Origin of the sequence: Saccharothrix sp. ST-888 (assembly GCF_000955975.1) — a bacterium.
Taxonomy (GTDB): domain Bacteria; phylum Actinomycetota; class Actinomycetes; order Streptomycetales; family Streptomycetaceae; genus Kitasatospora.
Window position 1 is genome coordinate 1 of sequence record NZ_JYJF01000018.1, and the last position, 57,671, is coordinate 57,671.

At 73.3% G+C, this 57,671-nt stretch carries 48 protein-coding genes; 28 read left to right on the top strand and 20 right to left on the bottom strand.

Annotated features, from left to right (window positions below; genetic code table 11):
• Together UK12_RS36435 and UK12_RS09325 are read right to left on the bottom strand one after the other, a co-directional pair.
• On the bottom strand, positions 1-1,234 hold a 1,234-nt coding region (locus tag UK12_RS36435; protein WP_197084700.1), incomplete at its 3' end, for a hypothetical protein.
• 249 nt (positions 1,235-1,483) lie between these two features.
• The gene (locus UK12_RS09325) at positions 1,484-2,197 is read right to left on the bottom strand and encodes an AAA family ATPase (RefSeq protein ID WP_156178621.1); all 714 of its coding nucleotides are present in this window, start codon (positions 2,195-2,197) and stop codon (positions 1,484-1,486) included.
• 202 nt (positions 2,198-2,399) lie between these two features.
• Between UK12_RS09325 and UK12_RS09330 the strand changes: the two genes are divergently transcribed.
• From UK12_RS09330 to UK12_RS09340, 3 genes are all read left to right on the top strand, one after another.
• Positions 2,400-3,341: a hypothetical protein gene (locus tag UK12_RS09330; protein ID WP_045301686.1), complete on the top strand. Its 942-nt coding sequence runs from the start codon at positions 2,400-2,402 to the stop codon at positions 3,339-3,341.
• A 186-nt stretch (positions 3,342-3,527) separates the two neighbouring features.
• The gene (locus UK12_RS09335) at positions 3,528-4,412 is read left to right on the top strand and encodes an ATP-grasp domain-containing protein (protein WP_045301688.1); all 885 of its coding nucleotides are present in this window, start codon (positions 3,528-3,530) and stop codon (positions 4,410-4,412) included.
• Complete coding sequence (locus tag UK12_RS09340) at positions 4,409-5,242, top strand: ATP-grasp domain-containing protein (protein WP_045301690.1); 834 nt, start codon at positions 4,409-4,411, stop codon at positions 5,240-5,242. Before UK12_RS09335 ends, UK12_RS09340 begins: the two co-directional genes overlap by 4 nt.
• A 57-nt stretch (positions 5,243-5,299) precedes the next feature.
• On the opposite strand, the gene UK12_RS09345 is transcribed toward UK12_RS09340, so the two are convergent.
• From UK12_RS09345 to UK12_RS09355, 3 genes are all read right to left on the bottom strand, one after another.
• Positions 5,300-5,536 carry a ferredoxin gene (locus UK12_RS09345; RefSeq protein WP_231591112.1) on the bottom strand — a complete coding sequence of 79 codons (237 nt, stop codon included), beginning with the start codon at positions 5,534-5,536 and terminating at the stop codon, positions 5,300-5,302.
• The gene (locus UK12_RS09350) at positions 5,533-6,741 is read right to left on the bottom strand and encodes a cytochrome P450 (protein ID WP_045301692.1); all 1,209 of its coding nucleotides are present in this window, start codon (positions 6,739-6,741) and stop codon (positions 5,533-5,535) included. The genes UK12_RS09345 and UK12_RS09350 overlap by 4 nt, the downstream gene beginning before the upstream one ends.
• A gap of 280 nt (positions 6,742-7,021) precedes the next feature.
• The gene (locus UK12_RS09355) at positions 7,022-8,416 is read right to left on the bottom strand and encodes a DUF2252 domain-containing protein (protein WP_045301694.1); all 1,395 of its coding nucleotides are present in this window, start codon (positions 8,414-8,416) and stop codon (positions 7,022-7,024) included.
• Positions 8,417-8,646: 230 nt separating this feature from the next.
• Between UK12_RS09355 and UK12_RS09360 the strand changes: the two genes are divergently transcribed.
• The 5 genes from UK12_RS09360 to UK12_RS09375 all read left to right on the top strand — a co-directional run bounded on the left by UK12_RS09360 (position 8,647) and on the right by UK12_RS09375 (position 12,696).
• Positions 8,647-9,048: a pyridoxamine 5'-phosphate oxidase family protein gene (locus UK12_RS09360; RefSeq protein ID WP_045301696.1), complete on the top strand. Its 402-nt coding sequence runs from the start codon at positions 8,647-8,649 to the stop codon at positions 9,046-9,048.
• Between the two features lie 104 nt (positions 9,049-9,152).
• Positions 9,153-9,320, top strand: coding sequence for a hypothetical protein (locus UK12_RS39535; RefSeq protein WP_156178622.1), 168 nt, complete (start codon positions 9,153-9,155; stop codon positions 9,318-9,320).
• 513 nt (positions 9,321-9,833) lie between these two features.
• Positions 9,834-10,679, top strand: a complete 846-nt coding sequence (locus UK12_RS09365) for an SDR family NAD(P)-dependent oxidoreductase (RefSeq protein ID WP_045301698.1) — start codon at positions 9,834-9,836, stop codon at positions 10,677-10,679.
• On the top strand, positions 10,679-11,929 hold the full coding sequence (locus UK12_RS09370; RefSeq protein WP_045301701.1) for an aminotransferase class I/II-fold pyridoxal phosphate-dependent enzyme: 1,251 nt from the start codon (positions 10,679-10,681) through the stop codon (positions 11,927-11,929). The genes UK12_RS09365 and UK12_RS09370 overlap by 1 nt, the downstream gene beginning before the upstream one ends.
• Positions 11,930-11,964: 35 nt before the next feature.
• Positions 11,965-12,696, top strand: a complete 732-nt coding sequence (locus UK12_RS09375) for a tyrosine-protein phosphatase (RefSeq protein WP_045301703.1) — start codon at positions 11,965-11,967, stop codon at positions 12,694-12,696.
• Positions 12,697-12,729: 33 nt separating this feature from the next.
• Here UK12_RS09375 and UK12_RS09380 read toward each other — a convergent pair whose 3' ends face one another.
• Positions 12,730-13,545, bottom strand: coding sequence for a helical backbone metal receptor (locus UK12_RS09380; RefSeq protein WP_045301705.1), 816 nt, complete (start codon positions 13,543-13,545; stop codon positions 12,730-12,732).
• 253 nt (positions 13,546-13,798) lie between these two features.
• Between UK12_RS09380 and UK12_RS09385 the strand changes: the two genes are divergently transcribed.
• Complete coding sequence (locus UK12_RS09385; RefSeq protein WP_045301707.1) at positions 13,799-14,755, top strand: AEC family transporter; 957 nt, start codon at positions 13,799-13,801, stop codon at positions 14,753-14,755.
• Between the two features lie 128 nt (positions 14,756-14,883).
• Positions 14,884-16,362 carry an MFS transporter gene (locus UK12_RS09390; protein WP_197084701.1) on the top strand — a complete coding sequence of 493 codons (1,479 nt, stop codon included), beginning with the start codon at positions 14,884-14,886 and terminating at the stop codon, positions 16,360-16,362.
• A 68-nt stretch (positions 16,363-16,430) separates the two neighbouring features.
• On the opposite strand, the gene UK12_RS09395 is transcribed toward UK12_RS09390, so the two are convergent.
• Together UK12_RS09395 and UK12_RS09400 are read right to left on the bottom strand one after the other, a co-directional pair.
• Positions 16,431-16,697, bottom strand: coding sequence for a hypothetical protein (locus UK12_RS09395; protein ID WP_045301709.1), 267 nt, complete (start codon positions 16,695-16,697; stop codon positions 16,431-16,433).
• Between the two features lie 418 nt (positions 16,698-17,115).
• Positions 17,116-18,222, bottom strand: coding sequence for an NAD-dependent epimerase/dehydratase family protein (locus tag UK12_RS09400; protein WP_045301711.1), 1,107 nt, complete (start codon positions 18,220-18,222; stop codon positions 17,116-17,118).
• Positions 18,223-18,413: 191 nt separating this feature from the next.
• On the opposite strand from UK12_RS09400, the gene UK12_RS09405 reads away from it, so the two are divergent.
• Complete coding sequence (locus tag UK12_RS09405; RefSeq protein ID WP_045301713.1) at positions 18,414-19,223, top strand: DNA-formamidopyrimidine glycosylase family protein; 810 nt, start codon at positions 18,414-18,416, stop codon at positions 19,221-19,223.
• 72 nt (positions 19,224-19,295) lie between these two features.
• Here UK12_RS09405 and UK12_RS09410 read toward each other — a convergent pair whose 3' ends face one another.
• Positions 19,296-19,931 (bottom strand): uridine kinase, encoded by a 636-nt coding sequence (locus UK12_RS09410; protein WP_045301715.1) that lies wholly within the window; start codon positions 19,929-19,931, stop codon positions 19,296-19,298.
• A 97-nt stretch (positions 19,932-20,028) separates the two neighbouring features.
• Between UK12_RS09410 and UK12_RS09415 the strand changes: the two genes are divergently transcribed.
• The 3 genes from UK12_RS09415 to UK12_RS09420 all read left to right on the top strand — a co-directional run bounded on the left by UK12_RS09415 (position 20,029) and on the right by UK12_RS09420 (position 21,164).
• On the top strand, positions 20,029-20,589 hold the full coding sequence (locus tag UK12_RS09415; protein ID WP_045301717.1) for an HD domain-containing protein: 561 nt from the start codon (positions 20,029-20,031) through the stop codon (positions 20,587-20,589).
• A gap of 117 nt (positions 20,590-20,706) precedes the next feature.
• Positions 20,707-20,877, top strand: coding sequence for a hypothetical protein (locus UK12_RS39540; RefSeq protein ID WP_156178623.1), 171 nt, complete (start codon positions 20,707-20,709; stop codon positions 20,875-20,877).
• Positions 20,874-21,164, top strand: coding sequence for a dsRBD fold-containing protein (locus tag UK12_RS09420; RefSeq protein ID WP_045301719.1), 291 nt, complete (start codon positions 20,874-20,876; stop codon positions 21,162-21,164). Before UK12_RS39540 ends, UK12_RS09420 begins: the two co-directional genes overlap by 4 nt.
• A 323-nt stretch (positions 21,165-21,487) precedes the next feature.
• Here the strand turns inward: UK12_RS09420 and UK12_RS09425 are convergent, their stop codons facing one another.
• The 3 genes from UK12_RS09425 to UK12_RS09435 form a co-directional block, all read right to left on the bottom strand.
• Complete coding sequence (locus UK12_RS09425; RefSeq protein ID WP_052681740.1) at positions 21,488-24,316, bottom strand: ATP-binding protein; 2,829 nt, start codon at positions 24,314-24,316, stop codon at positions 21,488-21,490.
• Positions 24,317-24,770: 454 nt separating this feature from the next.
• Entirely contained in the window at positions 24,771-26,372 is a 1,602-nt protein-coding gene (gene dacB, locus UK12_RS09430) for a D-alanyl-D-alanine carboxypeptidase/D-alanyl-D-alanine endopeptidase (RefSeq protein ID WP_052681741.1), read from the bottom strand.
• A gap of 353 nt (positions 26,373-26,725) precedes the next feature.
• Positions 26,726-27,337 carry a TetR/AcrR family transcriptional regulator C-terminal domain-containing protein gene (locus UK12_RS09435; RefSeq protein ID WP_045301721.1) on the bottom strand — a complete coding sequence of 204 codons (612 nt, stop codon included), beginning with the start codon at positions 27,335-27,337 and terminating at the stop codon, positions 26,726-26,728.
• Positions 27,338-27,442: 105 nt separating this feature from the next.
• Between UK12_RS09435 and UK12_RS09440 the strand changes: the two genes are divergently transcribed.
• A complete protein-coding gene (locus tag UK12_RS09440; RefSeq protein ID WP_045301723.1) occupies positions 27,443-28,915 on the top strand; it encodes an FAD-dependent monooxygenase in 1,473 nt (490 codons plus the stop codon).
• Positions 28,916-29,102: 187 nt separating this feature from the next.
• Here the strand turns inward: UK12_RS09440 and UK12_RS09445 are convergent, their stop codons facing one another.
• The gene (locus UK12_RS09445) at positions 29,103-29,429 is read right to left on the bottom strand and encodes a hypothetical protein (protein WP_045301725.1); all 327 of its coding nucleotides are present in this window, start codon (positions 29,427-29,429) and stop codon (positions 29,103-29,105) included.
• 154 nt (positions 29,430-29,583) lie between these two features.
• Between UK12_RS09445 and UK12_RS09450 the strand changes: the two genes are divergently transcribed.
• From UK12_RS09450 to UK12_RS09460, 3 genes are read left to right on the top strand one after another with little or no spacing between them, the layout of a single operon-like run.
• Entirely contained in the window at positions 29,584-31,920 is a 2,337-nt protein-coding gene (locus UK12_RS09450; protein WP_045301727.1) for an FHA domain-containing protein, read from the top strand.
• 25 nt (positions 31,921-31,945) lie between these two features.
• Positions 31,946-32,473, top strand: a complete 528-nt coding sequence (locus UK12_RS09455) for a hypothetical protein (protein ID WP_045301729.1) — start codon at positions 31,946-31,948, stop codon at positions 32,471-32,473.
• A gap of 9 nt (positions 32,474-32,482) precedes the next feature.
• Positions 32,483-33,505 carry a serine/threonine-protein kinase gene (locus UK12_RS09460; protein WP_045301731.1) on the top strand — a complete coding sequence of 341 codons (1,023 nt, stop codon included), beginning with the start codon at positions 32,483-32,485 and terminating at the stop codon, positions 33,503-33,505.
• Positions 33,506-33,562: 57 nt separating this feature from the next.
• Here UK12_RS09460 and lysA read toward each other — a convergent pair whose 3' ends face one another.
• Positions 33,563-34,927, bottom strand: coding sequence for a diaminopimelate decarboxylase (gene lysA / locus UK12_RS09465; RefSeq protein ID WP_082119458.1), 1,365 nt, complete (start codon positions 34,925-34,927; stop codon positions 33,563-33,565).
• A gap of 189 nt (positions 34,928-35,116) precedes the next feature.
• Positions 35,117-36,388 (bottom strand): streptophobe family protein, encoded by a 1,272-nt coding sequence (locus tag UK12_RS09470; RefSeq protein WP_045301733.1) that lies wholly within the window; start codon positions 36,386-36,388, stop codon positions 35,117-35,119.
• 813 nt (positions 36,389-37,201) lie between these two features.
• On the opposite strand from UK12_RS09470, the gene UK12_RS43120 reads away from it, so the two are divergent.
• Positions 37,202-38,434 carry a DUF6777 domain-containing protein gene (locus tag UK12_RS43120; protein ID WP_052681742.1) on the top strand — a complete coding sequence of 411 codons (1,233 nt, stop codon included), beginning with the start codon at positions 37,202-37,204 and terminating at the stop codon, positions 38,432-38,434.
• A 35-nt stretch (positions 38,435-38,469) separates the two neighbouring features.
• Positions 38,470-38,688, top strand: a complete 219-nt coding sequence (locus UK12_RS09480; RefSeq protein ID WP_045301735.1) for a DUF2277 domain-containing protein — start codon at positions 38,470-38,472, stop codon at positions 38,686-38,688.
• Positions 38,689-38,817: 129 nt separating this feature from the next.
• Here the strand turns inward: UK12_RS09480 and UK12_RS09485 are convergent, their stop codons facing one another.
• On the bottom strand, positions 38,818-39,564 hold the full coding sequence (locus tag UK12_RS09485) for a FadR/GntR family transcriptional regulator (protein WP_231591113.1): 747 nt from the start codon (positions 39,562-39,564) through the stop codon (positions 38,818-38,820).
• A gap of 232 nt (positions 39,565-39,796) precedes the next feature.
• Here UK12_RS09485 and UK12_RS09490 point away from each other — a divergent pair, with 232 nt between their 5' ends.
• From UK12_RS09490 to UK12_RS09510, 5 genes are read left to right on the top strand one after another with little or no spacing between them, the layout of a single operon-like run.
• Positions 39,797-41,350 carry an amino acid permease gene (locus UK12_RS09490; RefSeq protein ID WP_082119461.1) on the top strand — a complete coding sequence of 518 codons (1,554 nt, stop codon included), beginning with the start codon at positions 39,797-39,799 and terminating at the stop codon, positions 41,348-41,350.
• On the top strand, positions 41,347-42,705 hold the full coding sequence (locus UK12_RS09495) for a glutamine synthetase family protein (protein ID WP_045301737.1): 1,359 nt from the start codon (positions 41,347-41,349) through the stop codon (positions 42,703-42,705). Before UK12_RS09490 ends, UK12_RS09495 begins: the two co-directional genes overlap by 4 nt.
• Entirely contained in the window at positions 42,702-43,418 is a 717-nt protein-coding gene (locus UK12_RS09500; RefSeq protein WP_231591114.1) for a gamma-glutamyl-gamma-aminobutyrate hydrolase family protein, read from the top strand. The genes UK12_RS09495 and UK12_RS09500 overlap by 4 nt, the downstream gene beginning before the upstream one ends.
• The gene (locus UK12_RS09505; protein ID WP_045301739.1) at positions 43,415-44,788 is read left to right on the top strand and encodes an aldehyde dehydrogenase family protein; all 1,374 of its coding nucleotides are present in this window, start codon (positions 43,415-43,417) and stop codon (positions 44,786-44,788) included. Before UK12_RS09500 ends, UK12_RS09505 begins: the two co-directional genes overlap by 4 nt.
• A 55-nt stretch (positions 44,789-44,843) precedes the next feature.
• Positions 44,844-45,611, top strand: a complete 768-nt coding sequence (locus UK12_RS09510; RefSeq protein ID WP_045301740.1) for a 3-oxoacyl-ACP reductase — start codon at positions 44,844-44,846, stop codon at positions 45,609-45,611.
• Positions 45,612-45,672: 61 nt separating this feature from the next.
• Here UK12_RS09510 and UK12_RS09515 read toward each other — a convergent pair whose 3' ends face one another.
• Positions 45,673-47,979 (bottom strand): MMPL family transporter, encoded by a 2,307-nt coding sequence (locus UK12_RS09515; RefSeq protein ID WP_063838227.1) that lies wholly within the window; start codon positions 47,977-47,979, stop codon positions 45,673-45,675.
• A 176-nt stretch (positions 47,980-48,155) separates the two neighbouring features.
• On the opposite strand from UK12_RS09515, the gene UK12_RS09520 reads away from it, so the two are divergent.
• On the top strand, positions 48,156-48,797 hold the full coding sequence (locus UK12_RS09520; RefSeq protein WP_197084703.1) for a TetR/AcrR family transcriptional regulator: 642 nt from the start codon (positions 48,156-48,158) through the stop codon (positions 48,795-48,797).
• A gap of 156 nt (positions 48,798-48,953) precedes the next feature.
• On the opposite strand, the gene speB is transcribed toward UK12_RS09520, so the two are convergent.
• The 3 genes from speB to UK12_RS09540 all read right to left on the bottom strand — a co-directional run bounded on the left by speB (position 48,954) and on the right by UK12_RS09540 (position 55,621).
• Positions 48,954-49,901 (bottom strand): agmatinase, encoded by a 948-nt coding sequence (gene speB / locus UK12_RS09525; RefSeq protein WP_045301741.1) that lies wholly within the window; start codon positions 49,899-49,901, stop codon positions 48,954-48,956.
• A gap of 435 nt (positions 49,902-50,336) precedes the next feature.
• A complete protein-coding gene (locus UK12_RS41090) occupies positions 50,337-54,209 on the bottom strand; it encodes a SpoIIE family protein phosphatase (protein ID WP_231591117.1) in 3,873 nt (1,290 codons plus the stop codon).
• A gap of 476 nt (positions 54,210-54,685) precedes the next feature.
• Positions 54,686-55,621, bottom strand: coding sequence for an ROK family protein (locus UK12_RS09540; protein WP_045301742.1), 936 nt, complete (start codon positions 55,619-55,621; stop codon positions 54,686-54,688).
• Positions 55,622-55,940: 319 nt separating this feature from the next.
• Between UK12_RS09540 and UK12_RS09545 the strand changes: the two genes are divergently transcribed.
• Positions 55,941-56,342, top strand: coding sequence for a hypothetical protein (locus UK12_RS09545; RefSeq protein WP_045301743.1), 402 nt, complete (start codon positions 55,941-55,943; stop codon positions 56,340-56,342).
• A gap of 146 nt (positions 56,343-56,488) precedes the next feature.
• A complete protein-coding gene (locus UK12_RS09550; protein ID WP_156178624.1) occupies positions 56,489-57,592 on the top strand; it encodes a hypothetical protein in 1,104 nt (367 codons plus the stop codon).
• The last annotated feature ends 79 nt before the right edge of the window (positions 57,593-57,671 follow it).

A 57,671-nucleotide genomic window follows, 5' to 3' on the forward strand; every position in this document is an offset into this window, starting at 1 on the left:
CGTCGGAGCTGCGGGTGCGGTCCCAGACGGTGCCGTTGGTGAGGGTGAGGGCGTGGAGGGTGCCGTCGGGGAGTGCGGTGGTGGTGATGGCTGTGATGGCGCCGTTGTTGTCGATGTTGCGTGCGTGGGCCTGCCAGGTGCCGTCGGAGCTGCGGGTGCGGTCCCAGACGGTGCCGTTGGTGAGGGTGAGGATGTGGAGGGTGCCGTCGGGGAGTGCGGTGGTGGTGATGGCTGTGATGGCGCCGTTGTTGTCGATGTTGCGTGCGTGGGCCTGCCAGCTGCCGTCCGAGCTGCGGATCCGGTCCCAGACGGTGCCGCCGGTCAGCGTGACGGCATGGAGGCTGTCGTCGGGGAGCGTGGCGGCCGCGGCGGCGGTGAGGCCGCGGTTGCTGTCGATGATTCTCGCGTGCGGCTGCCAGACGCCGCTCGCCGAGCGCACCCGCTCCCACAGCGAGCCGTGCGGCGCGGCGGGCGGCGGGGCCGGCGGCGTGGGCGCGTCGAGGATCCGGTCGTACCGGAAGGGCAGGAAGTCGTTCGCGTTCAGGTAGGCGCGGGTGTAGGTCGACTGCCGGGCCTTCGTCCCCGGGCGGGCCAACTCCAGCACCACGGCGGCCGAGTGCGCCGCGTCCGCCCACTGCTTGAACAGTACGACGTGCTGGTCCGTCTTGTCGATCATGTCGCCGGCCTGGAGCTCGTCCAGGCTGCCGAGCCGGGTGGCGAAGTCGGGCAGCGTCCAGGTCGTCGCGCCCCAGTTGTCGGCGCCGCTCGACGGCAGGTTCCAGGCCATGGAGATGAAGCCGGAGCAGTCGGTCCGGTAGGTGCCGTTGCCGTCCGTGTAGTACACGCTCTGGCTGTACGGGACGTTCTCCGCCACCCAGCTCTGCGCCCTGGCGATCACGTCGGCGCGGGAGATCGGCTGACCGGCCTGCCCCAGCGGGTCGGTGACCGGACCGGCGGGGAAGCCTGCGGCGGCGGCGCCCGCGGCGAGTTCCTCGGCCGTCGCGGTGTCGGGGTTGGGGACCGTCGGCGTGAACGGGGTGAGCCTGCCCGAAGGCGTCCGGATGCCGGGCCCGGCGGGCCGGGGGGAGGAGGCGGACCTGGAGGCCGACGGTAAGTCGGCGGCGGCCCGCCCGGTGGCGGCGTACGAGACGCTGGACGCGCCTACATCGAGGCAGAGGGCGATGGCGACGGCGACCGACAGGGCAGAGGGTTTGCGGGTCATCGGCTTGCGCATGGGAGGGGTCTCCAGTGGCGGTGGCGACGGAGGCCCGTGCGAGGTCGTGCACGCCAACGCCGGGCCGACTGCCTGACCTCCACCGGACGGGGCTCGAACCACCGGCCGCTGACCCCCGATCGGACTCCCGATGATCGGAGGGCCCGGCCGAGTCCCCCGTCCGGCGCGCCGTCCGACGGTGGATTCGCTCCCGGCAGTAACCCGAACGAACGAACCCGAAGCGGCCTCGGCCCGGCGCGCCGGGCCGGGTCAGCCGCCGGGGCGCCCGGGAGTGCCCGCCGCGAACTCGATCTTGCGCAGATCGCGTGCCGCCGCACGGTCGAGCAGCACCGTGGAGGCGCAGCCCGCGGCGGCGCCCGAGCCGTCGGCCAACTCGGCGCGCAGCCGGGCGGTGCTGCCGCGGTGCCGGGCGAAGGCGTACGCGGAGACCTGGCGGCCCCGGGCCTGCTGGCCCTGCCTGGCCTCGGCCGGGGTGCTGTCGAGCAGGACGAGATGCAGCCGGCGGCCCTGGCTCAGTGCCGTCCGGGCCAGCCAGTTGCGCACCCAGGGGAGGGTGCCGCAGTCGTGCACGACCAGCGGGCCGCCGGCCAGCAGCGCCCGGTACAGCCGCCGGTAGTGGCGCAGCCGGACCAGCGGGCGGTACACGGCGTAGGGCAGGCCGGGCGGGAGCAGCCGGGCGTAGTGCTCGCGGCTCAGTTGGGAGTCGACGATCGGTGCTCGGGCGCACCGCCGCATCAGGGTGCTCTTCCCGCTGCCGGGAAGGCCGGTGACCACCACCAGATCGCCGGACGGGTAGCTCAGCACGGCCGGGCCGGTGGCGGCCGAGCCGCGCCGGAGGTCGTGCAGGCCGTGCGGGTGCAGGACGAACGGCCGGTCGGCGACGCGGGACTGCCTCGGTATGGGCCAGGCGCCGGTGCTCGCGGCGACGGGCCGGGTGGGGCTGGATCCGACGGTTTTTCGCACTGCCCCTCCTCAATCTCCCGGATTTCTCCTCAATCCTCGGCTGCCCAAGGATTCACCAAGGAATGGTAATCCCGGGGTCCGACAGTGCCGCGGTGCGGAAGACGGCTGGGACCGGGTCAGGGAGGATTCGGGACGGTCCTGTGACGTTTTGACTCCCCGTCGCGTTGATGCCTGCGGGAATCCGGGTGTGCGGAGGTCTTGGATGGTCGCGAGCGAGTGTGGCTGCGCCGGCGGTGAGGGCGTCGGCGGCGGTGGCTTCGGCAGCGGAAGGCGAGCCGTGCTGGGCCGGGCCGAGGATGTCCGCTGGGCGGCCGGAGCGCTGGTCGCGGGGCTGGCGGTGGCGCACGGCTTCGGGAACTTCTATGCGCTGACCGCCCGTCCGGAGGCGGCCGTGGTCCGGCGGGTCAACCTGATGAAGGGCCGGCCGCCGGGCCGGACCGGCAGCGTGACCACCGCCCCGGCCCGGATCCCGCTGCTCTTCGACTGGGCGCGGCTGCCCGCCGGAATCGGCCACCGGGAGGTGACCGCGCTGATCGACGCACTGTTCACACTGGGCCCGTTCGGCTTCCAGGGGCCCGCGCCCGACGATCTGCCGAGCCATCTGACGGCGGACTCGGAGGACGGGCGCACCGTCCAGGTGATCGCCCCCGGCTACTCCTGCCCGTCGAACGACTTCCTCTCCCAGGCCGTCTCCGGCAGCCGGGGTGACCTGCTGTTCATCACCTCGGCCAACCGCTCCCGGTTCGCCACCGGCGCGGCCGAGGAGCCCGCGCACTGGCGGGCGTCGGCCCTGCGGGCCGAGTTCGGCCGGGAGGCCGGCGTGCGGGTGCTGGAGCACGCCGACGAGGAGGCCGCACGGCGCAACCATCCGCTGCACGAGCCGATGTCCACCTCGGTCCTGGCCTTCCACCGGACCGACGGTGTCGACGAGCACGGGCGGCCGCGCCTGGTGCTCCAGCGGCACGGCTCACTCCCGCTGGATCAGATCCGGCAGACTGTCGAGCGCTTCGGCTTCGGTCTCGCGCTCGGACCCGGCGCGCAGCGGCGGCTGGCGAAACGTCAGTACGACGACCACTCCGGCAGTTCCGGCGACGGCGTCAGTCGACCGTCACAGCGAGCCGACCCGGCCTCCTCGCCCGGCTAGCGTCGCCCGGCCCGCCCCCCGACACGTCCCCCATTGGTCGGTCGGTCTAAATCCATCTGTGGCGCGCTTGTTGCCGTTTCATTACCACCTGAGTGATCTTGCCCGGGCAATTCATGGCATCCTGGGGCGCTATGGCCGGTCGAGCCTGGCCGACCGGTGAAATGTGGGGGGACAGGGGTAGTACGGATGAGATTCTGCTTCCTGGTGGAGGAGCAGTACCGCAACGACGGTATGCCGCTCGACGTCGTGCGCCAACTGAGGGCGTGGGGCCACCGGGTGGACGTCCTGCGGCCCGGCAGTTCGCTGCTCGACCTCGGCGAGCTGATCCGGGGCGGCGACCACGACGCCTGGGTGCTCAAGACCGTCTCCGGAGGCCCCGGCCTCGGGCTGCTGGAAGCCGCCGCCACCGTCGGACTGACCACCATCAACGACGCCCGTGCGATCCGGGGGGTCCGCGACAAGGCACAGGCGGCCGTTCTCGCGGAGGTCGCCGGCCTGCCCGTCCCGGCGACCTGGGCGGCGGCCAGGCCCGAGGACCTGGCCCGAATACCGGCGGACCGCTACCCGTTGGTGGTCAAGCCCGCCGACGGCAGCTCCGGCCGGGCCGTCCACCGGGTCGACCGCCCCGAGGAGCTGGCGGCACTGGCGGCGCTGGGGGAGCGCCCCGAGGGCGAGGGCCTGCTGCTCGCGCAGCCGTACGTGCCGAACGCGGGCGTGGACCTCAAGGTGTACTGCGCCGCCGGTGAACTCTTCGGCACCGAGCGCACCTCGCCGCTGGCCGGGGACGGCGGGCCGGTGCGGGAGCGGCCGGTGGCGCTCGCCGCCGAGGTCGCCGCCATCGCCACGGCCGTCGGCGAGGTCTACGGCCTGGACCTGTACGGCGTCGACATCCTGCTCGGTCCCGACGGGCCCGTGGTGGTGGACGTCAACGACTTCCCGAGCTTCCGCCAGGTGCCGGACGCCGTGGCCAGGGTCTCGCGGGCGATCCTGCGGCTGGCGCGGAACGGCTCCTCCTGGCCGTCGCCGCGAGCGGCCGGTGTCCGGATCCCCGAACAGGTGGCCGCCGTATGAGGATCGGTCTGCTGACCGCGGCCCCCGGCCACCCGCTGCTGGCGGACACCACGGCCCTGCTCACCGCGGCCGGACATCGCGTCGAGCACCTCGCCCCCGGCGGTCCGCCGCCCGGACCGGCGTCGCTCGCCGACGTGTACCTGCTCAAGGCCCGCACTCCGGCGGCACTCGCGCTCGCCGAGCAGCTGGAGGGCAACGGCGCACCGGTCGTCAACTCGGCCGCCTCAACCGGGTTCTGCCAGGACCGGGTGCGGATGGCCGACCTCGCCGAGCAGGCCGGACTGCCGTTCGCCGCCACCACCGGGCTGCCCGACCTCGACACCCTGGCCGCCCGCGGCCCGGTGCGGCACCCGCTCGTGGTGAAGAGCCGGCTGAGCCGCCGGGGCGACCTGGTCGCCCGGGTCGCGGACGACCGGCGGCTGCGTGAACTCGCCGACCGGTGGCCGGGCGAGCCGGTGGTGGTCCAGGACCTGGCGCCGGGCTCGGGCTGGGACCACAAACTCTGGGTGGTCGCGGGCGAGGTCTTCGCCGAGCTGCGCCACTCCGAACTCGCCGACGGCGAGCGGCAGCCTTCCCGTGCCGTCGGCGAACTCCCGCAGGGGTGGGCGGAGTTGGCGATCAAGGTCGGCGCGGTGTTCGGGCTGGACGTGTACGGGGTGGACATCCTGGACGTCGGGGGTGCGCCGCTGATCGTGGACGTGAACGCCTTCCCGGGGATCCGGGGGCAGCGCGGTGCGCCAACGGCCCTGGCGGCGCTGGCCGTTGCGGTGGGATCCGGGCGCCGCCGGCCGAGCCGGATCGACCGGGCGGCAGCCTGCGGGGCCGTGTGACGGCGCCGCTGCGAGCCGGTGCCCGGCAGCGGCACCGAAGGGCGCTGCGCACACCTGCTACAGCGGGGCCACCACTTCGCCGCTGGCGGCGGAGAGCACCGTGATGGCCTCCACCGGGCACATCTCCGCGGCCTCGGTCAGCCCCGGGCGGTCGTCCGACACCGGCCGCAGCGGCCTGGCCCGGCCGTCCGGTCCCAGTTCGAGGTCCTCGGGAGCGGTCCAGGTGCAGGCGCCGGTCCCCACGCAGCGGGTGCGGTCCACCCGGACGACCAGTTCCTGCCCTGCGGCGCTCACCAGGCCACCAGCAGCGACGCCGGGCTGCGGGTCAGCAGGCCCTCCCGCCAGGAGATCTCCTCAAGGGGGCCGGCCAGGCGCAGGCCGGGCAGCCGGTTGGCCAGGCGGTGCAGGCCCAACTCCAGTTCCATCCGGGCCAGCCAGGCACCGAGGCAGTGGTGCGGCCCGGCGCCGAAGGTGAGGCTGGGGGTGCCGAGCGGCGCGAAGTGGTCGAGCGGGCCGATGGCCGGATAGACCTCGGGGTCGTGGTTGGCCGTCCTGATGTCCGCGGCCACCACGCTCCCGGCCGCGATGGCCACCCCGCCGATCTCCAGGTCGGCCACCGCCCGGCGCAGCAGTCCGGGCAGAGCGGTGGCGTCGCTGAGCGGTATGGCGCGCAGGATCTGCTCTGAGGCTGCGGTCGCGTCGGCCAGGTCCACCGCGATCCGGGCCCACGCCTCCGGGGCCTCGGAGAGCAGCTGGACCAGGGCGTTGCCGAACGAGGTCATCGTGGTCTCGTGCCCCGCCACCACCAGTCCGCAGACCATGGCGGTGAGTTGACCCTCGGTGACCCCCTCGGTCTCGGCCGCCGCCAGGAGCAGGCTGCTGACCAGGTCGTCGCCGGGATTCTTCCGGCGGTCGGCGATGAGCTGCTCCGAGAAGGCGTAGAACTCCCGCATCGCCTGCCGGACCTGCTCAGCCGGGTAGGCGGAGGTGGACAGTGCGTGGTCGCTCCAGTGGCCGAGGCGCTGGAGGTCGACGCCGTCCAGGTCCATCAGCCGGCTGATCACCGCGATCGGCAGCGAGCGGGTGAGTCCGGCGACCACGTCGACCGGTGAGCCGGCAGCCTCCAGGTCGTCGATCAGCTCCTCGATCACCGTTTCCACCCATGGCCGCCAGCGGGCGATCGCCCTTGGGGTGAAGGCGCGTTGGACGGTGCGGCGCAGCCGCTGGTGCTCGGGGCCGTCGATGTTCAGCAGGCCCTCCGGGTCGTCCAGGAGGTTCGGGCCGGTCGAGGTCGGCGGCGCGTCCGGTGCGAACAGCGTGGCGCGGTCCAGGCGCGGATCGGTGAGCACCTGCCGGACATCCGCATGCCGGGTCGCCAGCCAGACCGGTGTGCCGTTGGGCAGTGCGGTGAGCCTGGGCGGGCCGGGCTCCGCGTGGCGCAGGCAGTGCAGCGGGATCAGCGGTTGAGCGGATGACGTCTCACCGTGCTCGACAGTCATTCCGGCCTCCTCGCGGTCGGGGGAGGGCACGCCGCGTCGGCGCGCCGTTACCGACGGTAACTCGCCAAGTCCCCGGCAGGAAGAGTGTGAACCGGCCAATGGATCACCGAATGTCAGCCATCCGGGATCGATCGGGCGACCCGGGGGACCAACTGTTCGATGCTGTCGGCGCATTGTTCGGCAGCGGGTCTCCCGGATCGGTGACGACCGGTCCTGTGGATCGGTGATGGCCGGTCCCACGGATCGGTGACGTTCGGCCCCACGGATCGGTGACGTCCGGTCAGACGCCGGTCTCGGCCGGGAGGCGGCCGGAGCGTACGGCGGCGAGCAGTGCGGCGTGGTCGGCCTCGCTCTGGTCCGCGTACGCCACCGCGAACGCGGCCATGGCCTCGTCCAGGGCCTCGCCCTTGCCGCAGTACCCGGCGATCACGGCCGCGGCGGCGGTGTGCGCGTGGGCCCGCGCGAGCAGCGCGCCGGTCAGCCGGCCGTAGTCGTCCAGCTGCTCCGGCAGCAGGGCCGCCGGGTCGACGCTGCCCTTGCGGTTGCGGAACTGCCGTACCTGGTAAGGGAGTCCGTCGACCGTGGTCCAGCCCATCAGGACGTCGCTGACCACCTGCATCCGCTTCTGGCCGAGCACCACCCGGCGCCCCTCGTGCGTCGCCGCAGGTGCCGGGTACCCCGCCCGGGCCAGGTGCGGCAGCAGGGCGGACGGCCGGGCCTCCTTGACCTGGAGCACCAGCGGCTCCGAGCGCCGGTCCAGCAGCAGCACGACGTACGAACGGGTGCCGACGCTGCCGGTGCCGACCACGCGGAACGCCACGTCGTGCACGCTGTAGCGGGCCAGCAGTGGGTGCAGCTCGACCGGGACCGTCTCCAGGTATCCCGCGAGCGAGTCGGCCACCGCACCGGCCTGACGATCCGTCATTTCGCTGAGGACGGGCGGCGCGGCGATGAACCTCCACTGGCCGTCCCGGCCCCGGACGGTGGACTTGGCGGCGAACTTGGCGCTGGTGTTGCGCAGCGCCTTCGCGCTCACCCCGCCCAGCACGTCGGCCAGTTCGTGGGCGTCGGCGAAGGACACCAGGTGATCGTCGGCGACGGCGTTCCAGGCGTCCTGCGCGGGGAGCCCTGCCAGCAGGCGCATCGTCCGCCGGTACGAGCGGACCGCGTCGAAGGCGGCCTTGCGGCAGACGTCCTCGCCGGCACCGGCCTGGCGGCCCGCCAGGACCAGACTTGCCGCCAGCCGCTTGACGTCCCACTCCCAGGGGCCCGGCACGGTCTCGTCGAAGTCGTTGATGTCCGTCACCAGCCGGCCCCTGGCGTCGCCGTACAGGCCGAAGTTGGCCGCGTGCGCGTCGCCGCACAGCTGCGCCGTGATCCCGCTCGTCGGTCCGGCGGCCAGGTCGCAGGCCATCAGGCCGGCCGAGCCGCGCAGGAAGGCGAACGGCGAGGCGGCCATCCGGCCGACCCTGATCGGTACCAGGCGCGGCAGCCGTCCGGCGTTGGCGTCCTCGACGGCCTGCACCACGCTCGGGCGGTCCTCGGTCAGGGTCAACCGCGCATGCGATTCGCGGGGGACCTGCTCGCGCAACTGCCGTCCGCGCCGTTTCTCCCCGCCCGGCGGCGGCCAGGGTGCGAAGCCCGCCACCGCGAAGGTCCTGGACCCCTCGCGCACCGCCTGTCCCTCGGTCCCCGTTCTCGGCTCGACCAACCCCACCACTGCCGGACTCCGTTCCGTCACATGCCATCAGTCGGCGTTGCTCCTGGTGGAAACGCTACCTGTTGGGCCCGGTGGGCGGGGAGGAGAGGGGCCGGCGGGTGGGGAGGGCAGGGGAGGGAGGATCCGGGGGAGCGGGGTGTGCGGAGGGGGCGCGGGCGGTCGGGTGGGGGTCGTAGCATGCCGGTATGCCTCATGACCCCCGTGCGTTGGACGAGAACCTGCTCGACTTCTGGCGCGAGTACCACCTGTGCACCCTGACCACCCTGCGACCGGACGGCACCCCGCACGTCGTCCCGGTCGGCGCGACCCTCGACCCGGAGACCGGTACGGCGCGGGTGATCAGCGGCCGGAACAGCCGCAAGGTCCGCAATGTGCTCGCCGCCGGCCCGGAGGGGCTGCGGGTCGCGGTCTGCCAGGTGGACCGGGCGCGCTGGTGCACGCTGGAGGGCATAGCCGTGGTGCGTGAGGAGCCGGAGCAGGTCGCCGACGCGGTGCGCCGCTACGCCGAGCGCTACCGGCAGCCGAGGGAGAACCCGGAGCGTGTGGTCATCGAGATCACGGTGGACCGGGTCCTCGGGCGGGCCTGAGCCGCGCGGGCGGCGGGCGCTCAGCGATCGTTTATCGGCTGTTGAGGGCCGAGGGCGAGGATGACGAGGTCCGTCAGCCGCAGCCGCGAGGAGATGCCCGCCGAATGCCGTCCAACGACCTTGCCCACCCTGCCGATCACGTCCACGCCGACCACGCCGACGCCGGGGACACCGAGAACTTCCGTACGCTGCTGAGCAGGCTGGTCAGTTCACTGGAGGCGGACCGAGAAGCCCTTGCGGGCGGCGGGGCTACCGCCCCGGCGGGGCGGTAGCCGACGTCCTGCGCACCGGGAGGTGCGGGCTGTGAAGCCGGTTGTCCAGAGATCTGGTTCGGAGACGGTGCCATTACGCGTGCTGCCGTTACACCACCGCCGGCACGGGGCCGGGCGGCCGGGATTCGAACCCGGACCACGTCCACCAGAAGGGAAGTAACCGTCCCCTTCGCACCTGGACGAGGAGAGCCTATCCGAGCCCCGGGCCGGTCGGCCTCCGATTTTCCGCCGGCCGGGGCCTGCCGGGGCCGGTGGTGCCACAACGGGTCCGGCTCTCAGCCGAGTTGGAGTACCTGCTCCACGAAGGCGTCGAGGTTGAGCCGGGTCCGGATTCATGTGCCCGGAAACCGGCAGCGGGTCCTCCCGGCGCCGCCTGATTTTCCGGGGGGTCTGTCGTTATGCTCGTGCCGGTGCGATGATCAAGCCGGTCCTTGACCGAGCCGCCCCACGAGGGCGGCTGGATCCTGCCGCGTGCGACACCCGCGCGGACGGCGGCCGAGCCCGAGGGGGCACATGGAACAGCGGAACGTCCTGATCACCGGCGGCTCGGCCGGCATCGGACGCGCGTGTGTGGAACGGTTCGCCGCCGGCGGCGACCGGGTCTGGTTCACCTACCACTCGGGCCGGGAGCGGGCCGCCGCCCTCGCCGAGGAGCTGAACCGGAGGCGGCCCGGGGCCGCCCGGGCCTTCCCCTTCCGCCAGGGCGAGTGGGCGGACCACGAGCGCCTGGTGGGCGAACTCCCCGGCCCGGTCGACATCCTGGTCAACAACGCCGGAGTCGGCTCCGCCACCGTCCGGCACTATGTCGACGGGCCCGAGCACGAGCAGGACGCCGCGCTGCTGCGGATCAACGCGGTCGGGCCGCTCTGGCTGATCCAGCAACTGCTGCCCGGGATGCGGGAGCGCGGCTTCGGCAAGATCGTCAACGTGTCCAGCGTCGGCGGGGGAGTCTCCCAGTTCCCCGGCTTCCGGCTCGCCGACGGCATGAGCAAGGCCGCCGTCGGCCACCTCACCCGGCAGCTGGCCGCCGAACTCGCCCACGAGAACGTCGACATCTTCGCCGTCTGCCCCGGCGCCACCGCGACCGGCATGTTCGAGGCCAGCACCCTCACCGGCCTCTCGACCGACGAACGCGCCGGACTGCTCGCCCGCCTGCCGCGCGGACGGCTCATCGAACCCGACGAGGTCGCCGAACTGGTCCACTGGCTGGCCGGGCCGCACTCCGCCCTGCTGCACGGCGCCGTGATCGACGCCTCGATGGGGCTGGGCGTCCACCCGGGACTGATCACGGGAGCCGCGAGCACGGCCGGCACCGGATCCGCCGCACAGCCGGCCGAGTCGAACCCCGGGAGCCACTGATGGTGTCACGGACCGCCGCCGCCCTCACCGCGGCCTCACCGGCCATCGCCGAGGCCCACTTCCGCGCCGAGGCCCGGCCCTACCACCCCGAGCTGCGCCCGGACGGCTACCTCAACCTGGGCACCGCCGAGAACCGCCTGGTCGGCGACCTGCTCGCGGACCGCCTCGCCCGGCCGGGCGCGCTGACCGAGGACGACACCCGCTACGCCGAACTCCACGGCAGCCCCGTGCTGCGCGAGCGGATCGCCGAGCTCCTCACCCGCACCGGCCACTCCCAGGTCGACCCCGAGAACCTGGTGGTGGTCAGCGGTGCCACGGCCGCCCTGGACATCATCGCCACCATCCTGTGCGACCCCGGCGAAGCGATCGTCGTCCCCGCCCCCTACTACGCGGCCTTCGACACCGACCTCGGCGGCCGGTCCGGCGCGCAGGTGGTGCCCGCGCCGATGGACGAGTCCGACGGCTTCGCGCTGTCCGCCGGGGCGGTCGACCGTACGGTCCGCGAGCTGGGCCGACAGGGCGTCACCGTCCGGGCCGTGGTGCTGGCCTCGCCGTCCAACCCGCTCGGCCAGGTGCACAGCGCCGAGCAGCTGCGCGAACTCACCGAGGTCGCGGCGGCCCACGATCTCGACCTGGTCGGCGACGAGCTCTACTCGCACTCGGTGTTCGGCCCGACCCCGTTCACCAGCCTGCGCGACCCGGCGGTCGGCCGGGCCAGGGCGGGCCGGACCCACACCATCTGGGGCTTCGCCAAGGACTTCGGCCTGCCCGGGTTCAAGACCGGTGTGCTGCACGTGACGGACCCCCGGGTCCGCGAGGCCGCCCGTGCGCTCTCCTACTTCACCCCGGTCTCCACCGGTACGCAGGCCTTCCTCGCCGACCTGCTGGCCGACCCCGCGTGGACGGCCGACTACCTCGCCGAGAACCGCCGCCGCCTCGCCGCCTCGTACGCGGCCACTGCCGAGGCGCTGGCGCAGCAGGGCATACCGCACATCCCCGCCGAGGCCGGCTGCTCGCTCTGGCTGGACCTGCGCGCCCACCTGCCGGAGCCGGGCTACGACGGTGAACGCAGGCTCTGGCAGACCATCCTGGAGCAGGCCAGGGTGAGCATCATCCCCGGCGAGATCTTCCATCCGAACGGCCCGGGCTGGTTCCGGCTGTGCCACACCCAGGACCAGGCGACGGTGGCCGAAGCCGTGGCCCGGCTGGGCAAGCTGCTCGGTTCCGGGTCGCCGGCGCGGCCGTCCTGATGCCGGACCCGCAACCCGCACTCCGGAGTGACGTGATGATCAGGAACCTGGCCTTCGACCGGTTGCACAACTTCCGTGACCTCGGCGGCTACCGCACCGAGGACGGCCGTACGGTGCGCTGGGGCAGGCTCTACCGGTCCGACTCGCTGGCCAAGTTGACCGGCGGGCCGGACCGGGAGCGCTTCCTGGCCCTCGGCATCCATACCGTGATCGACCTGCGCTACCCCTGGGAGATCGAGGCCAGGGGCCGGGTGCCGGAGGACCTCGGGACCGACTACCACAACCTCAGCATCGAGCACCGCCCGTACGACCAGGCGGCGCTCGGCCCCGAGATCGACACCGCGCACTTCCTGGCGGAGCGCTACGCGGAGGTGGCCGAGGACGGGGTCAAGGAGATCCGGCAGGCGCTGGAGGTGATCGCCGCCGACAGCGCTCCGCTGGTCTTCCACTGCGCGTCGGGCAAGGACCGGACGGGCATCGTGGCCGCGCTCGTACTCGACCTGCTCGGTGTCCCGGCGGAGACCGTCGTCGCCGACTTCGCGCTGACCGGGCTCGCCACCGAGCGGCTGGTCGCCGACTGGCGCGGGGCGCACGGCGGCCGCGAGCCGCGCTGGCCCGGGTACGGACAGGCCCCGCCCGAGCTGATGCGGCTCTTCCTCGGAGGGCTGGCCGCGCGGCACGGGTCGGTGCGCGGCTACGTCCACGAAGTACTCGGCCTCGGACCGGAGTTCGGCACCCTGCTGCGGGAGCGGCTGCTCGACGGGTAGCGCTGCTCAGGGGCGCGGGGAGCCGCCCGAGCGCTACTCGTGGGGCTCCCCGCACCTTTGGGTGGCATGCGGCTGGGCCGTCCGCAGTTGGGCGGCGAGGACGGCGGGGGCCTCGGCCAGGGAGGGGCCGTACCAGGTGAGGTGGCGGCCGCTGACCAGGGCGCAGGGGATGCCGGGGAAGGACTCGGGGCCGTCCGTGGCGGAGAAGCGGTACGGTTCGTCCGGCAGGACGGCGAGTCGGGGCCCGGCGGCCAGCAACTCGGTGATGGGGATGGCGGGGTAGCGCTCCGGGTGGCCGGCGTGGATGAGCTCCACACCGAGCCTGTGCAGCAGGTCCCCGGCGAAGGTGTCCCGGCCGAGCACCATCCAGGGCCGTCGCCAGATCGGCACCACCGCCCGTACGGACACGGGTACGCGGTCCACCGCCTCCCACGCCGCCCCGGCCTCGTCCAGCCAGGCCGGGCGTGGCAGTCGGCAGGCGACGGTGAGCAGCCGGTCCAGCGAGGAGAGGGCCTGCGGCAGCGTACGGACCTCGGTCACCCAGACGGGCACCCCGGCGGACCGCAGTGCCGCCAGGTCGGGGGCGCGGTTCTCCTCCTCGTTGGCCACCACCAGGTCGGGACGGAGCGCGACGATCCGTGGCACGTCCGGGTTCTTGGTGCCGCCGATCCGCTCCACCGCGAGGCCGGCCGGGTGGGTGCACCAGTCGGTGGCGCCGACCAGCAGGTGCGGCGCGGTGGCCGCGACGGCCTCCGTCAGCGAGGGCACCAGCGACACCACCCGCCGTACCGGCCCGAGCCGTACGGCCGTGCCCTGGTCGTCGGCCTCGGTGCGGAACGCTGCGCTCATGCGGTCACCGTACTCCGCCGAGCGGCTCGCCGTCCGTCCGCGCTGTGACGGACCGTCAAGTCAGCCGAGGTCCGCTCGGGCGGTGCTGCTGCGGCCGGTTGCGGGGCCGCCGACGGCGCCTGGTTGACTGCGAGGCGACCGAGAAACCCCGGAGGTCCCGGAGATCCCGGAGATCCCGGAGCCCCGGACACCGGCCGGCGCGATCGAACAGATCGACCTGACCGAACAGACCACCAGGACCAGTCGAGGACCCATGCACACCCTGCCCCCTCTGCTCGCCGCGTTCGTCCCCATCTGGTTCATGACCGCCGTCGGCTACCTGGTGGGCCGCACCGGCCTGTTGGGGCCGCAGGCGGAGGCCGTCCTCGGCCGGTTCGTCTTCCATGTGGCCATGCCCGCCGCACTGTTCACGATGATCGCCCGGACGCCGCTGGACAGCTTCGCCAACGCGTCCATGCTGGCCTTCGTGGCCGGCACGGCCGTGGCCTCGCTGCTCGGGGTCGCGGCGGCGCGGTGGTGGTTCGGCCGGAGCCTGGCGGACCGGACCATAGCCGGGATGGCGGCCGGGTACGTCAACTCCGCGAACCTGGGCATCCCGGTGGCCCTCCAGGTGCTGGGCGACGCCTCGTTCATCGCACCGGTACTCGTCTTCCAGGTGCTGGTGGTCACGCCGGTGGTCCTGACGCTGCTCGATGCCGGTACCGGCCGGAGCGAGGAGGACGGGGAGCGCACCGGTCGGGCGACCAGGCTGCTGATGCTGCCGCTGCGCAACCCGATCGTGCTGGCCTCGGCGATCGGCGCCCTCGCCGCCGCCACCGGGTGGCACCTGCCGCCCACCCTGGGCCACTCCTGCGAACTGCTCGGCGGTGCGGGCGTGCCGACCGCGCTGATCACCCTCGGGATGTCGCTGCACGGCCGGCGGCCGGCCGGCAGCCCCGCCCAACGGGCCGAGGTCGGTCTGACCGTCGCGATCAAGACTCTCGTCCAGCCCCTGGTCGCACTCGCCGTGGGCAGCCTGGTCCTGCACCTGCCCCAGCACCAACTCCTCGCCGTGGTGGTCTGCTCCGCACTGCCCACCGCGCAGAACGTGTTCATCTACGCCCGCGAGTACGGTCTGAGTACGGCGCTGGCCCGCGACTCGGTGATGTTCTCCACCCTGCTGTCGATGGGCACGCTCTCACTGGCCGGCTGGCTGCTCGGACACCGCTAGCGCCGCCCCGGGATTCGGCCAGGTAACCTCTCGATATCAAGTATCTTGACGTCGAGATTTATCTCGGGCAAGCTGCCTCCGAATCTCTTGATGTCGAGATACATTCCCAAGCGGATCGGAGGCCGGCGATGCGGCGCGGCGCGGACACCCAGGAGGCCCGGCGGGGCGGAGACGGTCTGGTGGCGCAGCTGCGCCGTCCGCCAGGCGGGCGTGATGCGCGGATCATGCTGCTCGCCCTGTTCCTGGACCGCACGGGTTCGGGAGTGTGGGCCGCGTCCTCGGTCCTCTACTTCACCTTCGTGGCCGGCCTCGACGCCCGGCAGCTGGGCCTGCTGCTGGGTACGGCCGGGGTGGCGGGCATCGTCGGCTCACCGCTGGCGGGCCGCCTGGCCGGCCGCCTCCCGGTGCGCTCGCTGCTGATCGGCTGTCACCTGCTGCGCCTCGGAACCCTCTGCCTGCTGCTTGTGTGCACCGGCTTCGACGTGCTGCTGCCCGTGGTCGCCGTCACCTCCCTGGGCGACCGGGCGGCCAGGACGCTGGAGATGCTCTTCGCCACCCGGGTGGCGGGCGAGCGGAGCTCCACGTACCGGGCGCTGTCGCGCAGTTCGATGAACGCCGGCTACGCACTCGGCGCGGGGATCGCCGCGGCCGGTCTCGCCGTGGGGACGCGTGACGCCTATCGCGCGCTGATCCTGGCCAACGCGCTGTCGTTCCTGGTGGCCGCGGCGCTGGTGTGGCGCTCCCGGGAGCCGCGCGGCGACGGGCGGGCGGCGGCGCGGCCCGGCGGCGCGGCCACGGCGGACCACTCGGCCGCACCGAGTCCGTGGCGGGACCGCAGGTACCTGCTGTTCGTCCTGCTGGACACCCCGATGTGCCTGGACGACTCGATCCTCAACGTCGGGCTGCCGCTGTGGCTGGTGAACCGGACGGCGGCGCCGCACGCCGTCGTCCCGGCCTTCCTGATCGTCAACACCGTGCTCGTCGTCGTCCTGCAGATGCGGGTGGCGGCGAAGGTCGAGGGGCCGCGCCAGGCCGCGGGGGCCGTGGTCCTGTACGGGCTGACGATGCTCGGGTGCTGCACGGTCCTGGCCCTCGCCACCGGAGGCGGTGCCTGGACGGCCTCGGTCGCCATGCTCGCCGCGGCCGTGCTGGTCACCGCGGCGGAGCTGACGCGTTCGGTGAGTTCCTGGGAGCTGGCGGTCTCACTCGCACCTCGTCAAGCGCGGGCCTCCTACCTGGGAGTGGCCGGCATGTCCCAGTCCGTACAGAAGTCCGCCGGGCCGCCGCTGCTGACCGGTGCGGTGATGGCTGCCGGGCCGGTGGGTTGGCTGGTGCTCGGGGCGGCGGTCGCGGGGCTCTCGGTCGTGCAACGGCGCTCCTGCCTGCGGCGGCTGGACGCGATGCTCCCGGCAGCGGAACCCGGCGCACCGTCAGGGGCCGAGCCGGCGGGCGCGGATCCCGGTGCCCACGGCACCCCAACTCCCGTCGGCGCAGCGGCAGCAGGGACCGCCACCGTCGGCGAGACCACCGAGGGGCCGGACGCGGACGGGTCGCGGCTGCGGCCGGTCGCCGGGACCGGGGCACCGCGCAGGGGCACCTCCGGCTGATCGGCCGGCAGTCCGGTCCGCTCGTCGACTGATGCGCAGCGCGGTTGCGGTGCGGAGGCTCTGTCCGGCTACTGCGGGGCCCGCAGGCACGCCTCGGTCGCGACGGCGCGCGCCGTGCCGGCCTGGGTCAGTCCGCTGACGCAGCCCGGCTGATCTCCCACCAGGCCGTGGTAACACGCCATATGGACGGCGTCCGTGACCTCGGTGCCCTGTTCCTGGACGTAGTCCTGGCAGGACTTGAGGTCGGCGTGGGCCGCCGGAGCGGCGACGACGACGCTGCCCAGGGCGAGGGCCAGGCCGGCCAGCACGCTGGGGATACGAGCCGAAGGACGCATGGGGATGCACCTGCTCTCTCGGTCGGGTCACGCGATCCCGGGTGCGGCGGACCGCGCGCGGAGGCGGTGCCGAGCGAGCGCCCGAAGGCAGCTGTCCCTGGAGACCGGAGACCGAGCACCACGAGGGTCGAGCAGGAGGTGTGCCGCCCCGCCGTGCGGATGGGGTGCGCTCTCTCCCGGACCCGGTCGGCCCGGCATCGATCACCCTCGCTCATACGACGCTAGAACACTTGCCGAACCCACGCACTCCCTGGTGGACGGAGCCCGGCACGCCGCCCCCCGGCCGTAGTCGGCCGCCGCCGTCCGGCCCAGCGCCTCGAACGACGGTGAGGTCGTGGGATCACCGGAGCGAGAGCGCACCCGGGTACTTGGCGGACCGCCGGGCCTGTGGTGCCGAGTCGCGCTCCCGCCGCACTCCTCAGGTCACTTCGGAGCGCTCGGAGCGCTCGGAGCGCGGATCGGCGGGGTGCCGCGAGCGCAGCGGCGCCGCCGCGAACTCGGCCATGCCGCCGGAGAATCCGACCGTCGGGTGCCAGCCGAGTTCGTCCCGCAGCCGGGTCGAGTCCGCCGTCACGTGCCGGACGTCGCCCAGCCGGTACTCGCCGGTCACCACCGGCTGCGGGCCGCCGTAGGCCGCAGCCAGCGCCACGGCCATCTCGCCGACCGTGTGCACCACTCCGCTGCCGACGTTGAACACCCGCGCACTCCCCGCAGGGCGGTCGCCGACCGCCGCCAGCGCCGCCAGGTTGGCCGAGGCGACATCGGCGGCGTGGACGAAGTCGCGCCGCTGCGCGCCGTCTTCGAACACCCGGGGGGCCTCGCCCCTGGCCAGCGCCGAGCGGAACAGCGACGCGACCCCTGCGTACGGTGTGTCGCGGGGCATCCCGGGGCCGTACACGTTGTGGTACCGCAGCGTCAGCACCCTTCCACCGCAGGCCCGCGCCCAGGCGGCGGCCAGGTGCTCCTGCGCCAGCTTGGTCGCCGCGTACACGTTGCGGGGATCCGTCGGCGCCTCCTCGCCCACCAGGCCCGGGGTCAGCGGTTCGCCGCAGAGCGGACACGGCGGCTCGAACTGTCCCGCCTCCAGATCGCCCACCCGGCGCGGACCCGGTGCGACCTCCCCGTGCAGCGCGCAGCGGTAGCGCCCCTCGCCGTACACCACCATCGAGCCGGCCAGCACCAGACTCCGTACCCCGCTCCGCGCCATCGCCGCCAGCAGGACGGCGGTCCCCAGGTCGTTGCAGCCCACGTAGTCGGGTGCGTCGTCCAGGTCGAGACCGAGGCCCACCATCGCCGCCTGGTGGCAGACCGCGTCCACCCCGAGCAGCGTCCGCTCCACCACCGCCCGGTCCCGTACGTCGCCCCGGACGAACTCGACCCCCTCGACCTGGGCCGGCTCCCGCCCGGCCGGATGCACGGCGGGCAGCAGCGCGTCCAGCACCCGCACCGTGTGGCCGGCCCCGACCAGCTGCGCCACCACCGCCGACCCGATGAACCCGGCACCGCCGGTGACCAGAATCCTCATACCCGTGAAGCTAGCCGCTCGGCGAGCCCGGGTGACCGCGCCCCGGCCGGCCGTCAGCACCTCGTAATCTCCTGCGGGACGGTCGAGCCGGGGATTCGGACGCCGTGGCCCCGGACACTGTGGACCCCAGGCGGCGCCGTGGCCCCCGGACGGTGCGGGTGGCAGCGGCCGTGGCGCGGCATGATGGAACCGTGCCCGAAGGTGACACCGTCTACCGAACCGCCGCCCGCCTGCACCAGGCCCTCGCCGGCCGGCTGCTGACCGGCGCGGACTTCCGGGTGCCCGCCCACGCCACTGCCGACCTGTCCGGTCGCCGGGTCCTGGACGTCACCCCGCGCGGCAAGCACCTGCTGACCCGCTTCGACGGCGACCTGACCCTGCACACCCACCTGCGGATGGACGGCAGCTGGGAGCTCTACCGGACCGGCGAGCGCTGGCGCGGCGGGGCCGCCCACCAGATCCGCGCCGTCCTCGTGACGGCGGAGCACACCGCCGTCGGCTACCGCCTCCCGGTCGTCGAACTGCTGCGCAGCGCCGACGAACAGCGCGTCGTCGGCCACCTCGGCCCCGATCTGCTCGGACCGGACTGGGACCTTGCCGAGGCGCTGTGCCGGCTCACCGAACAGCCCGAACTCCCGCTTGCCGAAGCCCTGTTGGACCAGCGCAAGCTGGCCGGCATCGGCAACGTCTACGCCAACGAGCTCTGCTACCTGGCCGGTGTCACTCCCTGGACCCCGCTGGGCACCGTCCCCACCCTGGACCGGATACTCGCCCGCGCCCACCAGCTGCTCGACGCCAACAAGCTCAGGCCGGGCCACCCCACCACCGGCGAGACCCGCCCGGACCGCCGGAACTTCGTCTACGGCCGCGCCCGCCGCCCCTGTCTGCGCTGCGGCACCGCCATCCGCACCGCCCCGCACGCACAGGGCCAGGGCCGTGACCGTCCGGCCTTCTGGTGCCCCCGCTGCCAGCACGGGCCGGCTCCAACCGTCCGGCGCTGAGTCCTGTCCGGCGCTGAGTCGTGGTCGCGGTCACCCGAAGGCGCTGCCCGACGGCCGCCCTCCCGGGACGGTTCAGGGCAGCACCAGGGCCGGGTGGCGCGGGTCGTCGGCGCGCACCGTGAGGTCGGCCAGCGCGGACGGGTCGGTCTCGGACTCGTAGCGGGCGAAGGCCGGAAGCGTCCACTGCTCCCCGGCGGGAGTCCGGCGGGCCAGCGCACCCGGGGTGAGCGCGAGATGCACCGTGAGTTCGAACGGCAGCCAGCGGCCGAGCAGCAGTGCGCCGTCCAGCAACAGCACTCCACCGGGCGGGAGTTCGGTGTAAGGCGCGCGGGTGGCGCGGTCGGTGGCGGGGTCCCGGAGGGAGGGCAGCACGCGTCCGCTCCCGCCCGGTTCGAGCGGGTCGAGCACCTCGCGGAGCAGTGCGCCGTCGTCCAGCCAGGTGTCGTGGAACGCGTCCGGGTCCTGGTGGCCGTACTCCAGGCGCAGCGAGGCCGGGCGCAGGAAGTCCGCGGCGGACACCCGCAGCACCGGATGTCCGCGCAGCCGGAGCGGTTCGACCAGGGCGTCGGCGAGTTCGCGGGGGCGGGCGGCCGGAGCCCCGTCGACGGCGACCCGCAGCCGGCGGCCCGCCGCCCCGGACGCGAGGGCGTCGATCCGGTCGGCGAGCAGGTCGGCCAGGCGCTCGGGGGAGATCGGTCTCACCTGCACGGGGTCACCTGCACGGCCGGACGGGTCCTCTCGTGATCGCCAACTCGGCTATATTGCGACGCAACTGATCATCATTCAATGCTCCCGGAGGGCCGTTGTGCCTGCACTGACCCTTGCCGATGTCGAGGCCCTCGCGGCCGACGCACACGCCGGGCAGCTGGACAAGGTCGGTGAACCGTACATCGGGCACCTGCGCGCGGTCGCGGCCGGGCTCGCCCCCTTCGGCGTCGGCCTGCAGATGGCGGGTCTGCTGCACGACGTCCTGGAGGACACCGGGCTCGGCGCCGACGACCTGCTGCGCGCCGGGGTGCCGTCCGACGTGGTCGCGACGGTGCGCCGGGTGACCAAGGCCCCCGATGTGGCGTACCAGGCCATGCTCCAGCAGATCACCACCGACCATTCGGCCACCCTACTGAAGATCGCCGACAACGCGCACAACTCGGTCCCGGCCCGGGCCGCCCGTCTCCCGGCCGCCGACCGGGAGCGGCTCGCGACCCGCTACCGGGCCGCCCGCCGGGTCCTGTGGCCGGCGGTGGCCCCGGCGGACATCCGGACGATCGTCGAGACCGTCAATCCGTCGCTGCTCGCCGAACTGGGGGAGTCCGTCGAACTGCGGGAGTCCGCCGAACCGGGGGGGAGCGCCCCGTTCGGCGGGTGAGTGGCCTGCACGGCGCGGTAGGGGCAGGCTGGTAGCAGAAAGGTACGTGCCGCCCGGTCGGCCGCGCGCCGCGGCGCCGAGCCGAGGGGGGCCGGGTTCGAGCAGAGGGAGCCCGTGATGTCCGACATGCAGGAGAAGTTCGCAGAGAAGACCGAGAAGGACCGGGACGACGTCCGGGCAGCGGACCCGGAGGAGGGCATCACCTCGCTCCAGAACGCGAACGCGCAGTTCGAGTCCCAGGCCGAGGGCGACCGCCTCGACGACGCGACGGAAGACACCGCACGGTGAGCGCCAACCTGGAGCAGCAGCCGCCCCACAGCACGGAGTGGACGGTGCGACTCCGGCTGACCGAGGAGGGCGACCTCACCCAGGCCCACCTCGTGCTGAACACGGGCGCGAACATCATCGAGGCCGCCGCCGAGGCCCGCCGCAGCCCCCACGATCCGCCCGTCACCGTGATCGGCGACGAACTCGCGGCGGGCCGCGCCCTGATCGAACTGGGCCACCGCCTGGTCCACGCGGGGTCGGTGGCCGCCGAGGCGGCGGAGTCGGCCCGACGGCGGGACGTGGAGTGACCCGACCGCTGTCCCTCGCTCCCGGATGGGTCGGGGAGCGAGGGACAGCCCCTCGTCAGAACATGATGTAGACGTCCGGGGTCACGGCCTGGGCCTGGGCTGCCGTGACGAACAGGAGTCCGGTGACGAGGGTTGCCACCGCGGCGATTTTCCTGCGCATGTTGTGAATACGTCCTTGGCTCGTAGGGCTTGAAATCCCCGAGCTAAAGCATTAGATTTAGCCGTCCAATGCCTCGCTCGCGAGAGGACCCTACTGTGGCCCGGCGCCGCATATGCAATTGCCGCATATGCAATTAAGGCAGTATTTTCAGTCTTCCGGTGAATCATCCGCCCGATGACGTGTCGCTTCCCTTCATCTGTTCGGTTATCGCGTCGAGCATTTCCCGGGCTCGGGTCTCCTCGACGGGGGAGCGGATCAGGCGGGCCAGCCGTACGGCTTCGGTCAGACGTTTCACCGCTCCCGCGCGGTCCCCGAGTGCGGCCTCGGCGCCGCCGATGCCGCGCAGGGCGATCGTCTCCTCGTGGGCGGATCCGATGGTGCGGGCGAGGTCGCGGGCGGCGGCGTAGTGGCTCCTGGCCTGCCGGTGCTGTCCGGCGCCGGTGCAGGCGTGGCCGAGGGCGATCAGCGCGTTGGCCTCGTTGCGGCGGTCGCCGAGCCGGCGGCAGGTGGAGAGCGCGGCCCGGCACAGCGCGAGCGCCCGGGGGAGTTCCGCCGGGATGGTCAGGGTGCCGGCCAGATTCATCTGGATGGCGGCCAGGTGGTCGTCCGTACTGACGCGCGAGGCGAGGTCCAGAGCCTCCTCGAAGGACCGCCGCGCCGATTCCAGGTCGCCCATTTCCTGCTGGAGTTGTCCGATGTTGCTCAGACTGCCGGCCGCCAGGCGGGAATCGCCGATGTGGCGCAGTTCCGACAGTGCCTCCGTGAAGGCGGCGAGGGCCGAGGGCTGCTCCCCGAGGAGTGAGAGCGACACCGCCGTGTTGTTGAGGATGCGGGCCCGGTTCCAACGGCCGCCGTGGCCGCCGTGGCCACCATGGCTGGCGTGCACGCGCAGGGCGGAGCGCTGGATCATCAGTGCGGTGTCGAACTCGGCGACGGCCCAGTGAAGGGTTGCGAGCAGCAGGTGGGCCTCGATGAGACCGTCCAGGTCGGCGGTGGTCTTGGCGAGGGTGAGGGCGTGCTCGCCGGCGTCGTACGCGGGGGTGTAGCGGGACCGGCGTTCCAGGGTCGCACCGAGGTTGAGCAGGGCGCGGAGCCTGGCCCGGGTCTCGCCGACCGCCTCCCAGTGGGTGGCGGCGGCCCGGTGCATGGTCTCGGCGGCCGCGAAGTGTCCCTCCTTGTGCAGGAATTCACCGAGGACGTGGGCCAGCCAGGCGGCCTCGGCGGGATGTCCGTGCCGCCGGGCGAGCCGTTCGACGGAGATCAGTGTGCTCGCGGACCGGACGAGCCAGCCGTGGGCCTCGGTCCCGTCGGCCCACTGCGGCTGCGGCGACGGCGCCGCCGCGTGCGGGACGGGAAGCCGGGTGCGCAGCGGGTACAGCAGTCGGTCGGCCCGGTCGGCGGAGAGCAGGCAGAAGGCGGTCAGCCGGTGCAGCGCCTGCTCCCGCTGCTCGGGCGGTTCGTCCCGGGCGGCCAGGTGGGCCGCGTAGTCGGCGAGGGGGTCGTGTGCGCGGAAGCGGTCCGGGGCCGGCTCTTCGAGGAGATGGCAGTCCAGGAGGCTTTCGAGCATGCGCTCGGCGCGGTCGATGCCCAGCCCGAAGAGCGCGGCCGCGTCGTACGGGCCGAAGTCGGGGCCGGGGTGCAGGCCGAGCCTGCGGAAGGCCGTCTGCTGGTCGGGTGTCAGCGACAGGTACGACAGTTCGAAGGTGCGGGCGATCTCCTCCGATCTGTGCCGGATCTCGCCCAGCCGTCCGGGTTCTCGGGCCAGCCGTTGCACGAGGTGGTGCAGCGACCACGCCGGATGGGCCTTGAAGCGGCTGGCCACCAGGGTGACGGCGAGCGGGAGGTACCCGCAGCGCTCCACGATCGCCCGGACCTGGTCCGAGTCCTCGGCGCGGTCCGGTCCGACGAGGTGGCGGAAGAGCGCGACGGCGTCGTCCACGGCCAGGGCCTGCACGAAGACCGGTGCGGACCCGGGAAGTTCGGCCAGCCGGTGGCGGCTGGTGACGAGGACGAGGGACGGTGACCGCTTGGGGAGCAGGGGGCGGACTTGATCAGGGCCGGCCGCGTCGTCGAGGACGATCACCGCGCGGCGGGCGGCGAGTTCCCGCTGCCAGAGCGCGCCGAGCTCCTCGGCCCCGGCGGGGATCGCTTCGGGCGGCAGTCGGAGCGCCCGGAGCAGGGTGCGGAGGGCTGCTTCGGGAGTGAGCGTCTCCTGGGTGGGGGAGTGCCCGCGGAGGTTGAGGTAGAGCTGGGCATCGGGGAAGCGCTCGCGCAGCAGCTCGGCGGCGTGGACGGCCAGTGCGGTCTTCCCGATGCCGCCCATCCCGGAGATGGCCTCGATCCTGATCACCCCGCCGGGGCCCGCCGCACTGCGCACGTCGGTGAGCCGGGCCAACTCCGCCTCCCGGCCCACCAGATGGGCGACCGGCGGCAGGGTGGACGGGCCGGGGACGGCGGCGGTCGCACCGGGGCGGCCGGGGCGGAACCGGTCGCGGAGCAGATCGGCCGGCGGGGCGCCCCGGAGCACCTGGCGGTGGATGCGCGCGAGTTGCTCGCCGTCGTGCCCCGCCCAGGTGAGGTAGCTGCGGCCGAGTCCGCCGACAGTGCGCTGTCCGCCGTCGGCGGGCCGGGAGAGCTTGATGTTCCCGGCGCCGTGCGGCAGGCGGACCACCGGGCCCCGGATCTGCTCGATGCCCTGCGAGCCTGCGGCCAGCGCGAGGTCGAAGTCCGAGCGCACCGCCTCCTCCCACGGCAGCACGGCGGCGCCGAGCCCGCGCAGGAAGGCGTCCACGCCCGGGTTGAAGGCGTGCGGTGCGACGGTGAACACGACCTGGATCCGCAGGTCGGACCGGAGCAACTCGAAGATGTCCTGCAGCCGTTGGCCGTACACCAGGGTGTGGACGGCGACCAGGACCCGCTTGCAGCCACCGAGCGTCGCCCACTGGTCAGGGGCGCGGCGGACCGGCGGGCGCCCTGCACTCTTCGAAGCCATGGATGCATCCCCCTTGATCGGTTGATCGATGGGACCGACTGTCCGGCCGCGCTGTGACAGCACTTCTGCGGCCGTGTCGAGGGGATGCCCGGGGTGCCTGGCGGAAGGCCTGTCGGACGCTTGCAGAAACCTTGCGGACCAGGCTGGTCGAGTCCGTCCACTCCGAACCGCCCTGCTGCCAAGCGCACCGGGCCGCCACGGCTCAGCCCGCGCCCGAAGCCGTCGCCTCTCCGTCGGAGACGGTCTGCTGCCCGCTGCGCACCGGACGTGCTTCCTCCCGGAGAGCCGGGCGAGGAGCGGAAACGGACCGAGCCCTGCCAACGAGTGTCGGCAGGGCTCGGCTACGGCTCTCGCGTCCGATCTGTCAATGCCCGGAAAGAGTGATTCAGACAGTGACGGCTTGACGATCGCCCGACCGGTCGCGCGGGTCGGGCGGGTGAGTCAGGCACGCGGGTCAGCAGCGGCCGAGGGTCTCGCACTCCTCCCAGCGGGTGGTCGGCACCTCGGCGGACCGGCCCGACGGAGCCAGCTCGGGCGCGATCCGCTGCGCGGGCGCCTTGCCGGACGGGGCCTTGGCGGGCCCGGCGGCGAGCCGGACGGCGATGGCGTCCAGGACGGCGCGCGGGCGCGGACCGGCGTAGTTGTTCACCAGCACGGTGAACGCCAGCTTGCGTCCGTCCGGCGCGGTGGCGTACCCGGAGATGTTGTCCACGCCGCTCATCGAACCGGTCTTGGCGTGCACGTTGTTGGTTGCGGCCGTGCCCTGCATCCGGGCCGCCAGGGTGCCGCCGACCATCCGGGCGGGGTTGCCGGCGATCGGCAGCGCGTCGTACCAGCTCTTGAACCACGGCTTGCCGGCGGCCACCTTGAGCAGGCCGGTCATCTTGCCGGCGGTGACCAGGTCGTAGCGGGACAGGCCGGAGCCGTCGACCTGGCGGCCCGCCGGGTCGGCCAGGCCGTTGGCCTTGAGGAAGCCGCCGACCTGGTTCACCCCGGCGGCCCAGCTGCCCTGCCCGCCCTTGACCTTGCCCATCTCCTTGGTCAGGTGCTCGGCGATGCCGTTGTTGCTGAGCTTGAGCAGCGGGGGCATCAGCTCGGCGAGCGGACGCGAGTCGTGCCCGGCCAGCGCCTTGGAGGTCTCGCGGCCGGTCGCCGCCGTCACGCCCTTGCCGACAGTGACGCCGTGCCGGGCCAGCGCACCCGCGAAGACCTGGCCGGTGTAGCGGGTCGGGTCCTCGACGGTGGCCAGGAAACTGGCGGGGGCGCCGCCGGCCGGCACGCTGCCGGTCAGCGCGAGCACGTTGAGGGCGCGCTCGCGCTGGACGTCCGCGCTCTGCGCGCTCCCGGCCGCACCGGTGGTGATCTGCCCGCTGAACTTCATCGGTGCCTCGGCCGGGAACAGCGAGACCTTGGCCGCCTCGCCCTCCTTGCCGGGCGTGACGGTCACCTTGACGGTGTCCATCACGTACTCGCTGTCGGTGGCGATCGTGAGACCGGAGATCTGCGGGCTGTAGGAGTACGGCTCGTCGTCCCAGGCCCAGCCCTGGCCGAGCGGCACGTTGTCGTACCGGCTGCCGTCGGCCAGCACCCGGCCGTTGACCTTGGTGATCCCGGCGGCCGCCACCTTCGCGGCCAGGTCCTCCAGGTCCTGCGGCAGCAGGCTCGGGTCGCCGCCGCCCTTCAGCACCAGGTCGCCGTTGAGCACGGAGCCCTTGCGGGTGCCGGTGGTGCGCACCTCGGTGGTGAACTCGTAGTCCGGGCCGAGCAGGTCGAGCGCGGCGGCCGAGGTGATGGTCTTCATGGTGGACGCCGGGGTGAGGTAGGCGTCGGCCTGGTGCTGGTAGACGACCTTGCCGGAGCCGAGGTCGACGACCTGGACTCCCGTCTCGTCGCCCGCCATCACCGGGTTGGCGAGGATCGCGTCGAGGTCGGCCGCGAGGGTCGGGTCGGCCGGTGACGGTGTGTCCGCCTGGGCGGAACCCGCCAGCACGGAGACGGCGAGAGCCACGGCGGCGAGGGGCAGCGTACGGCGGTGCAGGCGCGCGGGCAGAGGCAAGATCGCTCCATACGTCGGGGTACGGCGAGGCGCAGCCGAACCCCCACCGCACCGGAGCAGGGCGCGGCCGAGTCACAGGCCCCCACAGACCGGCACGGAGCGGCCGAAAGCCCCCGCTTGTCGTCAGGCGCAAACTATCATCAGACAGTCGGTCAGATGATCGCCAGATCGCCGGATCCGGCGCGGTGCCCGGAACACACCACCGATCTCCACGCCGCCGGAAGCCGAAAGGTCTCACCCGCCCGGAAGGCTCCGCGAACCTGCCTGAACGCTCGGCGATTCCGCTCGAACGCTCCGCAGACCCGGCCCGGCCGGCTCCGGCCCCGTCGAGCCAGGTCCGTGGCGGCCCTGGACTAGCCGACTGGTCGCTCGGCCCGGGGAAGGCCGGCGATGATCAGGTCGAGGGCGAATTCGAATCGCTGGTCGAAGTTGTCGGGGCCGACGTACGGCAGGACCGCGGCCAGGGCCGGGTAGGTGTCGGCCGGGACCTGGTCCGGGAGGAGGGCCGGTGCGGTCTCCTGGGCGGCCTGCTGTTCCTGGGTGAGGCCCAGGGTCAGGTAGAAGATCGTCCAGTGGGTCCATGCGGCCGTGCGCGGCGAGTGGCCGGCCGCCAGCAGGGTGGCGATCACGGTGTCGGCGTAGCGCAGCGTGCGGGGCTCGGCTGCGAAGACGCCGGCGACCATTCTGGCGGCGTCGCGGTGGGAGAGCAGTGCCGTGCGGCAGCGGCGGCTCAGTTCCTTGAGCCGGTCGGGGAACGTCTCGGGCAGCGGCTCGTCGAGACAGTGCATGAGAAGTTGGTCGGAGGCCAGTTCGAGCAGGCGGCCCTTGCTGGAGGCGTGCCAGCGGACGGTGTTGTGCTGCACGCCGAGCCGGGCCGCGACGGCGCGCATGGTCACGCCGTCCAGCCCGTGCTCGTCGAGGAGCGCCAGCGTGGCGGCGACGATCTCGCCCCGTGTCGTACTCATCCGATGCGCCTTCCCGGTCGGCTTCCGCGCCCCTGTTGTCCAATGGACAATTCTAGGGCATGCTCATTCTTGTCCAACGGACAAGAGCGAGAGGAAGTGGTTGTCATGCTCGACGTGCTCATCGCCGGGGCCGGCCCGGTGGGGCTCTGGCTGGCCGCGGAGTTGCGCCTGCACGGGGTGGAGGTGACCGTCGTGGAACGCCGGGCGGCACCGGACGGACGGTCGCGCGCGGTCGGCATGCAGGCCGGCACGCTGGACACCTTCGCCACCCGCGGACTCGCGGAGCGGTTCATCGAACGCGGCACCCCGGTGCCGACCGGCCACTTCGGGGCGGCGACCACCAGGCTGGACTTCTCCACGGTCGGGGCAGTGCACCCGTTCATGCTGGCGCTCGGTCAGTCCGTCACCGAACAGCTCCTGGAGGAGCACGCGGTTTCCGTGGGCGCCCAGGTGCTGCGCGGGGAGGAAGTCGTCTCGCTCAGCCAGGGGCCGGACGCCGTCGAGGTGGTGATCCGGGCCGGCGGCACCCACCGGACCGTGCGGGCCCGCTGGGTAGTGGGCTGCGACGGCACCCGCAGCGCGGTGCGCCAGGCGGCCGGCATCGACTTTCCCGGTCAGGACACCACGCTGACCGGGTGGCTCGCCGACGTCGAACTCGACGATCCGCCCACCGCGCCGCTCGCCGCCACCGGGCCGGCCGGTTCGTTCCTGGCGGCCCCGATCGGCGACGGCGTCCACCGGCTGGCGGGCCTGTCCACGGCCACCATGCACCGTGGCACCGGCGAACCGCTGACCCTGGAGGAGGTACGCGAGCAGACCCGCGCGCTACTGGGACGGGACCTGGGCATGCGCAACCCCCGGTGGCTGTCGCGCTACGGCAACGCCACCCGCCAGGCCGCGCGGTACCGGGCCGGACGGGTGCTGGTGGCCGGGGACGCGGCGCACATGTTCTTCCCGGCCGGTGGGCAGGGCATGAACCTCGGTATCCAGGACGCCACCAACCTGGGCTGGAAGCTGGCCGCCACTCTCCAGGGCCGGGCGCCCGACGGACTGCTCGACAGCTACGACACGGAGCGCCGGCCGGCCGCCCGCGCCGTCATCGACAACACCCGCGCGCAACTCGCCCTGTTCGCCGCAGCGAGCCCGGAGCAGATCGCGCTGCGCGAGGTCTGGTCCGCCGCGCTGGCCGAAGCAGAGACCAACCGTCAGTGGGCCCGCCGGATCGCCGGCTTCGACGATCCGCTCCCCGCCGACACCGCACCCGGCGCGCACCCGCTGAACGGCACGCGACTGGCCGGCCTCGCCCTGGACACGGCCGACGCACCCAGCGCCCACCCGCTGATGCACCACGGCCGGCCGCTGCTGCTGGACCTCGGCGGGACGCGGACGCCGTGCCCCACGGATGGCCTGGAACAGCGAGCAGCTGTCGTCAACGCCGAAACAACGGAGCCGATCTGGCTGGACGTCACCGCCGTCCTCATCCGGCCGGACGCCCGGATCGCCTGGGCCAGCACCGACACCGACCCGCAGCGCCGGGCCTCGGACTGTCTCACTGCCCTGCGCACCCTGTGCCGCTGAGCGCGCTCGGTGATCCCACCCGCCGGACCCGCTCGGTGCCCCTCTCTCACGGACCAGGCCGGATCAGCGCGCGACTCCCCCAGCCCCAGCCGGGGGCACCCCCATCCATGCGTGCATCGCAAGGCGGGGCACCTCCCGGCCGAAGGCTGGAGGCGTGCGTGTTCTGGGGGCTCTTCCCGGCCAGAGGCTAGTGGGCAGCCTGCTGAGGGGCCTGTGCGCCGCCCCCCGCCTTCACCGCGTTCACCATCGCCTGGTGGATGTTCCGCGCGGTCGACTCGTCCTCGGCCGGCACCGGACTGCCCTGCACCGTGAACCAGTCCAGCGCACCCGAGTACTGCACCGTGCACCTGGCCTCCCCGTCGATCCACATGGTGTGCACCGTGAGATCCCCGCTGATCGCGCCGATCTCCTTGGTCAGCACCCCGCCCCGCCCGGACAGGATCCCCTGAGTGGTCCAGGTGGCCCAGGAGACCGCGCTGCCGGCCGGCGATTGACCCCGCTGCTCGTCGCTCATGCGCCTATCTTCCCCCGGTAGGCCGCCCCCCACCCGGCAGCGACACCACCGACTGCCTCACCCGAACGAGCCGCCGCCGCACCCGAAGGGCCGAACCCCGGACACCCCGGCGGCCCAGCGGCGGCCACCCGGACGGAGGGCTAGCATCAGGAACATGGGACAGCGACCCGTCGCGTCCACTGCGCCGCACCTGGTGCTGGAGACCGGCGACATCTCGCAGGAGATGAGCCCGAGCCGTGAGTACCACGTAGGACGTGACCCCGCCGGAGAGATCGTCCTCGACGACCCGCGGGTCTCCTGGCACCACGCCGTGCTCCACACCGACGACGGCCACTGGACGCTCGACGACACCGAAAGCACCAACGGCACCTGGACCGGCGGACAGCGGGTCCATCACCTCGATGTAGGCCCCGGCACCACGCTGCGCTTCGGCAACCCCGACGACGGACCGACCGCGACCCTGCGCGCCGTTCCCACGCCGACCGCCGTCGCGCCGACGACCTCCGGGCTCACCTCGATCACCGGCTCCACCCGGGCACCGACCACCGTCCGGCACCTGCCCGCCCGGATCATCCGGATCGGCCGGGCCACCGACAACGACCTCGTCGTGCCCGACCTCTCCGTCTCCCGCCACCACGCCGAGCTGCGCGCCACCCCCGACGGCCGCTACGAGATCGTCGACCTCGACAGCCACAACGGCACCTACCTCAACGGCCAGCCCGTCCAGCAGGCCCAGGTCGGCACGAGCGACCTGGTGGGCATCGGCCACGCCATGTTCTGCCTGGTCGGGGACGAGCTCCAGGAGTTCGTCGACACCGGCGACATCGACCTCGACGTCGAGGACCTGGTGGTCACCGTCGCCGACGACCGCCGGCTGCTCGACGGCATCACCTTCCCGGTCGCGCAGGACTTCCTGGTGGCGGTCGCCGGGTCCAGCGGTTCCGGCAAGTCCACCCTGCTCAACGCGCTCACCGGGCTGCGCCCCGCCGACCAGGGCACCGTCAGCTACGACGGCCGCGACCTCTACCACGACTACGCCGAGCTGCGCAGCCGGATCGGCGTCGTCCCGCAGGACGACATCCTGCACACCCAGCTCACCGTCCGCCGTGCCCTGGGCTACGCCGCCGAGCTGCGCTTCCCCGGCGACACCGCCGGAGCCGAACGCGCCGCCCGGGTGGAGGAGGTGATCGGCGAACTCGGCCTCGGCAAGAGCGCCGACCAGGTCATCGCCAACCTCTCCGGCGGCCAGCGCAAACGGGTCAGCGTCGCCCTGGAGCTCCTCACCAAGCCCTCGCTGCTCTTCCTCGACGAGCCCACCTCCGGCCTGGACCCCGGCATGGACCGCTCCGTCATGCAGATGCTGCGCGAACTCGCCGACGACGGCCGCACCGTCGTCGTGGTCACCCACAGCGTGCTCAGCCTCGACCTGTGCGACCGCCTGCTGCTGCTCGCCCCCGGCGGCCGGATCGCCTACTACGGCCCGCCCGCCGAGGCCCTGGAGTTCTTCGGCTACAGCCACTGGCCCGAAGCTTTCGAGGCCTTCGAGAACGACACCGGCCGCGACTGGGCGGGCGAGTACCGCGACTCCACCGCCCACCGCCGCTACATCGCCTCCGCGATGCACCCGCCCGGCCGGGCGGCACCGCCCACCACCCCCCCGGTGGCGCCGCCGCCCCCGCAGGGCTGGTGGTCCCAACTCGGCACCCTGGTCCGCCGCTACAGCACCGCGCTGGCCACCGACCGGACCTTCCTCGCGGTCATGATCGCGCTGCCCTTCGTGATGGGCGCGATGGCCCGGGCCCTGGCGGGCGGCAAGCTCACCGCGAGCGGCGCCACCAGCGCCCTGCTCATCCTCTGCGTCGGCGCAGTCCTCACCGGCGCGGCCAACGCGGTGCGCGAACTCGTCAAGGAACGCGCCATCTACCAGCGCGAACGAGCCGTCGGCCTGTCCAGATCGGCGTACCTCTGCTCGAAGATCGTGGTCCTCGGGACCGTCACCGTGATCCAGTCCGTGGTCCTCACCCTGGTCGCCCTGATCGGGGTACGGCTGCGCCCGCAGGGTGGCAGCGGCGTGCTGCTGCCACCACTCGCCGAGATCACCACCGCCGTCGCGCTGCTCTCCTTCACCGCCATGATGCTCGGCCTGGTGATCTCCGCCCTGGTCCGCCGCGAGGAGGTGACCATGCCGCTGCTGGTGCTGCTCGCCATCGTCCAGGTGGTCTTCTGCGGAGCCCTGCTCGCGCTCTACAGCGTGCCCGTGGTCAACCAGCTGTCCTGGCTGGTGCCCTCCCGCTGGGCGTTCGCCGCCATGTCCGCCACCGTCGACATGCACCGGATCGTGCCCGGCAAGCTCACCGCCGACCCGTTCTTCGCCCACCGTACGGGTACCTGGCTGCTCGACCTGGGCGCCCTGGTGGCGCTCTCGGTGGTCTTCGGCATCGTGGTGGTCCGGCTGCTGCGGCGGCACGAGCCCGCCGTCATGCGCCGGTAGCCGGACGGGTCGACAGGAGGCGCCGATGAGCAGCCCGCACCACCCGGACGGCCCGGACCGGGATCCGTACGCGTTCCGGCCCACCCACGTCGTCCCCGAGGACGGCCTGCCGACCTGGGCCGGGCCCGACACCTCCCGGCCGAGCGCCCGGCTGGACCCGCTGCTGCCGGTCCGCCTCACCGACACCAGCGGCAACTGGGCCCGCATCGTCTGCGCCAACGGCTGGAGCGCCTGGGTGGACGGCCGACTGCTCGTCGCCCTTCCCAACCGCCCGCCGGGCAGCGTCCAGCCGCTCGGCACCACCGAGGACCCCCGGCCGCTGCTCGACGCCCTGGAACGCACCCTCGCCGCCTACCGCGACCTGGTCGACCGGTTCGCCGCCGGCCGGCTGGACCTCGACACCTTCCGGCGCCAGGCGGGCGCGCTGCGGATCGGCGCGGTGATCGACGGCCCGTCCGCCTGGCTGCTCGACCTCGACCACGGCCGCTGGTACTACTGCGACGGCACCCGCCTGCAGACGTACGCCGCGGTCGAGCCGCCCACGACCGGATAGCGGACCCGGATGAACACCGCCGCCTACGAGGACCTGACCGGCCGCCAACTGGCCGGGTACCGGCTCGGGCCGCAGATCGGCCGGGGCGGGATGGCCGTCGTCTACCGGGCGGAGGACCTGCGGCTCGGCCGTACGGTCGCGATCAAGCTGCTCGCACCGGAACTGGCCCGCAACGACGTCTTCCGGCAGCGCTTCGCCCGCGAGTCCCGGGCCGCCGCGGCCATCGACCACCCGCACATCGTCCCGGTGTACGAGGCGGGCGAGGTGGACGGCGTGCTCTTCATCGCCATGCGCTACGTCGCCGGACGCGATCTGGGCGTGCTGCTGGACCGGCAGGGCCCGCTCTCCGTCCCCCAGACGGTCCGGATCATCGCCCAGGTCGCCTCCGCACTGGACGCCGCCCATGCCCACGACCTGGTCCACCGGGACGTCAAACCCGGCAACATCCTGATCGCCGAGGGCCCCGACGCCGACCGACCGGAACACGCCTACCTGACCGACTTCGGCCTCACCAAGAAGTCCCTCTCGCTGAGCGGACTGACCACCGTGGGCCAGTTCGTCGGCACCCTCGACTACGTCGCGCCCGAGCAGATCAGCGGCCGCCCGGTGGACGGACGCTGCGACCTCTACAGCCTGGGCTGCGTGGTCTTCGAGGTCCTCACCGGCGCACCGCCGTTCCGGCGCGAGGACGACCTCGCCCTGCTCTGGGCCCACCTGAACGACCCCGCGCCGCTGATCACCGCGGCCCGGCCCGAGCTGCCCGGCGCGCTCAACGCGGTCCTCGTGAAGGCGCTCGCCAAGACCCCGGACGAGCGCTACGACAGCTGCCTCGGCTTCGTGGCGGCGCTGCGGGCCGCCGGGGAGTCCGGGGACCGGGCGGCGGCCGTCCCGGTCATCACCACGCTGCCCGGGGCGAGTCCGGCACCCGAACCCCGGCCGCAGCCGCAGCCCGGGACCGAGACCGGGGCGGTACCCGTGCCGCCCGCCTGGGCCTGGCCGGTCTTCGGCGCCCGGGACGGCACCGCCGGCTGACGGCCTGACCGGCCCACCACGGTGGACCAGGAGTCCACGGCCGACCGGCGTACCGCTCTACCGGCCGACCTCGCGGGCCTGGAAGTCCTCCACCGTCTCCCGGCGGATCAGCAGCCGGGCGCGCCCGTCGCGGACGGCGACGACCGCCGGGCGGCCGACCAGGTTGTAGCCGGAGGCCATGGACAGCTGGTACGCCCCGGCGGCCGGTACGGCCAGCAGGTCGCCCGCACGCAGGTCGGCGGGCAGTTCGGCGGCGTGCACCAGGACGTCGCCGGCCTCGCAGTGCCGGCCGACCACGTCGATGACGGCGGTCGGGGCACCGGAGACCCGCCCGACCAGCCGGACGGCGTAGGAGGAGCCGTACAGGGCGGGGCGCGGGTTGTCGCTCATCCCGCCGTCGACGGCGGCGAAGGTCCGGCCGTCGGCGGCGTGCTTCACCGACAGCACCCGGTAGAGCGCCACGGCGGCCGGCGCGGCGATCGCCCGGCCCGGTTCGACGAGCAGGCGCGGGACCGCGAGGCCGTGCTCGGCGCACCGGGCGGCGAGGTGCCCGCTCACCCGGGCGGCGAAGTCGGCGAGGTCGAGCTCCTCCTCACCGGGGCGGTAGCGCACACCGTGGCCGCCGCCGAGGTCCAGCTCGGGGAGTTCGACGCCGTGCCGGTCACGGATCTCCGCCAGCAGCAGGACCAGCCGGTCCAGGGCGGCCAGATAGGGCTCGACCTCGGTGATCTGGGAGCCCAGGTGGCAGTGCAGGCCGGCCAGTTCGAGGCTGGGCTGGGCGAGCACCCGGCCGACCGCCTCCGCCGCGTCACCGCCGGTGATCCCGAAGCCGAACTTCTGCCCGTCGACCCCGGTCCGGACCGCCGCGTGGTGCCCCGCCGCGACGCCCGGCAGCACGCGGACCAGGACCCGCTGCGGGGTGTCCGCGATGGCGAGTGCGGCCAGCCGGGGGATCTCGGCGAGGCCGTCGATGACGATCCGGCCGACCCGCAGCCGCCGGGCGAGCCGGAGCTCCTCGGGGCTCTTGGCGTTGCCGTGCAGCAGGATCCGCTGCGGCGGGAACCCGGTCGCGGCCGCCAGCCGCAGTTCGCCCGCCGAGCAGACGTCCAGGCCCAGCCCCTCCTCGGCGATCCAGTCGGCCAGCGCGCTGCACAGGAACGCCTTCGCCGCGTACAGCACCTGGGCCTGCGGCAGAGCGCTGCGATAGGCCCTCGCACGGGTCCGCACCTCGTCCTCGTCCAGGACGTACAGCGGGGTGCCGAACCGGTCGGCGGCCTCCGCCAGGCCGACCCCGCCGACCAGCAGTTCGCCGCCGGTCCCCGCGCGGGCGGAGGCGGGCCACGGGCTGCCGACCGGCGGCCCTCCGAGCACTCGGCCCGGACGTTCGGCGGGGGCGGCGAGGGCGACCTGGGTCTGGGTCATGGCGGACGGCTTCCTTCCACGCGCGACGCGAGCCCCTGGCACCTTCGGCCCGCCGTCCCAGTGGATGCCCGCCGAACCCCGGCCGCACCGCGCCTTGACGCGTGGCCTACGCGGATCACGCCCGCTTTGACGACACCCTGACAGCGCGGGTGCCCCCACCGGCCCCGGAACGGTGGGTCAAACGGTGGCTCAGGGGCGCCCGGTCCGCCGGGGTCGGCTGCGGGCCAGCAGGCCGCCGAGCAGGCCGGCGACCGCGCCCCACAGGGCGCCGAGCGGAACGGTGACCAGCAGGTCGGGGCTGAGGTGGAGGCCGCCCGCGCCGCTGTCCAGGCCGAGCAGGGACAGGCCGAACTCGGCGGAGACCGTGGTGAGCAGCCCGATCGCCAGCACGGCGACGGCCAGCGCGACGGCCAGGTTCAGCGCGTAGCGCCACAGCGGCAGCCGGTCGGGGGAGTGCAGCGCGGCGCCGACGCCGGTGAGCAGGACCATGACCACGGCCAGCGCCAGCAGCAGCCAGCTGCGGCCGTCCTGCTGGGAGAGCGAGGACAGGTCGAGGGTGACATCGCTGGTCCGGGACGCCTGGAGGACCGAGGCGAGCGGCTCGGGGACCGGCAGGCCGATGGTGCCCGCCGAGTGGCCGTGCCAGGAACCGCCGATGCCGACGCCGAGCGCGATCCAGGCGAGGTTGGGCAGCGCGAGCAGCAGGACGGCGATGGTGTCGCGCGGATGACCGTCGGTGGCGGCCGACACCAGTCCGACGACCAGGCCCACCAGGACGTACCCGGTCAGCAGGGTCAGCACGGCGTGTCCGGCCGGTCTGACGGTGGCGTGCAGGCGCAGCAGGTGCCGGGGCAGCGGCGCGCGCCGGGCGATCAGGAAGGCCAGCAGCAGGACCCCGCAGAGCCAGGCCAGCCCGATGCCCACGGTCGCCGCCGGGGCGGCCCGGAACCCCACGGTCGGTGCGCCGCCGAAGATGGTGCCGAGCTGGTCCAGCAGCGAGTCGCCGGTGGGGACGGTGAAGGTGTGCTGGGCGAACTGCCGTACCAGGAGCAGCAGAGCGAGCCAGAGCGCCGCCGTACGGACGGTGCGTCCGGCCAGCTCGACGGGCCCGACGAGGGCCCGGTGCCGGAGCGGCCGGAGGAAGACGGCACCGCCCACCAGCGCCCCGACCAGGGTGACCGACAGCGGCAGACCGGTGATCCCGCCCTGGGCCTGGGCGATGAACGCGGCGCTGCCCGTGAGGTCGAGCGGCACACCGACGGCCAGCAGCACGGTGGCGGCCACGACATACGGGAAGGCGCCCTCCGGCAGCGCCTCGGCCCCGGCGGCCCAGAGCCCGAGCGCGGCGACGACGGCCATGACCACCAGCGGGGCGACCGCAGCGGCCAGCGCCTCCGCCCAGAGCCGGAGTTGGCGGCCTACGGCGTTCGCCGGACGGCCGGACGGGGACTGGCCCGGCACCGGCTCGGCGGCTGTGGACCGGCCGGACGGCGGCCGGTCGGGTGGAGGTTGGTGACGCGGAGGTTGGTCACTCGGCTGCACGCGGTCTCCCGACGAGTGTGTGTCCCCCGGGACGGGCTTCCTTCCGACTGCTCCCAGCTTCGGCCACGTCGCGGGCATCGGCGACTGCTCGGACCGGTTCGGGGCGATCCGCCAGCGGTTGCGGGGTGCGGTTAGGGCCAGCAGAGAATGAGAGCCGGGGAGGAGTCCGGAGGACGGACGAGAGGACCGACGAGGCGAGCGAGACGGGGGAGAGCAGCCCAGTCCTGGAGGATTCCCGTGACTTCCCAGCCGCCGCCCCCGGAGGGGCCCGACGAACGTCCTGGCCGGCACTCCGGCGGACAGCCGAACGAGCCGATCGCCGATTCCCCGGCCGATTCCCCGACCGACTCGTCGGACGTGCCGCCGGACCTGCCGCCGAAAAGGCGTCCGACGGAGCGCCCGGAAAGGCCATCGCACGAACCGACGGTGGCAGGCCCGTACGGGCCGCCGAGCGGCTCGGACCCGGGAGCGGGAGCCGGTACCGGATCAGGGGCAGGCACGGGAACGGGTGCCGGCGAAACGCCGACGGGACCTCCGCGCGGGCCGCTCCTGGGGCCGGGCACCGGGGCCGGCGCCGGGGCTGGTCCGGGCGCCGGGGTTGGGACTGGTGCCGGTGCCGGGGCTGGTTCGGGACCGCCGTCCAAGCCCCGTTGGCTGGCCGGCTTCCCCGGTGGACCGGGGCGTCGTCGCAAGCCCGGGCCCGGGTGGAGCAGAGGCCGGACGATCGCTCTGGTGGCGGCGGTGGTCGTGGTGGCCGGGGCGGTGACCTTCGTGCTGACCAACCGCACCACCGGGGGCAGAGCCACCTCGCAGGTGGTGCTGCAACCCGTGAGCGCTGTGGGCCCCGACCCGTTCACGGGCTCGGTCGCGACGCAGCCGACCGCGCCGTCGGCATCGCCGTCCGGGAACGGGAGTTCGGCGGCCGCAGGCGGTTCCGCGACGGTGACCGCCTCGGTGGGTACCAGTGCCGGGCAGTCGGTCCAGGGCACCCAGACGGGCCTGTACGGGGGCAGCACCTCGGCCGACAGCTGCGACGTCCCCAAGCTCGCGGGCTTCCTCGCCTCCGACCCCGCCAAGGCCCGCGCCTGGGCGGGAGTGGAGGGCATCGAGCCCGGCGCGATCGGCACGTACCTCCAGACGCTGACGCCGGTCGTCCTGCGGGCCGACACCCGGGTGACCAACCACGGCTTCAGTAACGGCTCGGCGACGGCGTTCCAGGCCGTGCTTCAGGCGGGTACGGCGGTCCTGGTCGACGCCCACGGGTCCCCCAGGGTCCGCTGTGCCTGCGGCAACCCGCTGCTGCCGCCGGCCCTGAGCGCCAAGCCCAGCTACCTGGGCACGCCCTGGCCGTCCTTCCGGACCCAGACGGTCGTGGTGGTGATCCCGGCACCGAGTCCGATGCCGCAGCTCGTGGTGGTGGACCCGTCCAGCGGCGCATCGTTCGCGAAGCCCGTCGGCCCCACGGGTGCCGCCACCGCCACCGGCCCGGCCACCGGCAGTCCCCCGGGTACGGGCGGGAGCGCTCCGGGTACGGGCGGGAGTACGCATCCGACGGCAGGCGCGAGCGCGAGCCATGGCACGAGTGCGGCCACCGGTTCGGGTGCGGGCAGTCCGGGTGAGACCAGTCCAGGTGGGACGAGTCCGCATACGACCGCTCCGGGCGTGACAAGTCCGGGCGCGACAAGTCCGGGCGCGACAAGTCCGGGCACGACCGCTCCGGGCACGACAAGTCCGGGCACGACAAGTCCGGGCACGACAAGTCCGGGCACGACAAGTCCGGGCACGACAAGTCCGGAGACGGCCACCGGCAGCGGTACCGGCTCCGGTCCCACCGGGGCTGCGAGCGCCGAGCAGACCCCGAGCGAGCTGCCGACCCCGAGCGGAATGCCGACCTCGAGCGGAATGCCGACCTCGACGGTGCCGCCGAGCCCGCTCCCGAGTGACCTGTCGTCCGGACCCGGCTAGACCGGTTCCCGGCGCGGGTGAGGGAGACTGGGAGCATGTGTCGGAGTATCAAGACGCTGCGGCCTCCGGTGATGCCCGAAGTCACCCAGGAGGACATCCACGCGGCGGCGTTGCAGTACGTACGGAAGGTTTCCGGGTTCCGGGCGCCCGCCGCACACAACCAAGAGGTGTTCGACCGGGCGGTGGAGGCGGTGGCCGAGGCCACCCGCGAGCTGCTGGACGACCTGGTGGTCCGCGGCGCACACACCGGCTGACCCGAACCGACCAGGATGGGCCCGCACGGACCAGGGCGCCGGACCGGGGCACCGAGGCAGGCCCCGGGTGACGCCAGGGCCCACGCGGCCCTGCCCGCCGGTGGCCGGGACGGTGGCACGGGCGGTCCGTCAGCCCAGGAACCCCCGGAGCAGTGCGGCGGTGGCCTCCAAGTGCTCCTCCGTCGCCCGGCGGGCGCGGTCGATGTCGCCGGCCAGGATCGCCTCGGCCATCGCGCGGTGCTGCTCGGAGGCGTTCTCGATGTTGCGGTCCAGGATCGGGATGGCGTTGAGCAGGTCGTTGAGCCGCATCCGGATCTCGGCGACGCCTGCGGCCAGCGAGTGGGAGCCGGTGAGTTCGGCGATCGCCAGGTGGAACCGGGAGTCGAGTTGCCGGTACCCGGCCGGGGTGGCCTGCTCCAGGTCGGCGAGCCGGCTGCGCAGATGGTCGACCTGATGATCCGTCAGCATGCGCCTGGCGGCCTGTTCGGCGGCGCCGGTCTCCAGGACCATCCGGTAGGTCAGCGCGTCCTCCAGCTCGGCGCCCATGTGGCGGACGGCGCGGCGGAGTTCGCCGAGGTCGGGCGGCGGCTGGCGGTAGGTGACGAAGGTGCCGCCGTAGCGGCCGCGGCGGGATTCGACGCAGCCGGCCTGCTGGAGCGAGCGGATCGCCTCGCGCAGCGTCTCGCGGCTGATGTTGAGCCGGGCGGCGAGTTCGCGTTCGGGGGGCAGTCGGTCGCCGTGCTCGAAGATGCCGAGTTTGATGGCCTCCAGGAGCCGCTGGACCGTCTCCTCGAACGCGTTGCCGGTCCGGACGGGCCGGAAGATCGCGCCGCCCTGCCAGTCCGTGCGTATCCCGCGTCTGTCTGCCTGCTCCACGTGGGCATCGTACCGAGGGATTCGCACAGACGGGTCGGCGAACGGATCGGATCCGTCCCGGGGGAGCTGTTCCGGTAGCGGTTCAACGCTCGCTCTCGCACGTCCTCTTGACGCGGTGGTGGCGGGGGGTGAAGCATGCGCATTACGCCAATGGTCTGTTTCCGGGCCATTGGCGGCCACAGTGCCGTGGGCGCACGTTTCGGAATCCCCCACCGAACACCCAGGGGTGCGCATGTCCTCCGACCACCACTCACCACACCCGCCCGCGCCCGCCGACGATTCCCTGTCGGCGGACGAGCGGCGGCTCAAAGAGCTCGGATACACCCAGGAGTTGGCCCGCTCGATGTCGGGCTTCTCCAACTTCGCCGTCTCCTTCTCGATTGTGTCCATTTTGTCCGGTTGTCTGACCCTCTACGGGTTCGGCATGACCACCGGCGGTCCCGCGCTGATCACGTGGGGCTGGCCGGTGGTGGGTGCGATGACGCTGTGCGTCGCGCTCGCCATGGCCGAGATCTGCTCCAGCTACCCGACCGCCGGCGGCCTGTACTACTGGGCCGCCAAGCTCGCCCCCTCGCGTGGGCCGGCCTGGTCGTGGGTCACCGGCTGGTGCAACTTCATGGGGCAGGTCGCCGTCACCGCGGGCGTCGACTTCGGCGCCGCCTCCTTCGCCAACGCCTTCCTCGAACTCCAGTGGGGGTACGCCTCCACCCCCGCCCACACCGTCCTGATCTTCGCGGTCATCCTGCTGCTGCACGGACTGCTCAACACCCGGGGCGTCCGGCTGGTGGCCGTGCTGAACAACGTCAGCGTCTGGTGGCACGTCTTCGGCGTCCTGATCATCGTCGGCGCGCTGCTCGCCATACCGTCCCACCACGCCTCCGCCTCCTTCGTGTTCACCCGCTTCGTCAACAACACCGGTTTCCACAGCTCGTTCTACGTCGCCCTGCTCGGCCTGCTGCTCGCCCAGTACACCCTCACCGGCTACGACGCCTCGGCCCACATGACCGAGGAGACCCACGACGCGGCCCGCTCGGGCCCCAAGGGGATCGTCAACTCCGTTGTGGTGTCGCTGGTCGCGGGCTGGATCCTGCTGCTCGGCATCACGTTCGCGATCCAGAACTACGACGGTGCGGTCAACAGCTCGACCGGAGTGCCGCCCGCGCAGATCTTCCTGGACGCACTCGGCGCGAGCGGCGCAAAGCTGCTCCTGCTGATCGTCATCGGCGCCCAGTTCTTCTGCGGGATGGCCTCGGTGACCGCCAACTCCCGTATGATCTACGCCTTTTCACGTGACGGCGCACTGCCGGGATCGCGGATCTGGCACCGGATCGACCCGCGCACCCAGACACCCACCAACGCCGTCTGGCTCGCCGCCGGCGGCGCGTTCCTGCTCGGCGCCCAGGACCTGTGGAACGCCACCGCATACGCCGCCGTCACCTCCGTCTCCGTCATCGGGATGTACATCTCGTACGTCATCCCGGTCTATCTGAGACTCCGTCAGGGTGACGCCTTCGAGCGCGGTCCCTGGCATCTGGGCCGCTGGAGCAAGCCCGTCGGTACGCTGGCGGTCGGCTGGACGGTACTGATCTCCGTGCTGTTCATGCTGCCCACCGTCAGCCCGATCACGGTCACCAGCTTCAACTACACCCCCGTCGCGGTCGCCGTCGTGCTCGGCTCCGCCGGAATCTGGTGGCTGGTCTCGGCCCGGCACTGGTTCACCGGCCCCAAGATCCACCAGGTACCGACCGAACCCACCGACCGGACAAGCGAATTGGAGCCACGATGAGCGGTACGCGACTCACCCTCGACCGACTGCGCACGCTCGTCGCCGCCGGCGAGGTGGACACCGTCGTCCTCGCCATGACCGACATGCAGGGCCGCCTCCAGGGCAAGCGGATCGCCGCCGAGTACTTCCTCACCGACGTCGTCCCCAACTCCGCCGAGGGCTGCGGCTACCTGCTCGCCGTCGACATCGACATGAACACCGTCGACGGCTACGAGAACTCCTCCTGGGACAGCGGCTACGGCGACTTCGTCCTGAAACCCGACCTGAACACCCTGCGGATGGTCCCCTGGCACCCGGCCACCGCGATGGTCCAGTGCGATGTGGACAACCACGACGGCACCCCGGTGGCGGTCTCCCCCCGGCAGGTGCTGCGCCGCCAGCTCGACCGGCTCGCCGGATACGGCTGGAAGGCGTACGTGGGAACGGAGTTGGAGTTCATCGTGTTCCGCGACAGCTACGAAGAGGCGTGGAACAAGGACTACCGGCAGCTCACCCCAGCCAACCAGTACAACGTCGACTACTCCATCCTCGGCACCGCGAAGATCGAACCGCTGCTGCGCCGCCTGCGCAACGAGATGGCCGGGGCCGGACTCACCGTCGAGTCGGCCAAGGGCGAGTGCAACCTCGGCCAGCACGAGATCGCCTTCAAGTACGGGGACGCGCTGACCACGTGCGACGACCACGCCGTCTACAAGACCGGCGCCAAGGAGATCGCCGGGCAGGAGGAGTACAGCCTCACCTTCATGGCCAAGTTCAACGAACGCGAGGGCAACTCCTGCCACATCCACCTCAGCCTGCGCGACGAGGACGGCGTACCGGTGATGCCCGGTGACGGGCCGCACGGCTTCTCCAAGGTGATGGAGCACTTCCTGGCCGGCCAGCTCGCCTGCCTGGCCGAGTTCGCCCTGCTGCTCGCGCCCACCGTCAACTCCTACAAGCGGTACGTGGCGGGCAGTTTCGCCCCCACCGCGATCGCCTGGGGACGCGACAACCGCAGCTGCGCCCTGCGGGTGGTCGGCCACGGCTCCTCGCTGCGCTTCGAGAACCGGGTGCCCGGCGGCGACGTCAACCCCTACCTCGCGGTGGCCGCGCTGATCGCCGCCGGACTGCACGGCATCGAGCAGCAGCTGGAGCTGGAACCGGAGTTCGCCGGCAACGCGTACGCCTCCGACGCCCCGCGCGTCCCCGCCACCCTGCGCGACGCCGTGGCCGCCTTCGAGCAGAGCGAAGCGGCCGGCCTCGCCTTCGGCAAGGACGTCGTCCGCCACTACAGCCATGCCGGCCGGGTCGAACTGGCCGCCTTCGACGCGGCGGTGACCGACTGGGAGCGGCGCCGCGGATTCGAGCGGCTGTGACCGGCCGACCGCTGGTGGGGATCACCAGCTACCTCAGCGAGGCCGCCTGGGGCGTCTGGCGCCAGCCCGCCGCGCTGATCCCGCAGCCGTACGTGGACGCCGTCACCCGGGCCGGCGGCACGGCCGTCCTGCTCCCGCCCCAACCCGACGGCGCCGCCGACCTGGTGGACCGGCTCGACGGACTGCTGCTCGCCGGCGGACCGGACATCGGACCCGCCCGCTACGGAGCCGAACCGCACCCGAGGACCGACCCGCCGCACGAACTGCGCGACACCTGGGAGTCGGCACTGCTCGCCGCGGCACTGGAACGCGACCTGCCGGTCCTCGGCGTCTGCCGGGGCCTGCAACTGCTCAACGTCGCCCACGGCGGCGACCTGATCCAGCACCTGCCCGACCGGACCGGCGACGACGGACACCGGATCGCCCCCGCGACCTACCGGCAGCAGGCGGTGACCGTCCGGGCCGACAGCCGGCTCGGACGGATCCTCGGCAGCACCGCCAAGGTGCCCTGCTACCACCACCAGGCCGTCGGACGCGTCGGCGCCGGGCTCGAAGCCACCGCCTGGAGCACGGACCGCAGCGTCGAGGCCCTGGAGCGGCCCGACCGCCGCTTCGTCCTCGGCGTGCAGTGGCACCCCGAGGCCGACCCGGCCGACCCCCGACTCTTCGAAGCATTCGTCCGGACCAGCAGCCGCAAGGAGACCTCCGCATGACCGAACCCGACCTCTTCCAGGTGGTCGACCCGGCCACCGAAGAAGTGATCGAGACCGTCGCCATGGCGGGGATCGCCGAGACCGACGCGGCGATCGCCCGGGCCAAGGCCGCCTTCGACACCTGGCGGCGGGTCGGCCCCGCCGACCGCGCCCGGCTGCTGCGCGCCTTCGCCGCCGCCGTCGACGCCGACCTGGAGAACCTGGCGCAGCTCGAAATCGCCAACGCCGGGCACACGGTGGGCAACGCCCGCTGGGAGGCCGGCAACGCCCGCGACGTCATCGAGTACTACGCCGCCACCCCCGAACGGCTCTTCGGGCGCCAGATCCCGGTCGCCGGCGGCATCGACGTCACCTTCCAGGAACCGCTCGGCGTCGTCGGCGTCATCGTCCCGTGGAACTTCCCGATGCCCATTGCCGCCTGGGGCTTCGCACCCGCCCTGGCCGCAGGCAACACGGTGGTCCTCAAGCCCGCCGAACTCACCCCGCTGACCGCACTGCGGCTCGCCGACCTGGCCAGGACCGCCGGCCTCCCCGAAGGCGTGTTCCAGGTCCTGCCCGGGCGCGGACCGGTGGTCGGCCAGCGCTTCGTCACCCACCCGGACGTCCGCAAGGTGGTCTTCACCGGATCGAGCCGGGTCGGCAGGGCGGTGGCCGCCGGCTGCGCCGAGCAGGTCAAGCCGGTCACCCTGGAGCTGGGCGGCAAGAGCGCCAACATCGTGTTCGCCGACGCTGATCTGGCGAAGGCCGCCGCCACCGCGCCGTACGCGGTCTTCGACAACGCCGGGCAGGACTGCTGCGCCCGCTCGCGCATCCTGGTCCAGGAGTCTGTGTTCGACGACTTCATGGCACTGCTCGAACCGGCCGTCCTCGGCGTCCGGGTCGGCGACCCGCGCGACGAGAAGACCGAGATGGGCCCGCTGATCTCGGCCGCGCAGCGCGACCGGGTCGCCTCCTACGTCCCGGCCGGCGCGCCGGTCGCGGTGCAGGGGCTGACGCCTGAGGGCCGGGGCTTCTGGTTCCCGCCGACCGTGCTCGCACCGGTGGACCAGGGCTCGCCCGCGTTCACCGAGGAGATCTTCGGGCCGGTCGTCGCGGTGGTGCCGTTCCGCGACGAGGAGGACGCGCTGCGGATCGCCAACCGGACCGAGTACGGGCTCTCCGGCTCCATCTGGACCCGGGACGTCGGCCGGGCACTGCGCGTGGCCCGCGGCGTGGAGGCGGGCAACCTCTCCGTCAACTCCCACTCCTCGGTGCGGTATTCGACCCCGTTCGGCGGCTTCAAGCAGTCGGGCCTCGGGCGCGAGCTCGGCCCCGACGCGGTACTCGCCTTCACCGAGACCAAGAACGTCTTCATCTCGACCGACGACTGAACCGGTTCACTGAACCGATTAACTGCACCGATCACTGAACCGAGGAGTGAGCAGCATGACCCAGCGACTGACCGGCCGAGTGGCCGTCATCACCGGCGCGGGAAGCGGCATCGGACTGGCCACCGCGAAGCGGTTCGCCTCCGAGGGCGCCAAGGTGGTCTGCGTCGACATGAACGAGGACAGCGGGAAGAAGGCCGCCGCCGAGGTGGACGGCCTGTTCATCCAGGCGGACGTCACCGACGAGGACGCCGTCCGGGAGATGTACGAGACCGCCGTGCGCGAGTTCGGCAGCCTGGACATCGCCTTCAACAACGCGGGCATCTCGCCGCCGGACGACGACTCGATCCTCACCACCGGTCTCGACGCGTGGAAGCGCGTCCAGGAGGTCAACCTGACCAGCGTGTACCTGTGCTGCAAGTACGCGATCCCGCACATGCAGCGGCAGGGCAAGGGGTCGATCATCAACACCGCGTCCTTCGTGGCGGTGATGGGCGCGGCGACCTCGCAGATCTCCTACAGCGCCTCCAAGGGCGGAGTGCTGTCGATGTCACGGGAGCTGGGCGTCCAGTTCGCGCGTGAGGGCGTCCGGATCAACGCCCTCTGCCCCGGGCCCGTCAACACGCCGCTGCTCCAGGAGCTCTTCGCCAAGGACCCCGAGCGCGCCGCCCGCCGACTGGTCCACATCCCCCTCGGCCGGTTCGCCGAGCCCGAGGAGATCGCCGCCGCCGTCGCCTTCCTGGCCAGCGACGACTCGTCCTTCATGACGGCGAACACCTTCCTGGTGGACGGCGGCATCTCGGGCGCGTACGTGACCCCGCAGTAGCGGACGGCCGCGGCCCGGGGTCGGTGAGGACGGTCCCCAACCGTCCTCACCGACCGGGCAGTCAGGCCCCGGCGCTGTGGTCGGCGGGCAGCGGCCCGCGTAGCTCGCGCTCCTCGGACTCGGCCGGGTCCTCCGAGCCGGCCGGGTCCGAGGAGCCGGTCGGGGAGGCGTCGGGGTGGCCGTCGCCCTCGATGTCCACGTGGGGCAGCAGACGGTCGAGCAGGCCGGGCAGCCACCAGTTGCGGTCCCCGAGCAGGATCATGCCGGCGGGCACCAGGACGCCCCGGACGACCGTGGCGTCGAGTGCGACGGCAGCGGCCAGGCCGATGCCGAACATCTTCACCACAGGGTCGTCCGACAGCAGGTAGCTCAGGAAGACGCTGACCATGATCAGAGCGGCGGAGGTGATGATCCGTCCGGTACCGGCCAGGCCGTCGACGACGGCACGGCGGTTGTCCCCGCCGCGCAGGTACGCCCCGCGGACGGCGGTCAGCAGGAACACCTCGTAGTCCATGGAGAGGCCGAACAGCACGGCGAACATCAGCAGCGGGACGTAGCCGGGAATCGGGACGGCGCCGTCCAGGCCGATCAGGGCCGCGCCCCAGCCCCACTGGAAGACCGCGGTGAGGATGCCGTAGGCGGCCGCGACGGACAGCAGGTTCATCAGGGCGGCCTTCACCGCGACGACCGGCGAGCGGAAGGCCAGCAGCAGGAGCAGCGCTGCGACGGCGAGGACGAAGCCGACGATCAGGGGCAAGCGGTGGGCGAGCCGCTGGTTGAGGTCGGCCTGGCCGGCCGGGGTGCCGCCCACATGGGCGCTCTGACCGGTCCCGGCGGTGGCGCGGGGCAGGGTGGTGTCGCGCAGCCGGTGCACGAGTGCGGCGGTTGCCGGGTCCGAGGGAGCGGTGGCGGGGGTGACCTGCCAGCGGACGTGCGTGCCGTCCGAGCTGAGCTGCGCCTGGCCGACCGCGGCGACGCCCGGGGTGCTGCGGAGCGCCTTGCCGACGGCGGCGATCCGGGTGTCGGCGGAGCCGGACGCCGGGGAGGGCAGTGTGTCGACGACCTGGAGTGTCCCGTTGACCCCGGGGCCGAAGGCCGCTGACAGCCGGTCGTAGGCGGTGCGGCTCGCCGTGCCGACGGCGTTGTCTCCGGCGTCGAGCTGGCCGAACGTCAGGTCGGTCGCGGGGGCGGCGAGTACGGCGACCAGCGCGAGGGCCGCCAGGAGGGAGCGCCAGGGCCGCGCGGCGACCTGCTCCGCGATGCGGGCCCAGCCGCGCGGGCGGTTCCGGGAGCCGAGCCCTGCGGTCGCGGTCCCGGCCGGCTCGCCGTCCGGTCCGACCCCGCCCGCCGGGGTCGCGGTGGCGACGCGGCCGGCGGGTTCCCCGCCCGCCTGTGCGCCGGCCGCCGTCTTCGGGGTCAGCCTGCGGCCGAGCAGGACGAGTCCGGCGGGGAGCAGGGTGAGGGTGACCGCCATGGCGGTCAGGACGGCCATGCCCGGAGCCAGGGCCAGCGCGTACAGCAGGGGGAGACCGCCGAGGGCGAGGCCGGTGAGCGCGGCGACGACCGCGCTGCCGGCGAAGGCCACGGCCTTGCCGGAGCCGGCCATGGTGCGCACGGCCGCGTCCTCGATGCCGACGCCGGCCGCGCGCAGTTCGCGGAACCGGGTGAGGCAGAAGAGGCCGTAGTCGATCCCCACGCCCAGTCCGACCATGGCCGCGATGGTCTCGCCGGAGTCCGGCATGTCGACCAGGTGGCCCACCAGGCCGAGGGCGGGCAGCGAGATGCCGAGCCCGACCGCTCCGGCGAGCAGCGGGACGCCGGCCGCGAGCAGGCTGCCGAAGGAGACGGCGAGGATGACGAACGCGGTCGTGAGGCCGATGGCTTCGCTGTGGCCGGTGGAGCCCTTGTCGACGGCGGCGGCCAGGTAGCCCCCGGGGGTGACCTCGATGCCGGCGGTGGCTGCCGGGCGGGCCGCCGCCACGATGTTCCGGGTGATCCCCGGCGTGATGTCCCGCCCGGTGACGTCGAGTTCGACGGACAGGTAGGCGGTGTGGCCGTCGGGGCTCATGGCCGCCCGGCCGGCCGGGTCGTACGGCGTGGTGACGGCCACCACGTGGGCCACCTCCGCGATGGCGCGCGCGGCGGCCTCGACCGCCTTGGTCGCGTCGGCGGAGGTGAGCTGCGGCGCGTCCGCTGCGGTGTGCAGCACGACGGGCTGCCTGCCCGAGGCGGAGCCGGGGAAGGCCCTGGCGGCGTCGCTCGCGGCCTGGCTGTCGCTGCCCGGGATGGTGACCGCGTCGGTGGTGACCCGTCCGAACACGCCCACGGCCACGGCAGCGGCGGCGAGCAGCAGCAGCCAGGCGGCCACGGTTCTCCTGGGTCTGCGGGCACACCATCGCCCCACGGTGCTGAACATCGGCGAGTCGCCCTTCCGTACGGCAGCGGTCGCGGCGCGCCCTGCCCGAAAACTAATTGCACTCCGAGTGCAGCCGTACAGTTGCATCCGGAGTGCAACAATGTCAACGAGAGGGAGGAGGCCCCGAGGTGGAACAGGCCGCGCAGGAGACGGACCGGCGCGCTCCGGACGGTCGTACGGAACGCGGGCGGCAGACCCGGGAGAAGATCGCCGACGCGCTGCTCTCCCTGCTGGACGAGGGGGAGTCGCGTTTCGTGGCGGACCGGGTCGCCGAACGCGCCGGGGTGTCACGCCGCCTGGTGTTCCACCACTTCGAGGACATGGCTCAGCTGGTGGACATCGCCATCACCCGGCGGCTGGACCAACTGGGCGCCCAGATCAGGCCGTTGCCGACGGACGGCCGACGAGAGGTGCGGGTGGCGGCACTCGCGGAACAGCGTGCGCGGATCCTGGAGTGGCTCACTCCGGCGCGCCTGGCGGTCATGCGCCTGGAGAATCCGTCCGAGCGCATCCAGCAGGTCATCCGGCAGGTCATGGACTTCGCCCGGCAGCGACTCGCCGAGGTCTTCGCCGTCGAACTCGACCCGCTGCCCGAGAGCCGCAGGACCGACCTGCTCAACGGACTGGACGCCGTGACCACCTGGAGCACCTGGTACCACTGGCGCAGCAGCGGCCTCGACGTCGAGGCGGCCCGCCGCACCATGGAGGCGACCGTTCACGCCCTGCTCGCCGCCGCCGACCTGCCCGGGACGGCGGCGGACGGACCGTGACCCTGCCGCACCTCAACGTGGGCAGAGGAGCCGACGGTTCTCAGTGATACCAGGGGAGTCGGACCGGGACGCCGAAGGGCTCGGCGAGGCGGACGCGCTCGGCGCCGGGCGTGGCGAGGGTCTCGACGGCCAGGCCGCCGCCGTCGCGTGCGCGGGTCATCCGGCCACCTGCCGGGCCATCAGGGTGGTCAACTCGTAGGCGGTGTGCGAGGCGGCGACGGCGGTGATCTCGGCGTGGTCGTACACGGGGGCGACCTCCACCACGTCGGCACCGACCAGTCGGCAGCCGGCCAAGCCCCGCAGGATCTCCAGGAGTTCGCGCGAGGTGAGGCCGCCGGCCTCGGGGGTGCCGGTGCCGGGCGCGTGGGCCGGGTCGAGGACGTCGATGTCGACGGAGACGTACAGCGGCCGGTCGCCGACCCGCTCGCGCAGCTGCTGGGCGATCTCGTCCACGCCGCGCCGCATCACGTCGGCGGAGGTGACGACACCGAATCCGAGCTTCTCGTCCTCGGTGAGGTCCTGCCTGCCGTACAGCGGGCCCCTGGTACCGACGTGGGAGAGCGCGGAGGTGTCCAGGATGCCCTCCTCGACGGCGCGCCGGAACGGGGTGCCGTGGGTGTACTGGGCGCCGAAGTAGGTGTCCCAGGTGTCCAGATGGGCATCGAAGTGCAGCAGTGCGACCGGGCCGTGGAGCTTGGCGACCGAGCGCAGCAGCGGCAGCGCGACGGTGTGGTCGCCGCCGAGGGTGAGCAACTTCGCGCCGGTGGCGAGGAGTTCGTCCGCGGCGGCCTCGATGCCCGCCACCGCCTCGTTGATGTCGAAGGGATTGACCGCGATGTCACCCGCGTCCGCCACCTGGGCGAGCGCGAACGGTGCGGCGTCCTGTGCCGGGTTGTACGGCCGCAGCAGGCGGCTCGCCTCGCGCACGGCGTTGCCGCCGAACCGGGCGCCGGGCCGGTAGGAGACCCCGGAGTCGAACGGGATGCCGACCACGGCGATGTCGGCGCGCGGCACCTCGTCCAGGCGCGGCAGCCGGGCGAAGGTGGCCGGTCCGGCGTAGCGCGGGACGCGGGAGGAGTCGACGGGTCCACGGGGGGTGGTCATGGCCGGCCTTTCTGCGAGGGGGAGTTCGGACGGCGGCGTCGGTCGGATCGGTGGCGGGACCGGCGGCGAGGTACGCGGCCGGGCTCGCAGGCAGCCCGTAGTGGATCGGTTCGTCGGCCGGCACGCCCTTGACCGACCTCGGCACGACCACGTTCACGCCGCCGAGGCCGATCGAGGCGAGCACACCGGCCGAGGTGCCGCGCCGCCAGACCAGGTTGCCGTTCGGTGCCGTCGGCGGCAACACCGCCCGCCGGCCGCCGCCGCCGCTCACCGGGCTCCCGCTGGACGGTCGTCCGGCCGTGCCCGAGACCCTGCGCACCTGGCTCTCCCCGCACGCCAGTCGGGAGCACACGGCCTCCGCGCTCGGCGCCCACCGCAACACCGTCGGCAACGGATCGCCCGCGCTCCGGAAGAAGCTCCCCGCGCCCAGAGGGCTCAGTGCGTGCTCCCCGGCGGGATCTCCAGCTCGAACCAGACGACCTTGCCCTGGGTGGTGCTCCGGCTGCCCCAGCGGTGGGCGATCTCGTTGATCAGGTGCATGCCGCGGCCGCCCTCGTCGGAGGCCCGGGCCCGGCGGATCCTCGGCGCGTGACTGTCGATGTCGGCCACCTCCACCGTCAGGTCCGCATTGCGGAAGATCCGCACCTCGGTCGGCGCCCCGGCATGCACCAGCGCATTGGTGATCAGCTCGCTGGTCAGCAGCTCGGCGTGGTCGATCAGCCCGGTGAGACCCCAGGACCTGAGCGTGCGGCGGACGAACCGCCGCGCGTGGCCGGCCATCGACGGGTCGCCGGCCAGCGGCAGTACGGCCAGCTGGTCCGAGCTCAGCGGACGGGAGTGGGCCATGATCACGGCGATGTCGTCGCCCTGGACGGTGTCCGAGGTCAGTGCGGTGAGCACGGCGTCGCAGGTCTGCTCCAGCGTGGGCCGACGGTCGGCCACCGTACGGCGCAGCAGCTCCACGCCCTCGTCCAGATCCTGGTCCCGGCGCTCCACCAGGCCGTCGGTGTAGAGCACCAGGATGCCGTCCTCGGGCAGGGTGAAGTGCACGGACTCGAACGGCACCCCGCCGACCCCCAGCGGTGCGGCCGGCGGCAGCTCCAGCAGGCGCGCCGAACCCGGCGCCTCGGCCAGCACGGGCGGCAGGTGCCCGGCGCTGGCGGCGGTGCAGCTCCGGTCGAGCGGGTCGAAGACCACGCAGACACAGGTCGCGAACTGCCCCTCGCCGACTGCCGCCGCAGCGTCGTCCAGCCGCCGCAGCACCCGGGCGGGATCCAGGTCGATCGTGATCAGTGTCCTTGCCACCGTGCGGAGTTGGCCCATCGTCGCGGCGGCCCGGATGCCGTGTCCCATCACGTCGCCGACGATCAGCGCGACCCGCCCGCCGGACAGCGGCACCACGTCGAACCAGTCGCCGCCCACCTCACTGATCACACTGCTCGGCAGATAGCGGTACGCGATCTCCAGACCGAGCGAGCGGTGCACCTCCTGCGGCAGCAGACTGCGCTGGAGCGTCAGCGCGGTGTCCCGCTCGCGCCGGTACAGCCGGGCGTTGTCGATGCACACCGCCGCGCGCGCCGCCAGCTCCTCCGCGAGCGCCACGTCCGCCATGGTGAACGGCTCCGGATTGGCCGTCCGGACGAACTCCGCCCCGCCCAGCACCACACCCCGGGCCAGCAGCGGCACCATCAGGTACGAGTGCACGCCCGCCGTCAGGCTCGGCACCACCCGCTCCGGCGCGGCCACGATCCGGCGCAGCGCCTTCTCGTCCACCTCCGCCACCAGGATCGACCGCCCGGTCCGCAGACTCTGCGCGTACACCTCGGCGGACTGCGAGAGGCCGCCGACCGGATCCGAGGAGCTCACCATCCGGCCGTCCTCCGTCAGGTTGCCGTGCTCGTCCGCCTCGCCGACGGCGACCGCGCGCATCATCACCGGACCGTCCATCGGCAGCTCGGTGAGCTCCTCGCCCTCCAGCACCGACTCCAGCAGGTCGACCGTGGTGAAGTCGGCGAAACGCGGCACCACCACCTCGACCAGCTCACGCGCCGTGCGGTGGACGTCCAGGGTGGCCCCGATCCGGGTGCTGGCCTCGTTGAGCAGGGCGAGGCGCTGCTGCGCGGCATGGGTCTCGTCCAGCGCCAGCTGGCGCTGCCGGGCCGCGTCGCGTTCCCGGTTGTACAGCAGGGCGTTGTCGATGGAGACCGCCGCCCGGGCCGCCAGCTCTCCGGCCAGCGACAGATCCTCCTCGCTGAACGGCGTTTCGCTCCGCTGCCGGTAGAAGGCCGTCACCCCGATCGCCGAACCGCGGGCGATCAGCGGCACCACCATGCACGAGCCGACCTCCTCCCGCGCGCTGGCGGTCAGCCGCCGCGGGTCCTCGGCGAACCAGCGCAGCGCGGCGCCCTCCAGGACCGGGATCAGTACGGGGCGGCGGTGCGACAGCGCCCAGGCGTACGGCGTGGAAGGGTTGAACCGGTGCACACTGCCGATCGGCGCGAGCGGCCGCAACCGCGAACCGGGTGCGGCGTTGAAGGCCATCCGGCGCAGCACCGCCGACCGGTCCGCCGGGCTCGGCGTCATCGGCTCCTCGCCGCGCACCAGCGCGTCCAGGACCTCCACCACCACCGTGTCCGCCAGTTCGGGCGCCGCGACCTCGGCCAACTCCCGTGCGGTCTGGCCCAGATCGAGCGTGGTACCGATCCGGGCCGAGGCCCGGTTCACCAGCGCCAGCCGCGCCTGGGCCGCCTTCGCGCTCCGAAGCGCCTCCGCCCTGGCCAGTGCCGTCTCGTGCTGCTGCTGGTAGAGGCGGGCGTTGTCGATCGCCACCGCCGCCCGGGCCACCAGCTCGTCGCCCAGCCGGGTGTCCTCGTCGTCGTGGGACGCCCGCTTGCCGCGCCGGGCGTACACCACCATGCCCAGCACGGTGCCCCGGGCGACCAGCGGGGTGATCCGCACCGGCAGCGACCGCTCGCCGCGATAGGCCTTCTCCTGCTCGGGCGGCATGTCGGCGGAGAGGAGGGGCAGTTCCCAGGACGGCACGACCACCGTCCGGCCCGAGGCCATCGCCCGCGCGTACGGCGAGTCCCGCGGTATCCGGTACACCGCCTCGATGGGCAGGTGCTTCAGGGGGTACTCCGGGTCCGTCGTCCCCACCGCCAGCCGACGCACCTGCTGGATGCCCTCCTCGCCCTCGGGCCGTCCGCTCTCCCGCTCCTCGCTGTCCCGCTCCTTGCTGTCCCGCTCCTCGCTGTCCCGCCTCTCGCTGTCCCGCTCCGCGCTGTCCCGCTGCTCCTCGTACCGGCCCTTGTCCCGCCTCTCGTCGTCCCACGTCTCGTGCTCCGGTCCGTCCGGGCCGGAGACCAGCCGCTCCAGTGCGAACACCCCGGCGACGTCCGCCACCCTGGGCACCATCGCGTCGACCAACTCGCGTGCGGTGCGCCGCAGATCGAGTGTGGTGCCGATCGACTCACCTGCCGCGACCAACGCCGAGAGCCGCTCCTGGGCCCGCACGGCCCGCGACTCGGCCCGGTAGCGCGCGGTCACGTCGACGATGGTGGAGCTGACCCCGAGCACCTCGCCGTCCGGTCGCTGAAGCCGGAAGTAGGAGGCCGACCAGGCATGGTCGTGGTCCGGGTCACCCGGCGTACGGCCGTGCGACCGGGCATCGACCACCGGAGCGCCGTCCGCAATCACCTGCCGCATCACCGCCTCGACCTCGGCGCCGTTGATCCCCGGCAGCACCTCGGCCACCCGGCGGCCCAGATGCTCGGCCACCGACAGTCCGTTCACCCGCGCCAGCGCCTCGTTGAGCCGGACAAAGCGCAGCTCCCGGTCGTAGACCGCCATCCCCACCGGGGCCTGCGTGAAGAAGCCGTCCAGCACCGCGAGATCGGCCTGCAGCCGTTTCAGCGCGGTCACGTCCGAGGCCACCGTGAGCACCAGCTGCTCGCCCTTGGGGCCCGTGACCGGAGTGGTCCGGAACTGCACGTCCACCAGGTGGCCCGAGCGGTGCCGCACCGGGAACGTGCCCGACCACGGCTGCCCGTTCAGGATGCTCTCGAACATGCCCAGCACCTCGGGCCGCCGCTCGTCGGTGACCAGCAGGTCGGCGGCGAAACGGCCGATCGCCTCCTCGGCGGAGTAGCCGAGCAGGGCCTCCGCGTCCGGGCTCCAGTGCAGGATCCGGCCGTCGTCGGCGACCAGCGCGGTCGCGATCGGGATCACCACCAGGTCGTCGTGCTCCTGCGCCCCACCCGTGCTCCTGCGGTGGGGTGCCGCACCAGGTCCCTGCTCCTCGGCATGCATGGCCACGCAACCGCCCGGGGGTCAGTCATCAGCCCTGCCATCGTCCCATGGGCTCCTCCGGTCCCTCCACGCGAGATCCGGGCCGGAAGCAGCGAAAACGTGCGGAAAACCTCCGGGAAACCGCCATCGGCCGAGGCCCGGGCGCCCGGTCGTCCGGGCACGGTCCGGGCACCTTCCGCGCAGCGGTCGGGCGCCGACCGGGCACCATCCGGGGGTACGGGACTGCGCGAGCGGCCCCGGGCGCGCCTCCGGCACCGGACGCACGACTCCCCGCACCCCTGAGCACTGCCCCTGAGCACTGCCCCTGAGTGCTGCCCGGCTCACGGCGCGCTCGGAGCCCCGGTGCCGGTGGACCCGGTCGCAGGGCCTCGCCCCGCCGGTGCGGGGGGAGCGCGCCGCCGGCCTTCGGCCGGGAGGGCGCACCTGGCCGAAGGCCTGGGGAGCGTCCGGACGGGGGCACGGCCCGCCCCGTCCGCTCAGGCCCCCATCGCCACCGCAGCCGCGCCGACCAGGCCGGCGTCGGTACCGAGCAGGGCCCGGTGCACCGTGATCCCGGCGGCGAACGGCAGGGCCGCGTAGGTCCGCAGGTGCGCCCGGAGCGGGTCGAGCAGCAGATCGCCGACCTGGGCCACCCCGCCACCGATCACCACCGCGTCCAGCTCGACCAGGGTCGCCGTGGCGGCGATCGCGGCGGCCAGCGCCTGCCCCGCCCGCTCGTACGCCGCCAGCGCGATCGGATCCCCGGCGCGCGCCGAGGCGGCCACGGCGACGGCCGAGGCATCCTGCGCGGCGGGGCGCCAGCCGGAGCGCAGCGCGTACCGGGCGATGGCGGTACCGCTGGCCAGCTGCTCCACGCACCCCCGGCTGCCGCACGGGCACGGTTCGCCGTTGAGATCGACGGTGATGTGGCCGATGTGGCCCGCGTTGCCGGTGGGGCCGGTGTGGAGCTCGCCGTTCAGGATCAGACCACCGCCGACACCCGTGGAGACCACCATGCACAGCGCGTTGTCGTACGGCTGCGCCGCGCCGAAGCGGTGTTCGGCCGCCGCTATGGCGATGCCGTCCCCGGCCAGTACGACCGGCAGCCCCTTGGCAGCGGGGTGGGCCGACAGCCGTTCCGTGATCGGGAAGCCGCGCCAGCCGGGGATGTTGACCGGGCTGACGGTGCCTCGGCTGATGTCCACCGGACCGGCGCTGCCGACGCCCAGCGCCCGAACCTCGGACCAGCCCGGGGCGGTGGCCAGCTCGTCCAGCGCGTCGAGCACCGCGCCGAGCACGGTCTCCCCGTCGGAGGCGGCCGGGGTGGGCCGTTGAGTGCGTGTCAGCAGCCTTCCGCCACTGCTCACCAGCGCCGCAGCGATCTTGGTGCCGCCGATGTCGATGGCCGCGATCGGGGCTGCGTCGGTGTGCACGTGTCTCTCCTCCCGAGGGCGCGGCCGGGGTGCCGCGCTGTCCAGATTCTGGCATCCCGCCGTCCGGGGGAGTCCGGGGGACTACGGGAGGAGGGGAGGCGCCTCGGGGAGGCGAGGGGCAATGAGTCCGGCACTCCGCTCGACTCGGCCGGCGGGCCGTTCGGCGTAGGCAGAAAGGATTCGCCCCTACTCGAACGGGTGATCCTGCCGCCGCCGGCCGGGTGGCTCGCGCCGAGGCCCGGCCGGGGCCGGAAGGATGCCCGGCGTTTGGGTCGTCTTGCCCGGCTCCTACGGAGGACGGGCGGCAGAGGAGGATGTCATGCGCAAGGGCATTTCGGCGCTGGTCGCACTCGCCACGGGCGCCACGCTGGCGCTGGGGGCCGGTTCGGCGGTCGCCGCTCCGGTCGACGCGTACGCACCGCACGCCACCGCGGCGGCCGAGGTGGCGGCCAACGGCGACCTGGTGAAGACCAAGTACGTCGACTACGTCGGACACCCGTCCACCGGCCTCTACTGCGTGCACGTCTCGCAGTCCTGGATCGACGTGGACCGCAGTGTCCCCTCGGCCATCCTGCGGGACTACTCCTCGCACGGCGGTTCCATCCGGGTCGAGACCACCCCGAACTCGGCCTGCGGCGGCGCCGCCCAGACGCTCACGGTCGTCACGTACGACAACTCCGGAAACCACGTGGACACCGGCTTCTACATCACCCTCCCGTAGCCGGCACGGCAGGACCGCAGCGTGGTGGGGTCGCCTTCGGGCGGCCCCACCGCCGTTTCACCACCGGCTGTGAGCGGGGGCCGTGGTGGGGTGACGGTACGGGGTGGTGAGGCGTGTCGGCGCGGTGGGCCGGGTAGGCGGAGGGCATGGGATCGTCCTTCCGCAGGTTTCGCCGGGTCGGCCGGGGCGGCGAGCGACCGCTCGACCCGCCCGCGACCACCGCTCGACCGAACGCCGACGCAGCCGAACGCCCCGGGGCGGCCGGAGGTCCCGGCGCAGCCGGGGGCCCTGGCGCGGCCGAACAGGCCCAGGGGGCGCAGGGGGCCGAGGAGGCGCAGGGGCCGCAAGGGGCCGAGGAGGCCCACGGGGCACCCGGGGCAGCGGGGACTCAGGAGACGGCAGGCCCTGACGACGACGCCGTCGCCGTCGAGGAGCTGTCGGCGCTGGCCACGGAGATGGAGCAGCAGCTTCCCGGGCAGACCCCCGAAGCCCGTGAGCGGTGGTACCGGCGCAGAGGTGCCGAGCGGGCCACCGCCCTGGTCGGCTCGGTGGCCGGACTGCTCGGACGCGGCAGCCTAGCGGCCGCGAAGGGCGCGGGCGAGGGTGGCCGAATACTGGCCGACCGGCTGGTGCAGTCCGCGCCGCGGATCCCCGTACGGGACCTGGCGACGCTGCGGGCCCACCATCCGGACGCCGCAGGCCCCGAGGACCTCGCCGACCGGCTGGTCGCCGGGGCCTGCCGGGCGTCGGCCGCCGTCGGTGCGAGCGTCGGCGCGGTGGCGATGCTCCCGGTGCCACCCGCGATGGCGGTGGAGATCGCCTCCGAGACGCTGGCGGTGGCGGCGGTGGAGGTCAAGCTGATCGCGGAGCTGCACCAGGTGTACGGGCAGCCCGTCGGCGGCAGCGCCGCGCAGCGCGGTACCGCGTACGTCGCGGCCTGGGCGAACCGACGGGGCATCGACCCGTCCGCGCTGATCGGCCCGGCCGGGATCGCGGCGGTGGCGATCGGCGCGGAGGTGCGGCAGAAGTTGCGCAAGCGGCTGGCCCGGAGCACCCTGCGCAGGCTGCCGTCGCTGACACCGCTGCTGGTCGGCGCGGGTCTCGGCGCCGCGGTCAACCGGCGCGACACCCGCAAACTGGCCGACCAGATCAGGTCCGATCTGCGCCGCCGCGAGCCGATCGATCCCGACTACTGGTCCGCCGCACCCGCCCTGGTCCCCCCGCCCGGAAAGGGCGCGCCGTCCCGCTGACCGGCTGTCCGCACGCCCCGCGCGGGTGGTTCGCGCGGGCGCGGGGCGCTCGCGGCGCCGACCGATGGTGTGTCCCGAA

Bases quoted from the DNA above. Each gene is read 5' to 3' on its own strand.
- UK12_RS09425 (WP_052681740.1), bottom strand. From the start codon at position 24,316: ATGGCTTCGAAGAGTGCAGGGCGCCCGCCGGTCCGCCGCGCCCCTGAC.
- UK12_RS09450 (WP_045301727.1), top strand. From the start codon at position 29,584: ATGGGACAGCGACCCGTCGCGTCCACTGCGCCGCACCTGGTGCTGGAG.
- UK12_RS09390 (WP_197084701.1), top strand. From the start codon at position 14,884: ATGCGGCGCGGCGCGGACACCCAGGAGGCCCGGCGGGGCGGAGACGGT.
- UK12_RS09480 (WP_045301735.1), top strand. From the start codon at position 38,470: ATGTGTCGGAGTATCAAGACGCTGCGGCCTCCGGTGATGCCCGAAGTC.
- UK12_RS09380 (WP_045301705.1), bottom strand. From the start codon at position 13,545: ATGAGCGCAGCGTTCCGCACCGAGGCCGACGACCAGGGCACGGCCGTA.
- UK12_RS41090 (WP_231591117.1), bottom strand. From the start codon at position 54,209: ATGCATGCCGAGGAGCAGGGACCTGGTGCGGCACCCCACCGCAGGAGC.
- lysA (WP_082119458.1), bottom strand. From the start codon at position 34,927: ATGACCCAGACCCAGGTCGCCCTCGCCGCCCCCGCCGAACGTCCGGGC.
- UK12_RS09440 (WP_045301723.1), top strand. From the start codon at position 27,443: ATGCTCGACGTGCTCATCGCCGGGGCCGGCCCGGTGGGGCTCTGGCTG.
- UK12_RS09350 (WP_045301692.1), bottom strand. From the start codon at position 6,741: ATGACTGTCGAGCACGGTGAGACGTCATCCGCTCAACCGCTGATCCCG.
- UK12_RS09490 (WP_082119461.1), top strand. From the start codon at position 39,797: ATGTCCTCCGACCACCACTCACCACACCCGCCCGCGCCCGCCGACGAT.
- UK12_RS09335 (WP_045301688.1), top strand. From the start codon at position 3,528: ATGAGATTCTGCTTCCTGGTGGAGGAGCAGTACCGCAACGACGGTATG.
- UK12_RS09550 (WP_156178624.1), top strand. From the start codon at position 56,489: ATGGGATCGTCCTTCCGCAGGTTTCGCCGGGTCGGCCGGGGCGGCGAG.
- UK12_RS09360 (WP_045301696.1), top strand. From the start codon at position 8,647: ATGCCTCATGACCCCCGTGCGTTGGACGAGAACCTGCTCGACTTCTGG.
- UK12_RS39535 (WP_156178622.1), top strand. From the start codon at position 9,153: ATGCCGTCCAACGACCTTGCCCACCCTGCCGATCACGTCCACGCCGAC.
- UK12_RS09370 (WP_045301701.1), top strand. From the start codon at position 10,679: ATGGTGTCACGGACCGCCGCCGCCCTCACCGCGGCCTCACCGGCCATC.
- UK12_RS09495 (WP_045301737.1), top strand. From the start codon at position 41,347: ATGAGCGGTACGCGACTCACCCTCGACCGACTGCGCACGCTCGTCGCC.
- UK12_RS09460 (WP_045301731.1), top strand. From the start codon at position 32,483: ATGAACACCGCCGCCTACGAGGACCTGACCGGCCGCCAACTGGCCGGG.
- UK12_RS09510 (WP_045301740.1), top strand. From the start codon at position 44,844: ATGACCCAGCGACTGACCGGCCGAGTGGCCGTCATCACCGGCGCGGGA.
- UK12_RS09455 (WP_045301729.1), top strand. From the start codon at position 31,946: ATGAGCAGCCCGCACCACCCGGACGGCCCGGACCGGGATCCGTACGCG.
- UK12_RS09545 (WP_045301743.1), top strand. From the start codon at position 55,941: ATGCGCAAGGGCATTTCGGCGCTGGTCGCACTCGCCACGGGCGCCACG.
- UK12_RS09505 (WP_045301739.1), top strand. From the start codon at position 43,415: ATGACCGAACCCGACCTCTTCCAGGTGGTCGACCCGGCCACCGAAGAA.
- UK12_RS39540 (WP_156178623.1), top strand. From the start codon at position 20,707: ATGTCCGACATGCAGGAGAAGTTCGCAGAGAAGACCGAGAAGGACCGG.
- UK12_RS09445 (WP_045301725.1), bottom strand. From the start codon at position 29,429: ATGAGCGACGAGCAGCGGGGTCAATCGCCGGCCGGCAGCGCGGTCTCC.
- UK12_RS09330 (WP_045301686.1), top strand. From the start codon at position 2,400: ATGGTCGCGAGCGAGTGTGGCTGCGCCGGCGGTGAGGGCGTCGGCGGC.
- speB (WP_045301741.1), bottom strand. From the start codon at position 49,901: ATGACCACCCCCCGTGGACCCGTCGACTCCTCCCGCGTCCCGCGCTAC.
- UK12_RS09340 (WP_045301690.1), top strand. From the start codon at position 4,409: ATGAGGATCGGTCTGCTGACCGCGGCCCCCGGCCACCCGCTGCTGGCG.
- UK12_RS09385 (WP_045301707.1), top strand. From the start codon at position 13,799: ATGCACACCCTGCCCCCTCTGCTCGCCGCGTTCGTCCCCATCTGGTTC.
- UK12_RS09400 (WP_045301711.1), bottom strand. From the start codon at position 18,222: ATGAGGATTCTGGTCACCGGCGGTGCCGGGTTCATCGGGTCGGCGGTG.
- UK12_RS09365 (WP_045301698.1), top strand. From the start codon at position 9,834: ATGGAACAGCGGAACGTCCTGATCACCGGCGGCTCGGCCGGCATCGGA.
- UK12_RS09375 (WP_045301703.1), top strand. From the start codon at position 11,965: ATGATCAGGAACCTGGCCTTCGACCGGTTGCACAACTTCCGTGACCTC.
- UK12_RS09435 (WP_045301721.1), bottom strand. From the start codon at position 27,337: ATGAGTACGACACGGGGCGAGATCGTCGCCGCCACGCTGGCGCTCCTC.
- UK12_RS09395 (WP_045301709.1), bottom strand. From the start codon at position 16,697: ATGCGTCCTTCGGCTCGTATCCCCAGCGTGCTGGCCGGCCTGGCCCTC.